58 protein-coding genes and 2 pseudogenes (2 of these 60 cut by a window edge) are annotated in these 56,941 nt (G+C 53.6%); 40 read left to right on the plus strand and 20 right to left on the minus strand.

Annotated elements, in window-relative coordinates; translation table 11 throughout:
- From NNL21_RS27565 to ilvA, 6 genes are all read right to left on the minus strand, one after another.
- On the minus strand, nt 1-13 hold the 5' portion of the coding sequence (locus NNL21_RS27565; protein WP_204820566.1) for a transposase. It extends 272 nt beyond the left edge of the window; only the first 13 of its 285 coding nucleotides appear in the window; the start codon lies at nt 11-13; the stop codon falls past the left edge of the window.
- Nucleotides 14-100: 87 nt separating this feature from the next.
- On the minus strand, nt 101-244 hold the full coding sequence (locus tag NNL21_RS27570) for a hypothetical protein (RefSeq protein ID WP_204820567.1): 144 nt from the start codon (nt 242-244) through the stop codon (nt 101-103).
- Between the two features lie 142 nt (nt 245-386).
- Entirely contained in the window at nt 387-773 is a 387-nt protein-coding gene (locus tag NNL21_RS27575) for a hypothetical protein (protein ID WP_204820568.1), read from the minus strand.
- Between the two features lie 25 nt (nt 774-798).
- Entirely contained in the window at nt 799-1,404 is a 606-nt protein-coding gene (locus tag NNL21_RS27580; RefSeq protein WP_204820569.1) for a TVP38/TMEM64 family protein, read from the minus strand.
- A 14-nt stretch (nt 1,405-1,418) separates the two neighbouring features.
- Nucleotides 1,419-2,609: an MFS transporter gene (locus tag NNL21_RS27585; protein ID WP_256555523.1), complete on the minus strand. Its 1,191-nt coding sequence runs from the start codon at nt 2,607-2,609 to the stop codon at nt 1,419-1,421.
- 314 nt (nt 2,610-2,923) lie between these two features.
- A complete protein-coding gene (ilvA, locus tag NNL21_RS27590) occupies nt 2,924-4,189 on the minus strand; it encodes a threonine ammonia-lyase IlvA (RefSeq protein WP_204820571.1) in 1,266 nt (421 codons plus the stop codon).
- Between the two features lie 634 nt (nt 4,190-4,823).
- Here ilvA and NNL21_RS27595 point away from each other — a divergent pair.
- The 3 genes from NNL21_RS27595 to NNL21_RS27605 all read left to right on the plus strand — a co-directional run bounded on the left by NNL21_RS27595 (nt 4,824) and on the right by NNL21_RS27605 (nt 7,958).
- Entirely contained in the window at nt 4,824-5,600 is a 777-nt protein-coding gene (locus NNL21_RS27595; RefSeq protein ID WP_204820572.1) for a VanW family protein, read from the plus strand.
- Nucleotides 5,601-5,661: 61 nt separating this feature from the next.
- Entirely contained in the window at nt 5,662-6,573 is a 912-nt protein-coding gene (locus NNL21_RS27600; RefSeq protein ID WP_256555524.1) for an effector binding domain-containing protein, read from the plus strand.
- A gap of 155 nt (nt 6,574-6,728) precedes the next feature.
- Complete coding sequence (locus NNL21_RS27605) at nt 6,729-7,958, plus strand: stalk domain-containing protein (RefSeq protein WP_204820573.1); 1,230 nt, start codon at nt 6,729-6,731, stop codon at nt 7,956-7,958.
- A 101-nt stretch (nt 7,959-8,059) separates the two neighbouring features.
- On the opposite strand, the gene NNL21_RS27610 is transcribed toward NNL21_RS27605, so the two are convergent.
- Entirely contained in the window at nt 8,060-8,383 is a 324-nt protein-coding gene (locus NNL21_RS27610; RefSeq protein ID WP_204820574.1) for a hypothetical protein, read from the minus strand.
- Nucleotides 8,384-8,587: 204 nt separating this feature from the next.
- Between NNL21_RS27610 and NNL21_RS27615 the strand changes: the two genes are divergently transcribed.
- From NNL21_RS27615 to NNL21_RS27665, 11 genes are all read left to right on the plus strand, one after another.
- Nucleotides 8,588-9,493, plus strand: coding sequence for a 2'-5' RNA ligase family protein (locus tag NNL21_RS27615; RefSeq protein WP_204820575.1), 906 nt, complete (start codon nt 8,588-8,590; stop codon nt 9,491-9,493).
- Between the two features lie 292 nt (nt 9,494-9,785).
- The gene (locus NNL21_RS27620) at nt 9,786-12,422 is read left to right on the plus strand and encodes a (Fe-S)-binding protein (RefSeq protein ID WP_256555525.1); all 2,637 of its coding nucleotides are present in this window, start codon (nt 9,786-9,788) and stop codon (nt 12,420-12,422) included.
- 54 nt (nt 12,423-12,476) lie between these two features.
- Entirely contained in the window at nt 12,477-14,900 is a 2,424-nt protein-coding gene (locus NNL21_RS27625) for a 3-hydroxyacyl-CoA dehydrogenase/enoyl-CoA hydratase family protein (RefSeq protein WP_256555526.1), read from the plus strand.
- A 112-nt stretch (nt 14,901-15,012) separates the two neighbouring features.
- Nucleotides 15,013-16,233, plus strand: coding sequence for an acetyl-CoA C-acyltransferase (locus NNL21_RS27630; RefSeq protein ID WP_204820576.1), 1,221 nt, complete (start codon nt 15,013-15,015; stop codon nt 16,231-16,233).
- Nucleotides 16,234-16,237: 4 nt separating this feature from the next.
- Nucleotides 16,238-18,055 (plus strand): acyl-CoA dehydrogenase FadE, encoded by a 1,818-nt coding sequence (locus tag NNL21_RS27635; RefSeq protein ID WP_204820577.1) that lies wholly within the window; start codon nt 16,238-16,240, stop codon nt 18,053-18,055.
- A gap of 33 nt (nt 18,056-18,088) precedes the next feature.
- Nucleotides 18,089-19,924 (plus strand): long-chain-fatty-acid--CoA ligase, encoded by a 1,836-nt coding sequence (locus NNL21_RS27640; protein WP_204820578.1) that lies wholly within the window; start codon nt 18,089-18,091, stop codon nt 19,922-19,924.
- Nucleotides 19,921-20,352: a PaaI family thioesterase gene (locus tag NNL21_RS27645; protein ID WP_204820579.1), complete on the plus strand. Its 432-nt coding sequence runs from the start codon at nt 19,921-19,923 to the stop codon at nt 20,350-20,352. The genes NNL21_RS27640 and NNL21_RS27645 overlap by 4 nt, the downstream gene beginning before the upstream one ends.
- 112 nt (nt 20,353-20,464) lie before the next feature.
- Nucleotides 20,465-20,674, plus strand: coding sequence for a hypothetical protein (locus NNL21_RS27650; protein ID WP_204820580.1), 210 nt, complete (start codon nt 20,465-20,467; stop codon nt 20,672-20,674).
- A 222-nt stretch (nt 20,675-20,896) separates the two neighbouring features.
- Entirely contained in the window at nt 20,897-21,085 is a 189-nt protein-coding gene (locus tag NNL21_RS27655) for a hypothetical protein (RefSeq protein WP_204820581.1), read from the plus strand.
- Nucleotides 21,086-21,219: 134 nt separating this feature from the next.
- Nucleotides 21,220-21,972, plus strand: a complete 753-nt coding sequence (gene map / locus NNL21_RS27660) for a type I methionyl aminopeptidase (protein ID WP_204820582.1) — start codon at nt 21,220-21,222, stop codon at nt 21,970-21,972.
- A 264-nt stretch (nt 21,973-22,236) separates the two neighbouring features.
- Nucleotides 22,237-22,995, plus strand: coding sequence for a phytanoyl-CoA dioxygenase family protein (locus NNL21_RS27665; protein ID WP_204820583.1), 759 nt, complete (start codon nt 22,237-22,239; stop codon nt 22,993-22,995).
- 140 nt (nt 22,996-23,135) lie between these two features.
- Here NNL21_RS27665 and NNL21_RS27670 read toward each other — a convergent pair whose 3' ends face one another.
- Together NNL21_RS27670 and NNL21_RS27675 are read right to left on the minus strand one after the other, a co-directional pair.
- Nucleotides 23,136-23,702, minus strand: a complete 567-nt coding sequence (locus tag NNL21_RS27670) for a GNAT family N-acetyltransferase (protein ID WP_256555527.1) — start codon at nt 23,700-23,702, stop codon at nt 23,136-23,138.
- A 205-nt stretch (nt 23,703-23,907) separates the two neighbouring features.
- The gene (locus NNL21_RS27675; protein WP_204820584.1) at nt 23,908-24,153 is read right to left on the minus strand and encodes a hypothetical protein; all 246 of its coding nucleotides are present in this window, start codon (nt 24,151-24,153) and stop codon (nt 23,908-23,910) included.
- A 376-nt stretch (nt 24,154-24,529) separates the two neighbouring features.
- Between NNL21_RS27675 and NNL21_RS27680 the strand changes: the two genes are divergently transcribed.
- The 4 genes from NNL21_RS27680 (at nt 24,530) to NNL21_RS27695 (ending at nt 27,930) form a co-directional block, all read left to right on the plus strand.
- Nucleotides 24,530-25,024, plus strand: coding sequence for a cation:proton antiporter regulatory subunit (locus NNL21_RS27680; RefSeq protein WP_204820585.1), 495 nt, complete (start codon nt 24,530-24,532; stop codon nt 25,022-25,024).
- A gap of 5 nt (nt 25,025-25,029) precedes the next feature.
- Nucleotides 25,030-26,265 carry a cation:proton antiporter gene (locus tag NNL21_RS27685; protein ID WP_204820586.1) on the plus strand — a complete coding sequence of 412 codons (1,236 nt, stop codon included), beginning with the start codon at nt 25,030-25,032 and terminating at the stop codon, nt 26,263-26,265.
- Nucleotides 26,266-26,294: 29 nt separating this feature from the next.
- Entirely contained in the window at nt 26,295-27,161 is an 867-nt protein-coding gene (locus NNL21_RS27690) for a YitT family protein (RefSeq protein ID WP_204820587.1), read from the plus strand.
- A gap of 115 nt (nt 27,162-27,276) precedes the next feature.
- Nucleotides 27,277-27,930 carry an SOS response-associated peptidase gene (locus tag NNL21_RS27695; protein ID WP_204820588.1) on the plus strand — a complete coding sequence of 218 codons (654 nt, stop codon included), beginning with the start codon at nt 27,277-27,279 and terminating at the stop codon, nt 27,928-27,930.
- Nucleotides 27,931-28,026: 96 nt separating this feature from the next.
- Here NNL21_RS27695 and NNL21_RS27700 read toward each other — a convergent pair whose 3' ends face one another.
- The 3 genes from NNL21_RS27700 to NNL21_RS27710 form a co-directional block, all read right to left on the minus strand.
- Entirely contained in the window at nt 28,027-28,518 is a 492-nt protein-coding gene (locus NNL21_RS27700) for an 8-oxo-dGTP diphosphatase (RefSeq protein ID WP_204820589.1), read from the minus strand.
- A 186-nt stretch (nt 28,519-28,704) separates the two neighbouring features.
- On the minus strand, nt 28,705-28,989 hold the full coding sequence (locus tag NNL21_RS27705) for a hypothetical protein (RefSeq protein WP_204820590.1): 285 nt from the start codon (nt 28,987-28,989) through the stop codon (nt 28,705-28,707).
- 50 nt (nt 28,990-29,039) lie between these two features.
- Nucleotides 29,040-29,828: a helix-turn-helix transcriptional regulator gene (locus NNL21_RS27710; protein ID WP_204820591.1), complete on the minus strand. Its 789-nt coding sequence runs from the start codon at nt 29,826-29,828 to the stop codon at nt 29,040-29,042.
- Nucleotides 29,829-29,955: 127 nt separating this feature from the next.
- Between NNL21_RS27710 and pyk the strand changes: the two are divergent.
- Together pyk and NNL21_RS27720 are read left to right on the plus strand one after the other, a co-directional pair.
- Nucleotides 29,956-30,954: pseudogene (gene pyk, locus NNL21_RS27715) on the plus strand (pyruvate kinase); the annotation flags it as partial.
- 147 nt (nt 30,955-31,101) lie between these two features.
- Entirely contained in the window at nt 31,102-33,048 is a 1,947-nt protein-coding gene (locus NNL21_RS27720; protein ID WP_204820593.1) for an ABC-F family ATP-binding cassette domain-containing protein, read from the plus strand.
- A gap of 1,448 nt (nt 33,049-34,496) precedes the next feature.
- Here the strand turns inward: NNL21_RS27720 and NNL21_RS27725 are convergent.
- The 3 genes from NNL21_RS27725 to NNL21_RS27735 all read right to left on the minus strand — a co-directional run bounded on the left by NNL21_RS27725 (nt 34,497) and on the right by NNL21_RS27735 (nt 35,965).
- Entirely contained in the window at nt 34,497-34,952 is a 456-nt protein-coding gene (locus tag NNL21_RS27725; protein WP_204820594.1) for a Dps family protein, read from the minus strand.
- 231 nt (nt 34,953-35,183) lie between these two features.
- On the minus strand, nt 35,184-35,318 hold the full coding sequence (locus tag NNL21_RS27730; RefSeq protein WP_256555528.1) for a hypothetical protein: 135 nt from the start codon (nt 35,316-35,318) through the stop codon (nt 35,184-35,186).
- Between the two features lie 245 nt (nt 35,319-35,563).
- Nucleotides 35,564-35,965 carry a secondary thiamine-phosphate synthase enzyme YjbQ gene (locus NNL21_RS27735; RefSeq protein ID WP_204820595.1) on the minus strand — a complete coding sequence of 134 codons (402 nt, stop codon included), beginning with the start codon at nt 35,963-35,965 and terminating at the stop codon, nt 35,564-35,566.
- 210 nt (nt 35,966-36,175) lie between these two features.
- Between NNL21_RS27735 and galU the strand changes: the two genes are divergently transcribed.
- The 4 genes from galU to NNL21_RS27755 all read left to right on the plus strand — a co-directional run bounded on the left by galU (nt 36,176) and on the right by NNL21_RS27755 (nt 40,583).
- Nucleotides 36,176-37,111, plus strand: a complete 936-nt coding sequence (galU, locus tag NNL21_RS27740) for a UTP--glucose-1-phosphate uridylyltransferase GalU (protein WP_204820596.1) — start codon at nt 36,176-36,178, stop codon at nt 37,109-37,111.
- A 68-nt stretch (nt 37,112-37,179) separates the two neighbouring features.
- A complete protein-coding gene (locus NNL21_RS27745) occupies nt 37,180-38,076 on the plus strand; it encodes a DUF8832 domain-containing protein (protein ID WP_256555529.1) in 897 nt (298 codons plus the stop codon).
- A gap of 78 nt (nt 38,077-38,154) precedes the next feature.
- Nucleotides 38,155-38,850 (plus strand): L-ribulose-5-phosphate 4-epimerase, encoded by a 696-nt coding sequence (gene araD / locus NNL21_RS27750; protein ID WP_305880987.1) that lies wholly within the window; start codon nt 38,155-38,157, stop codon nt 38,848-38,850.
- A 56-nt stretch (nt 38,851-38,906) separates the two neighbouring features.
- Nucleotides 38,907-40,583: a ribulokinase gene (locus NNL21_RS27755; protein ID WP_204820597.1), complete on the plus strand. Its 1,677-nt coding sequence runs from the start codon at nt 38,907-38,909 to the stop codon at nt 40,581-40,583.
- A gap of 83 nt (nt 40,584-40,666) precedes the next feature.
- Here the strand turns inward: NNL21_RS27755 and NNL21_RS27760 are convergent, their stop codons facing one another.
- Nucleotides 40,667-41,629, minus strand: coding sequence for a hypothetical protein (locus NNL21_RS27760; protein ID WP_256555530.1), 963 nt, complete (start codon nt 41,627-41,629; stop codon nt 40,667-40,669).
- Nucleotides 41,630-41,925: 296 nt separating this feature from the next.
- Between NNL21_RS27760 and NNL21_RS27765 the strand changes: the two genes are divergently transcribed.
- Nucleotides 41,926-42,483 carry a guanylate kinase gene (locus NNL21_RS27765; RefSeq protein ID WP_204820599.1) on the plus strand — a complete coding sequence of 186 codons (558 nt, stop codon included), beginning with the start codon at nt 41,926-41,928 and terminating at the stop codon, nt 42,481-42,483.
- A 96-nt stretch (nt 42,484-42,579) separates the two neighbouring features.
- On the opposite strand, the gene NNL21_RS27770 is transcribed toward NNL21_RS27765, so the two are convergent.
- Nucleotides 42,580-43,188: a superoxide dismutase gene (locus NNL21_RS27770; protein ID WP_256555538.1), complete on the minus strand. Its 609-nt coding sequence runs from the start codon at nt 43,186-43,188 to the stop codon at nt 42,580-42,582.
- Between the two features lie 353 nt (nt 43,189-43,541).
- Here NNL21_RS27770 and NNL21_RS27775 point away from each other — a divergent pair, with 353 nt between their 5' ends.
- From NNL21_RS27775 to folE, 10 genes are all read left to right on the plus strand, one after another.
- The gene (locus NNL21_RS27775; RefSeq protein ID WP_204820601.1) at nt 43,542-44,069 is read left to right on the plus strand and encodes a general stress protein; all 528 of its coding nucleotides are present in this window, start codon (nt 43,542-43,544) and stop codon (nt 44,067-44,069) included.
- Nucleotides 44,070-44,089: 20 nt separating this feature from the next.
- Nucleotides 44,090-44,452 (plus strand): DUF2188 domain-containing protein, encoded by a 363-nt coding sequence (locus NNL21_RS27780; RefSeq protein WP_309145360.1) that lies wholly within the window; start codon nt 44,090-44,092, stop codon nt 44,450-44,452.
- A gap of 361 nt (nt 44,453-44,813) precedes the next feature.
- Entirely contained in the window at nt 44,814-45,236 is a 423-nt protein-coding gene (locus tag NNL21_RS27785) for a GNAT family N-acetyltransferase (RefSeq protein ID WP_204820602.1), read from the plus strand.
- 125 nt (nt 45,237-45,361) lie between these two features.
- Nucleotides 45,362-45,913: a DUF402 domain-containing protein gene (locus NNL21_RS27790; protein WP_204820603.1), complete on the plus strand. Its 552-nt coding sequence runs from the start codon at nt 45,362-45,364 to the stop codon at nt 45,911-45,913.
- 93 nt (nt 45,914-46,006) lie between these two features.
- Entirely contained in the window at nt 46,007-46,576 is a 570-nt protein-coding gene (lepB, locus tag NNL21_RS27795; protein WP_204820711.1) for a signal peptidase I, read from the plus strand.
- 18 nt (nt 46,577-46,594) lie between these two features.
- Nucleotides 46,595-47,029, plus strand: a complete 435-nt coding sequence (gene rnhA, locus NNL21_RS27800) for a ribonuclease HI (RefSeq protein ID WP_204820604.1) — start codon at nt 46,595-46,597, stop codon at nt 47,027-47,029.
- 136 nt (nt 47,030-47,165) lie between these two features.
- On the plus strand, nt 47,166-48,338 hold the full coding sequence (queG, locus tag NNL21_RS27805) for a tRNA epoxyqueuosine(34) reductase QueG (RefSeq protein ID WP_204820605.1): 1,173 nt from the start codon (nt 47,166-47,168) through the stop codon (nt 48,336-48,338).
- A gap of 24 nt (nt 48,339-48,362) precedes the next feature.
- Nucleotides 48,363-49,391 carry an HD-GYP domain-containing protein gene (locus NNL21_RS27810; RefSeq protein ID WP_204820606.1) on the plus strand — a complete coding sequence of 343 codons (1,029 nt, stop codon included), beginning with the start codon at nt 48,363-48,365 and terminating at the stop codon, nt 49,389-49,391.
- A gap of 134 nt (nt 49,392-49,525) precedes the next feature.
- Nucleotides 49,526-49,744: a YneF family protein gene (locus NNL21_RS27815; protein WP_204820712.1), complete on the plus strand. Its 219-nt coding sequence runs from the start codon at nt 49,526-49,528 to the stop codon at nt 49,742-49,744.
- Between the two features lie 40 nt (nt 49,745-49,784).
- On the plus strand, nt 49,785-50,378 hold the full coding sequence (folE, locus tag NNL21_RS27820) for a GTP cyclohydrolase I FolE (protein WP_204820607.1): 594 nt from the start codon (nt 49,785-49,787) through the stop codon (nt 50,376-50,378).
- Nucleotides 50,379-50,797: 419 nt separating this feature from the next.
- Here folE and NNL21_RS27825 read toward each other — a convergent pair whose 3' ends face one another.
- Nucleotides 50,798-52,153: a Fe-Mn family superoxide dismutase gene (locus NNL21_RS27825; RefSeq protein ID WP_204820608.1), complete on the minus strand. Its 1,356-nt coding sequence runs from the start codon at nt 52,151-52,153 to the stop codon at nt 50,798-50,800.
- 174 nt (nt 52,154-52,327) lie between these two features.
- Nucleotides 52,328-53,452: an alpha/beta hydrolase gene (locus tag NNL21_RS27830; RefSeq protein ID WP_256555532.1), complete on the minus strand. Its 1,125-nt coding sequence runs from the start codon at nt 53,450-53,452 to the stop codon at nt 52,328-52,330.
- Nucleotides 53,453-54,063: 611 nt separating this feature from the next.
- Between NNL21_RS27830 and NNL21_RS27835 the strand changes: the two genes are divergently transcribed.
- Nucleotides 54,064-54,552: a YfbM family protein gene (locus NNL21_RS27835; protein WP_204820609.1), complete on the plus strand. Its 489-nt coding sequence runs from the start codon at nt 54,064-54,066 to the stop codon at nt 54,550-54,552.
- Nucleotides 54,553-54,684: 132 nt separating this feature from the next.
- On the opposite strand, the pseudogene NNL21_RS27840 reads toward NNL21_RS27835, so the two are convergent.
- Nucleotides 54,685-55,367: pseudogene (locus NNL21_RS27840) on the minus strand (beta/alpha barrel domain-containing protein); the annotation flags it as partial.
- Nucleotides 55,368-55,663: 296 nt separating this feature from the next.
- Here NNL21_RS27840 and NNL21_RS27845 point away from each other — a divergent pair.
- The 4 genes in view from NNL21_RS27845 to NNL21_RS27860 are tightly spaced (at most 15 nt apart) and all read left to right on the plus strand, a layout consistent with a single transcriptional unit that may run on beyond the window.
- Nucleotides 55,664-55,972, plus strand: coding sequence for a PadR family transcriptional regulator (locus NNL21_RS27845; RefSeq protein ID WP_305880993.1), 309 nt, complete (start codon nt 55,664-55,666; stop codon nt 55,970-55,972).
- Nucleotides 55,969-56,316, plus strand: coding sequence for a DUF1048 domain-containing protein (locus NNL21_RS27850; protein ID WP_204820610.1), 348 nt, complete (start codon nt 55,969-55,971; stop codon nt 56,314-56,316). Before NNL21_RS27845 ends, NNL21_RS27850 begins: the two co-directional genes overlap by 4 nt.
- Nucleotides 56,317-56,328: 12 nt before the next feature.
- A complete protein-coding gene (locus NNL21_RS27855; RefSeq protein ID WP_204820611.1) occupies nt 56,329-56,679 on the plus strand; it encodes a DUF1048 domain-containing protein in 351 nt (116 codons plus the stop codon).
- Nucleotides 56,680-56,694: 15 nt separating this feature from the next.
- A protein-coding gene (locus tag NNL21_RS27860) for an ABC transporter ATP-binding protein (protein ID WP_204820612.1) crosses the window boundary here: on the plus strand, nt 56,695-56,941 show its start. It continues 512 nt past the right edge of the window; 247 of the gene's 759 nt are visible here — the first part of the coding sequence; its start codon is at nt 56,695-56,697; its stop codon lies beyond the right edge, outside the window.

Here is a 56,941-nt window from a genome sequence, read left to right on the forward strand (position 1 = left end):
TTTTTTCGCTCATGAAGCACTTCCTCCTTGTGACTTATCGCATAGGCCGGTTCGATAAGAACCGTTAGTCAACATGTAGGATACCCGGTCTGCGGCAGCATTATAAACCGTGCTTGGGAACCGCGCTGCGGTCGGCTTCCGATTGCTTCTGGCTGGCCTGTGCCTTACCTTGACCGGAACGGTCGGCCTTGGACTGCGCTTGACTGGCTTTACGCTGTAAATTGGAAGGCTGTTCACCTGACATGGTTGTTGGACCTCCTGAAAGTTTTTGCGGGCTATGCCCCGAAGGGGAGAGCAAAAACTCGCTTCGGAAGCATAAGCAAGCCATCTACAGTGTGCTGATTACGGAAGTTTTCTATACATGTCAGGCGAGGCAATGGCTTCCCTCACTGCAATCGAAGTCCGCAGGACGGACAGTCTAGATCTTCATGGGTGACCGTCGTATTACAAGCCGGACATGGCTCATTGAAGGGATCGGCCTTAGCGGCAGACGAACGGCCCTTGTCCACGTCCGCGTCCTCATTCCCGCTGCTTCCTTGCCTCAGGTGGGCGGGCGTCCCGAATAGCGCTTCTACGAACTCCCGCAGTTGTTTATGCTTGTCCGAGTCATCGGTGTCGGTAGTCAGCTTAATGATAAATATCATGGCACCAACCAATGATCCGACCAGGAGGAGCACGAGAACGGAAGCAAGGCTGCTCATCCAGTCGATCGCGGCAGGCCAGCTTATCCCATTGTTAGTCATTAGGAAGCCAAAATGGAACACATGCCACATGTCGCTCACCATCCCGCCAAGTCGGTCATTTTAACTCATATCGCTTCTCAAGCTGTTTGCCTGCAAACCACATGGCAAATATAAGGATGCAGGTCAGGACGATCCGCCACGGCTCTTTGGCGAGGTTGACGATATCGAAGCTGAGCAGCGACACGCTGAAAATCATGACCGCTTTGCCAAGCAGTACGGCCACGACAAAAGTATGGAACGGTACTTTGCTGAGTCCGGATACGATATTAATGAGTACGGAAGGCGAGAACGGGAAGCACGCGAGTAAGAAGATCGGCGTGAATCCCCGCTGTTCGATCCAATTGAAGAATCGCTTTGTCTTCGGTAGTTTCCGCTGGATCCATGGTCCGAATTTTGTTCCTAATTTTCGGGCAATCAGGAATACGATGAGTGAGCCGCCGCAAACCCCGATCCAAGAAAAAAGAGACCCCATCCACAGACCGTAAATATTCGCGTTAACCGCCACGAACACGAGTAACGGCAGGATGGGCAGGAACGATTCCACCATCGTTAACGCAATGCCCGGCAGCGGCCCGAAGGCCGAGTAGCTTTCCAACGTTTTTTGCAGCTGCTGCAAGTCCAAATTTTTGAGCTCGTGAATCCATTCATTCCATTGACTCATTATATATCCCCTTGTTATTTCGTAGCCTTAGCATTTTCCGTGAATACACGGAAAGGAAACCAAATGTAGAAAAATCCGATCAGCCCATATAGGATGGCAGCATACCAGACAACCGCGGATTCTCCCATGCCGGAGGCCAATACGCCGCCGATGACAGGTCCAATCATGCCGCCGATGCCTTCTACGGTAGAGAATATGCCCCATCCCAGCCCGGACTGCTGCGGCGGCACATACGCGGCAAGCAAAGCGTTCCACGCCGGAAGGAGCGCTGAATAAGACAAGCCCAGCACACCTGCGAGCAGCATGCTTTCCCACAGCGGAGGCTCAAGGGAAAGTCCGTAAAGGCCTGCGGCGATGAAGATAAAGCCGAGCACGAGGAACCATTTCTTGCCCCCGAGCTTGTCCGACAGCCGGCCGAACGGAATAAGACCGACAGCTGTGCAAGCTCCACCGGCAAGTAAGAGAAGGGAGTACTGCGCCCCTGTCATCCCGAGCTTATTCTGTGCGAAGCTCGGAAGAATGGGTACCAGCATGCCTGCACCGGCAGTCTGCAGGATCATCCCCGGCAGCAGGAGCTTCATGTGACGAAGGCGCTCACGCAGCACGACCAGTTGTTCTTTGAGCGGCAGGGTGGTGACGGCTTGTGTCTTCCGATTGCTGATGAATAACGAGAGCACCCAGCAGAGTAACGACAGTATAAGCAGGGTGTAATACGTAAGCGAGGTGCTGTAATCAAGGACAATATTGCAAATAATCGGACCCGATCCAAGGCCGACAAGCCAGATCGTGTATAGAAAGCCCATTTGTGTCGCACGATTATCTTCGCTTACTTTGGTAAGACAGACAATCCAGATGGGGGAGATCCCGACCCCGTATAAGGCCGCTGCTACAATAAACAGCCAAGGCTGAAAGGAGAACTGAAGCAGGAAGATCCCGGCAAGCGATGCGAGCAGTCCGGTATGGACGACGAACCGGATTGAAAATCGGTCAAGCAGGTATCCAATCCCCATCTTGAGCACCGTGTCGGTCAAATAATGAGCCGTAATGGCAATGCCGATGATATCGAAGTTGAGCCCAAGCGTCTTTTGCCCGAATATGGGGAGAAAGCTGATTAAGACAGCCCCTCGAACGAATTCTACGAAAAATAAAATGACCGAAAATAACGTGATTTCCGGTCCGAACCAACGGTTTCGAATCCTTCTCACTTCCTTAGCCTCGTAAACTCTCTCGAACATAACGTGTATGATTCGGTACTCTCTGGCTGCGGGCGTATGACGGAGGCTGCTCCTTCCATTATATGCAAGGTTGGCGAAAAGTCTAATTTGCGGCCAAGGGACACGTATGGCCTCTATACAATTGCTTACCTTATTTCATAATTATTAAACGAATGGGAGTAACATTGAGTTTCAATATTTTGAAGAAAGGTGCCGGACCTGCGCTGGGAAAGTCCCGCTGCTGGGCTGCAAACATAAAGAAACCCGGAAGAGATCTTCCGGGCTGCACGAATTATACCGATTGCCTAGATTAACAAATTGAACAACAGCGGATCTTTGTTCAGCTCAATAAATTGATAGCCCTTCTTATGCATACGCGCAATAAGCGGCTCATAATCCTCCCGATTCTTCAGCTCTAGGCCGACAAGAGCAGGGCCGTTATCTTTATTGTGCTTCTTCGTATATTCGAACCGGGCAATATCGTCGTTCGGACCGAGCACCTCATCAAGAAATTCACGCAGCGCTCCGGCCCGTTGAGGGAAGTTGAGCATGAAGTAATGCTTCAGTCCTTCATAGACCAGCGAGCGTTCCTTGATTTCCTGCATACGGTCGACATCATTGTTACCTCCGCTAACGACACAAACAACCGTCTTACCGGCGATTTCGTCACGGTATTGATCCAGAGCAGAGATTGGAAGCGCGCCAGCGGGTTCGGCCACAATGGCATTCTCGTTATACAGGTCAAGCATGGTGGTACATACTTTACCCTCCGGCACGAGTACAATGTCATCAATCAGTTCTTGGCACATGCGGAACGTCAGGTCTCCAACCCGCTTGACCGCGGCGCCGTCGACGAACTTATCGATCGTATCCAGTGCCGTTACGGCTCCTTCGCGGATGGATTTCTGCATCGATGGCGCGCCTTCCGGCTCGACACCAATGAGCTTGGTACCAGGAGAAACGGCTTTTACGTAAGCTCCTACACCTGCCGCGAGCCCTCCGCCTCCAATGGTAACGAAGACGAAGTCAGGCGTTGTTTCCATAGCTTCTATGATTTCTTGACCGATCGTGCCGTTGCCGGCAATGATTTTGGGATCGTCGAAGGGATGGATGAAGGCCATATCGTTTTGCTCGCTCACCGCGACCGCGGCGGCGTAGGCATCATCGAAGGTATCGCCGGTCAGGATAACCTCGACATCCGGTCCCCCGAAGAAGGAAACCTGACTTACCTTTTGGCGGGGAGTCGTGCTCGGCATAAAAATTTTGCCGGGTATGCCCAGCACTTGGCAGGAATAGGCAACGCCCTGCGCGTGATTGCCCGCGCTCGCGCATACGACGCCCCGGGTAAGCCGTTCCGGAGGGAGTGATTTGATCAAATGATAGGCACCCCGAAGCTTGAAGGAGCGGACCACCTGCAGATCCTCCCGTTTCAGCAGGACCGTACATCCATATCTGGCGGATAATACCCGACTATGCTGCAGGGGCGTTCGCACCGCGGTTTCTTTGACATGCATTTGCGCTTGGGCAATCTCAGTCATCCCGACCCAAGACAAGCTGTTGTTATTATTCATATGAACCATCCTCCCTGACATCTAGGCCATAAATACAAAAAAATCCCGTCCCTGAAAAGGGACGAGATTGTATCTCGCGTTACCACCCTAAATTCCGTCCGCTCCATAAGAAAGGGATGCGTCCGGCACTCTGCCGCGTACTATCATACGCGCTCCGTATAACGGCGGATACCGTCCAATGCTTATCGATTCAGGAATTCGTACAAGCAGCTGCCTAGCGGCTAGGCTGCACGCGTGGATCCCGGTCGGTTCGGCATGGCTTCTCAGGGAGGATGCAAATCGTCAGTTGACAAACATCGGCTTGCAGCGGGGTGCCGACTCTCTGGAGATTGTCTATTCTAACGTGCTTGTTCCCGTCAACGAATGTCGATTTGTCGGAATATTCTTGTTCTTGTTATACTCCCCCCATTCATAAATGTCAATCGTTATCTTCCAAGAGGGGGAGTTTAACGTAAATTTTTGACTATGTTCGCCTATTCGTCCATCTATTCTGTTAGTATAGTAGAATTTGGAAGACATAACTAATGATAGTCAATCACCGCGTTCATTAGCACAGAAGACTTGCTGATTGGCCTCTGCTGCTTCTGGGCGCACAACCTGCGGTTAAAGAAAAGGGACAGGAGTGGATGCCCCAATGAAGCCTCGGGAACGCTCGAAGCTGCGGCTCGCGGCAGGGAAGTTTGCCTATACGTGGAGAAGATACGGACAATGGATTTTCGGTGGGATGGACTTTGCCAAGGAAATACGTAAGGACAATCTCTCCTACTTGGTGTTCAGTCATGCAACGCCAACGCTGAGAAAGCTGAAGGATGTTGATATGTGGCTGCAGCACAATAAAGAAACGAATCTGAAGCTGGCTGTCCGGAGGCTGGATGGAATTGTTATCCATCCGGGGGAGACCCTGTCCTACTGGAAGCTCATCGGCAATCCCACGAAGCGCAAGGGCTATGTGCCCGGTATGGTGCTGTTCTATGGCCGGTTTAAGCCCGGCATCGGCGGCGGACTGTGTCAGCTCTCCAATCTGATCTATTGGTTGACGCTGCATACACCCCTGACCATTACGGAAAGGCATCGGCACAGCTACGACGTGTTTCCTGACTCGAACCGTACGCAGCCCTTTGGGAGCGGTGCAACCTGCTCGTACAATTATCTGGATCTCATGATACGCAACGATACCGATTCCACTTATCAGCTGAGGGTAGACGTACAGGATCATCAGCTGCTTGGAGAATGGCGGTCCACCATAAAACCGATCCATACCTATGAGGTGGTGGAGAAGGAGCATCGGATCAGCCAAGAGCACTGGGGCGGATATGTGCGTCATAACATCATCCACCGCTTGGTTTTCAATGACGTTAAGGAACTGGTGCGGGATGAGTTTGTTGCAGAGAATCGCGCCCTCATGATGTAATCGCCTCTGCTGCAGGAAGCGGCAGCGGGTGATTCTTAATTTGGAAGAGGAGGTTTTTTCTATGACGGTTAAGGTGAACCTGGAAGACCTGATTGAGGTGCGGACAGCTGTGACGGAACACGTGCATCTAGTCGGTTTGAGAGGCGCTAACGATTACGAAGTAGAGAAACGGATGTTTGCGGAATTAAAGGAGCGGATCGATGAGATTCCGAATCGGGTCGGCTCCGATGAGTATCTCGTCATTTTTTGCGATGGCCTTCTTGTAGCCGCGCAGGTGACGGAATTCGGCGACCTGCCGGAAGGGATGGCCGCGTACACGCTGGAGCCGGATGAGCATGTTGTCTTCCGTTTCGAAGAGAAGCATATTTGCGAATTCTGGGATTATTTCTGCAGCGAGGACAACCAGGCCAAGTATAACCTGAATATCGCCAAGCCCCGGTTTGAAATTTTCAAGGAGAGCCTGCAGCCTGCCGGGATGACGGAGATTTATTTTCCGACCCATGACCGGGAAGTGAAGGTGCTGGCACTCGGAGAGCTGAAGGTGGTGGGATTACGGGTGATATGCAAGGATGGCGACGCTTATAAGAATGAAATTCCTAAAGCCGCCGTCGAGCTGAAGCGCCGCATAGGCGAGATCGCCAATCGGGTCGTGCCTGAACGGATGATCGGTGTATTCGTCGCAGGCGATTACTCCCAAGATGAAGACGGGTACTGGGTATGCGTCCAGGTGGAGGAAATCGCAGACGTGCCGGAAGGAATGTCATCCTTGACCGTTCCTCCTCAGTCCTATGCGGTGACCTTGCATAAGGGGCGGACGGATATGATTTTTCGCACGTACGAGCTGCTGCACCACTGGATTGCCGAGCATGGCTATGAGCGTGTTCAGCGATCATGGCATCTGGAAATCTATGAACAATGGGGAGAGCCGGCAGATACGGTTGAGGTGCTGCTTCATGATACGATTACGATCTGAATGGTGCTTGCTGCCAGAGAGTAGAAAATTTACTAGACGGCTCTAGAAGATTTCAGCTATTATAAACGAAGGTTGGCTGCGTTGCCAGAATCTGAGAATGTGCACTTAGCCATCTAAACCGCAGTACGAATCGAACCTATTGGAGGGGCAGCGAGTTGAAATCATTGAAATCGTTCCGGGCATGGAAAAGCTTGACCGTCTTATCTCTTGTCATTGTATTTACACTCTCCTTTGCAACGGCCGGTATGGCAGCCAATGCAAACACGACATCACCAATCCGCGTATGGCTGGGCGAAGAGGAAATTGAATTTAGCGTCGCGCCTGTGGCGCAATCAGGCACTGTTTATGTGGAATTCCGCTCGTTGTTTCAAGCACTAGGCTTTGCCATTGATTATGATACGAAGACCAAGTCGATTACAGGTGAGTCGAGAAATGTTAGCATCCAGATGAAAATTGGATCCAGCGATACACTTGTGAATGGCAAGCCATCCGCTGTACCGGCTAAGCCGATCGCTATTGACGGACGCACACTCGTGCCCCTTCGCTTTATTGGCGAAGCGGCAGGTCTCACAGTGGATTGGAGTTCCAAGGCCCAGACGATCAAGCTGAGCTACAAAGCTCCGACGGCTGAAGATATGGCGGGTATTAAAGCCCTGTTCGATAAACAGCAGGCGTATATCGACAAAAAAGATTACAAAGGATTTCTCAGCACGATCGACCCTTCGTCGGAGCTTCTGGACGGGCTGGAGGAGCAGTTGAAGGCTCAAGAAGACGGCGATGTGGTTACGGTAACCACATTCGATAGCTTCGAGGTGGAGGATTGGAAACAGAATGAGGCTGGCGTTTGGTTTAATGCAGTGACGAAGAAATCAGGCAGCGAAGGGTTCTATCTTGACCGATTAGAAGAAACGTATGCGGTCGTGCACCGTGCTGCTGACGGCAGCTGGAAGCTGTATGATATTCAAACGACAGATGCGGTCTACTTGAACGCTGAAGAGGTGGTCAAGCAGGAAGCGAACGTACCCGATGCAGAGAAAACGGCCATATTAGGTGCTATGGAAGCGAATCTGAAGGCGATGAATGACGAGGACGCGAATGCGCTGGTCGCCACCTTCAATCCTTCATCCCCTTACGTAGACTACTTGAAAGATATCTATGTCGACTTTTTCGCGGATTACGATTTGAAGTTTACGAACGAGAAGGTTTCGATCGTGTACTATAAAGACAGCACCGCATATGTTTATGTTGTACAAAAGATGGAAGTTATTGAAGGCGATGACTTTGTCGATGACCGCTCGTATATGGTCTTTAAAGTGACCAAGGATAAAGCGGGCAAATGGCTGATCGACCCGGATAATGAGTTATTCAAATACGAAGAGCTTTAGAAAATAGAGAAAGGTGCGAACCCGTCGGTTCGCACCTTTCTTGTATAGGTATTGCATACAAACAGGCAGGATGCCTGCGCAGCCGGTTGTTCGGATGTTCCTTAACGGGCGAAGAAGGTAATAACGCCGACAAGGGCGAATATAGGTCCCCAGTATTCCATGCGGATAAAGAGCAAGCTGTGCTGCTCGCGTGCTTGAACCGCATCGATTGCTGCTGAGTCCGGATTTGGTTTATAGACGTGTTCGGCGTTCAGCGCTTTGCCCAGAAACCACACGATAATGCCGGCCAAGACCAGAGCAACCGCTTCAGGCCAATGCTGTTCATCCGTGTTGAGACCCGTATATTGTGCGAAATATCCAATAATCGCGACCATTGCAGCAGCAATGAATATCGCTATGATACCTAAACCTCTCCATATGGCCATCCATGCCACTCCTCCTGTGTATGTCATGGCGGATTTGCTGCTTGTTGCGGGTGGGGAGCTGTTGTCGCATGCATAGGTTAATTTTACCAACGGACAACTTTGCTATCAATAGTTTTTAACGTTTTTTTAGATAAAGCGCCTGAAGGCTGAGTCCTAATGAACAGTATTAAACAGCCTTCCGGGATGTGCTAAGGAGGTTGCAATATGCAGCTATACCGGTATAACGGACAGCTGGTGAGACTGACGATGGATGATGGCGAGGAGCTGGTCGTGCAGCCGCTCGAGTATGAGAATCAAGAAGAAGGAACGTACCGTGTCCGATCGTTCACTTCCGGTCAGCGGAGTAAGTTTGATACGGTCATCATCTTGAATGAAGATCAAGTTGCAGCGGTGGATATTCTGCCTGAAGAGATCAAGAGCGGAATTGCCCTGACGCTCAGCTATGTGCCGGATATTCGCCAAGCCTATGAAATCATGAAGGGCGCGAAGCTCCCATCCAAAGTATCGTTCGGACGCATCGACCGCGATGACAATTCGGAGAAGGGTGACAATGCCATGTACGCGGTCGAGCTTTTTTTCAACGACGCGGTCGAGCGGTCTGTGCGCCTCATTTGGCGGGAGCTTCATGAACTCGGGATCTCAAGTACGATGTATGGGATAGAAGAGCAGCGGCCGCATATAACGGTTGCAGTCTATAATGAAATAGGGCAAGTCGAGCAGTTGCTGGAGAAAGTGGAAGCCTTCATGGCGAAGAGGGATAAATTGAGGTTGAATTTCGACGTAGTCGGAACGTTCCCCACGACCCGTACATTGTTTGCGTCTCCGACGGTAACGCAGGAGCTGCTTCGGTTTCATGCGGACTATTATGCGCAGTGCGGCGGGGATTGGGCCGCTTCCGTATCGCCACTCTACATACCGGGCGGATGGAATCCACATTGCACGCTAGCGATCAAGCTGACCGATGATCAGCTGAGACAAGCGATGGCGCATGTGGTGCCGAATTTTATGCCGATCGCTGGAGAGACGGTGGAGCTGGGCGTTGTAAAGCTCCATTGGCAAGAGGGAAGCTGCGTTAGAAGCCCGCTTGTGCGCGCGTACAGATTTAGGTGATAGGACCGCTGAGATTGAACAAAACCACAGGCTGTTAATACCGTTGATCCCTGACGACCCTGAATCGGCTTAGCCGGGAATGGAGGAGTCGGGGATTTTTGTGCTGGCCGGACAGCTCATGCGAATGAACACGATCCCTCGCGCACCAGGGCACAGGCGCATGTTCAGACAGGGAAAGACATATACTTCACTACCGGGCTATTTTGAAAGCGCTTTATAACTTGTCCGATGTTAAGCGGCTGAAGGCAGGAATACCGTCATCTCGATCCTGTATGACAAAGGAGGGATCCGTGTGGCGCAGTTTAATCCGTTCTCATCATTAGACGCGGCGCAGCTCGTACGATGGATCTTATTTCTGGCTGTAACCGCAGCAGCGATTGGGTGGTTTCTCACAGCTATTAGGAGGCGAGTTGGTTATATCCGATTGGGGCAAGTTCCGCCGCCCCGTACGCCTGTCGAATTACCTGCCGAACGGGCGGGGACATCGGGCGACGAATGGCTCCAAGAACGAAGCCGGGGCAACCGGGCGGGAGCTCACGGAAAGCCTCGATTGCCAAGGCGGGAGGCCAGCACAGAAAAGGGCTCTTCAAAGCGTTCCCGGGAGTGGGCTGCTCACGTATTCGGACACCGGAAGCTGCTAAAGGACATACGGAGCGGGATTCTGCACCTGGTTCTGTTCTACGGCTTTATTGTGCTTCAATTCGGTGCCGCTGACCTGATATGGAAGGGCTTGACGGGATCGGCGCTTCCGCTCCCCGCCTATGGGGTATTCCTGACGATTCAGGAAGCGACCGTGCTGCTTGTTCTGGGGGCCGTTCTGTATGGGGGCTTTCGCCGATATGTCGAGCGGTTGGACCGGCTGAAGCGAGGCTGGAAGCCGTCTCTCGTGCTCTGGTTTATCGGAGGGCTGATGGTGACCGTTCTTATGACGCAGGCGTTCGATCGGCTGCTTGAGGTGAAGAGGGATGTGGCCGCCGGGGAACGGGGAACCATTACGGTCGTGCAGGCTGGCAGCGGCGGTCTAGGGGAGGGAGCGCCGCTGCTGGCAGAGGATCCGGGCCGGAGCTCCAATCCGTCAGTTGGGAACGCGGAAGGGCGATTGGAAGCGTCGGGATCGCTGGAATCCGGCACGCAGGCTGCCGTGGTCTGGAAGCCTCTGCATCTGCTGCAGGCCTTGGAATGGCTGCAGGCTTTCATCGCTTCTAATCATCAAGGCAGCATGGGTGCAAATATCCACGGTGATCGTGTATCGGCTCCTGGCGCACCGGTATCCTCGGCCATTGCCGATGTGCTGCTTCGGATGGGGGTAACGCGAAGCGCAGCAGGAGTTGGATATGAATTTTTTTGGTGGCTGCATTACGTGGTGCTGCTTGCTTTTCTGGTGTATGTGCCGCAGTCGAAGCATTTTCATATCTTATCGGCTCCGGTTAATTTGTGGCTGCGCCGCAAAAACCCGCCGGGTGCGCTTGCCCCGCTGGATCTTGAGGATGAGAATGCCGAGACGTTCGGGGTGGGGGAGGTGGAGCATTTTACGCAAAAGCAGCTGCTGGATCTATATGCCTGCGTGGAATGCGGACGCTGTACGAATGTCTGTCCCGCCTCGAATACCGGGAAGCTGCTGTCGCCGATGCATCTGATTATGAAGCTGCGAGACCATCTGACGGAGAAAGGCGCGGCCGTGACATCGAAATCCCCGTGGGCGCCGTCAATTGCTGCGGGCCGTCAGCAGCAGGGGGCACATGTCATGAGCGGATCGATGCCGGTATGGATGGAGGATGGGGGTGTGGTCACAACCATTGCTCCTACGATGACTGCGCAGCGACATGCATGGAATCGACAGTCAGGCAGCCTGCCGTCCAATGTTCAATTAATCGGCGATGTCATGACAGAGGAAGAGTTGTGGTCGTGCACGACATGCCGCAGCTGCGAAGAGCAATGTCCGGTAGGCAACGAGCATGTTGACAAAATCATTGATATGCGGCGTTACCTGGTGCTTATGGAAGGGCGTCTCCCTGCAGAGGGACAGCGGGCACTGCAGCACATCGAGCGCCAGGGCAATCCGTGGGGGCTTCCTAGAGCCCAGCGGGCGGCTTGGATAGCTGCTTATGAAGGGGAAGGCGGAGAGCCTGTCACGACGATGCAGGAGGCGGCCAAGCGCGGTGAACAACCGGAGCTGCTGCTCTGGGCAGGCACAATGGGTGCATTCGATCAGCGCAGCCAGCGCGTGCTCTTCGCCTTGGTCCGGCTGCTCCAGCATGCGGGCATCCCGTTCGCCGTGCTTGGCAGCGAGGAACGAAACTCTGGCGATACGGCTAGACGAATGGGCAACGAGATGCTGTTTCAAACCTTGTGCCGGGAGAATATCGCGACATTATCGCGCTATGGGATCCGGCATATCGTGACAATTTGTCCACATACCTTTCATGCGATGAAGAATGAATATCCCGATTTTGGATTGAGCGGGGATATTGTGGTCGAGCATCATACGATGCTGCTAGACCGGATTGTAGCGGAAGGCAGGCTGACACCTGCTTACGCTCTGTCTGAGCGGATCGTATATCACGACTCCTGTTATCTGGGGCGCTACAACGGGGTATATGACGCTCCGCGCAGGCTGCTGCGTACCATACCCGGCGTTCAGCTTGTGGAGATGGAGCTTTCCCGGCAGAACGGAATGTGCTGCGGGGCAGGCGGCGGCTTGATGTGGATGGAGGAACGAAGCGGTGCACGGGTGAATGAGGCACGGGTGTCGCAGGCGCTTGCGGTACAGCCGACGGTTATCAGCTCGGCGTGCCCCTACTGCTTGACGATGATGGAGGATGGCGTCAAAATGCTGGCCGAGGAAGGGGGCGTCCGCGCCCGCGATGTCGCGGAACTGCTGGCAGACAGTGTCTTCGGAAACGGCAGTGTATCCATGGGGCCGGGCTAGCGGGCTTGGTACAAAGAGGGCTAAACCACGAGTGGAACAAAAGGGGGGAGCGCAGTGGGGGCAGCTTCGCAAGGGGCGCAGGTGCGCCGGGCGGCGGTCATAGGCTCGGGCGTTATGGGCGCGGGCATTGCGGCTCATCTAGCCAATGCTGGCATGAGCGTACTGCTGCTAGACATACCGCCATCCGCGTTGACAGATGGCGAGATCAAGGCGGGGCGGACATTAGAGGATGCAGCGGTACGCAACCGATTGTCCATCAGCGCGGTTCAGAAGCTGGCATCGTCGCAACCGCCGGCCTTATACGATACCGCCTTTATACAACGGATTACACCGGGCAACCTGGAGGACGATCTGCCGAAGCTGGCCCAGACGGATTGGATCATCGAAGCCGTAGTGGAGCGGCTGGACGTGAAACAGGATGTCTTGGCACGCGTGGAGTCGGTGTGGAGGCCGGGAACGATGGTGTCCTCGAATACGTCGGGGCTGTCGGTGGCCGCCATGGTGGAGGGGCGTGGCGAAGCGTTCAAGCGGCATTTTGCGGCTACGCATTTCTTCAATCCGCCCAGACATATGAAGCTGGTGGAGGTGGTGCCGGCTCCGGACACAGATCCGGACATAACGGCCCGGCTTACCGCTGTCTGTGAATGGAGATTAGGCAAGGGCGTTGTGAGGGCCAAGGATACACCGAATTTCATCGCGAACCGGATCGGGACGTACGGGATGCTCGTCACCATTGCGGCCATGCGGCGCTTCGGCCTCACCGTAGATGAAGTCGATGCCTTAACAGGTCCGGCCATGGGAAGGCCGAAGACGGCTACATTCCGCATGCTCGACTTAGTCGGGCTAGACACACTGCTGCATGTCATCGATAACGTCCGCGAGCGCAGTGACAATAAGGAAGAGCAGGAGGCGTTCGCGCGTCCCCCGGATCTAGAGGCTTTGCGCAAGCTGGGATGGATCGGCGAGAAGGCGGGCCAGGGCTTCTACCGGAAGATCAAGCGCGCCGGAGGCGGCAGCGACATTGAGACGCTTGATTTGGCCACCATGACGTATGCGCCTCGCCGGAGTATCAGCTCGCCTGTGACAGAAGCCGCTAAGGCGGCCAAAGGATCGGCGGGAAAAGTCAAGGCGCTGCTCTTCACGGACGTAAACGATAATTACGCACAGTTTGCATGGGCAACGGTGAAAGAGGTTCTGCTGTATGCTGCGCGTCAGCTTGGACATATTGCCGACTCGCTCGTCGATATTGACCGTGCACTCGTATGGGGATTCAACTGGGAGCTGGGTCCGTTCGAGCTGTGGGATGCCATTGGACTGGAACGATCCGTGGAGCGCATGAAGGCGGAAGGCGATGCTGTGCCCGAATGGGTCGATGCGTGGCTGTCGGCGGGACACCGCACCTTCTATAGAACGGAGGGAATGCAGCGGTACTATGCGGGCGGAGACGGGGAGTGGTATCGAGCTGCCGGGGAAGCCGACGTAATTCCGCTTGCAGGGCTCAGGCAAGCAGGCCGGGTTGTGCTTGGCAACGCGGGAGCAAGCCTGATCGATATCGGCGACGATGTCGCTTGTCTTGCGTTTCATTCGCCCAATAACGCGATTGGCGGGGATATATTAGCGGCCATTCGGCAGAGTGCGGAAGAAGTGAGCCGTAATTGGCGCGGGCTGGTGGTGGCCAACGAAGGGCGGCATTTCTGCGTCGGGGCGAACCTGATGCTGCTGCTCATGGAAGCGCAGAATGGCGACTTTGACGAAGTGGATGACATTATCCGGCTGTTTCAGGACAGCATGCTGGGACTCAAGAGACTCGATCGGCCCGTCGTCGCCGCACCGCATCGGATGACACTGGGAGGCGGGGTGGAGGCCTGCTTGCCGGCAGACGCCATCCTATTCGCGGCGGAGACGTACTACGGCCTCGTTGAGACGGGCGTCGGATTGATCCCGGCTGGGGGCGGCTGCAAGGAAGCAGCTATAATGGCCGCTTCGAGGGCGGGGGCAAGCGGAGATATACAGCCCCACCTGAATGCGCTGTTCGAGACGATCGCAATGGCGAGAACGTCCACCAGCGGATTCGATGTCGAGCGCATCGGACTCAAGCGGCCGCAGGATCGGGCCATTATCCGCGGCGAGACGCGGATTGCCGAAGCGAAGCGAGCCGTACTTGAGCTGGACCGCGCAGGCTATACGCCGCCTGAAACGGATGCACGGATCCGCATTGCCGGACGCGATGGGCGGGCCGTGCTGCAGCTCGGGGTTGAGGCGATGCGGCTCGGCGGACATATTAGCGCGCATGACGCACACATCGGGCGCAAGCTCGCGCATGTGCTCGCCGGAGGCGATGCGGCGCCGGGCGCGGAGGTGAGCGAGCAGTACCTGCTCGATTTGGAACGCGAAGCGTTCCTCAGTCTGTGCGGCGAGCCGCTCACGCAGGTGCGGATGCGCCACATGCTCGCCACCGGTAAGCCGCTGCGCAACTAGGGAGCGGTGACAGGGGGCATTAGAAGAAGTGTGACTGAATAAATAAGTAACACGAAGTGTTACTGCAGCCAGTAGAAAAGTGGATGATGACAACCAATAAGGAGGAACCGCCTTGACGAATCCGAGCACAAGAACGCCATCGGGCCGTGATCCCGTTATTGTATCGGCCGTGCGGACGGCGGTCGGCCGGGCGAAGAAGGGGAGCTTGGCCGACACGCGCGCGGAAGACATGGGGCGCGCCGTGCTTCGCGCCGCAGTCGAGCGGGTGCCCGGGCTCGCTCCCGGGGACGTCGAAGACGTCATTATCGGCTGCGCCATGCCCGAAGGCGAGCAGGGATTGAATTTTGCCCGCATTATGTCCCTATATGCGGGCTTTCCGGTCACTACGCCGGCCGTGACCATGAACCGCTTCTGCGCCTCCGGACTGCAGGCCATCGCTTATGCCGCGCAGCGGATTAGGCTTGGCGATGCCGACGTAATCCTCGCCGGCGGGGTGGAGAGCATGAGCCACGTGCCGATGACCGGCTTCAAAACGGCACCGCATCCCGGCATTGCGGACACGATGCCGGAGATTTATATGGGCATGGGCCACACCGCCGAAGAGGTGGCCCGGCGCTATGGCGTGACGCGCGGGAAGCAGGATGCCTTCGCCGCGGGCAGCCATAGGAAGGCGGCAGCGGCCATTGCCGCCGGTAAATTCCGAGACGAAATCGTGCCGCTGCACGTTCGGCGCGAAGGCGTAGACGACCATGGCCGGCCTTGGGCGCGCTCGTTCGTCTTCGATACCGATGAATGCGTCCGGCCGGATACGGCCGAGGACATCCTCGCGATGCTCAAGCCATCATTCGCCAGAGAAGGCACGGTTACGGCCGGCAACGCCTCGCCGATGAGCGACGGCGCGGCTGCGGTTGTCGTGATGAGCCGCGAGTATGCGGAGCGGCTCGGCGCCGAGCCGCTGGCGACTTTCCGTGTATTCGGCGTTGCCGGCGTTGCGCCGGAAGTGATGGGGATCGGCCCCATAGAAGCGATTCCCAAAGCGCTGAGCCGCGCAGGGATAACCCTCGAGGAGGTTCGTCTGTTTGAGCTGAACGAAGCATTCGCCGCGCAGTGCGTACCGGTCATCGAGCAGCTGGGGATTGATCCAGCCGCAGTCAACGTGAACGGCGGCGCGATTGCACTCGGGCATCCGCTCGGATGCACGGGAGCGAAGCTGACCGTATCGCTCGTGCATGAGCTGAGAAGGCAGGGCGGCGGATTCGGCGTCGTCTCCATGTGCGTCGGCGGTGGGATGGGCGCGGCGGGGGTGCTGGAAGTTCACCAAGAAAGGAGCTGACAGTATGGCGCAAACGAACCGCTGGGGCGGCCGCTTTGTGATGGATGACATCCCTCCGGAGGCGGTTGTGACCCCGGAGGATTTCACAGAGGAGCAGCGGATGATTGCGGATATGGCGCGCGCGTTCGTAGCAGGGGAAGTACATCCCCGCGATGCCGAGATTGAAGCGCTCGACTATTCATTGACCGTCGAATTAATGCGGAAAGCCGGGGAGCTCGGCCTGCTTGGAGCCGACGTGCCGGAGGAATACGGCGGACTTGGTCTTGATAAGGTGAGCACGACCCTGCTGGCGGAGACGCTTGCCGAAGCATCCTCATTCGCGTTGTCCGTAGGGGCTCATGTTGGAATCGGGACACTGCCGATCGTCTTCTTCGGCACCCCGGAGCAGAAGAAGCGCTACCTGCCGGATCTGGCCTCGGGAGCGCGCATCGCGGCGTATTGCCTCACCGAGCCGGCTTCCGGATCCGATGCGCTCGGAGCGAAGACTACGGCGCGGCTGTCACCGGACGGCACGCATTATGTGCTGAACGGCTCCAAGCTGTATATCACGAACGCGGGATTCGCGGATGTATTCATCGTCTATGCGAAGGTGGACGGCGATCATTTCACCGCGTTCATTGTGGAGCGGGGCTTACCGGGATTCGCCATCGGGCCGGAGGAGCATAAGATGGGCATCAAGGGCTCGTCGACCTGTCCGTTGTACTTCGACGATACGCCGGTTCCGGTGGGCAATGTGCTCGGTCAAATAGGCAAAGGCCACCTTATTGCATTCAACATCCTGAACATCGGCCGCTTTAAACTGGCTGCTGCCTGCGTTGGCGGGGCCAAAGAGACGATTGCGCTCACAGCTAAATATGCAGGGACACGCAAGCAATTTGGACGCACCATCTCTTCCTTCCCGCTCATTAGCGCCAAGCTTGCAGACATGAACATCGCCACCTACGTAATGGAGAGCATGGTGTATCGTACCGCAGGCTGGATCGATGAGATGCTGCGGGAGACCGAGTCGGGCAGTCAAGCGGCAGACAGCTCAGCCTCAGGCGGTTCTACCGGAGATACCGGGGTGCGCGCTGCCAAGGCAATCAGCGAATATGCGCTCGAATGCTCCATCAATAAAGTATTTGCGACCGAAGTACTCGACTTTGTTGCAGATGAAGGGGTACAGATCCACGGCGGATACGGCTACATCCGTGAATATAAGGTGGAGCGGATCTATCGGGATTCGCGGATCAACCGGATTTTCGAGGGGACGAATGAAATTAATCGCATGCTTATTCCGGGAACGCTTATGAAAAAAGCGCTCAAGGGCGAGCTCCCGCTGCTGGCCAAAACACGCGCGCTGCAAGCCGAGCTGCTGCAGCCGCTGGCGGTACCGGACTTCGAGGAGCCCCTCAGCAAAGAAACGTACCGGATTCAGCAGGCGAAGAAAACCTTCCTTGCCGTCGGGGGACTCGCGGTTCAGAAGTATGGGCTTGCGCTCGAGCAGCAGCAGGAGGTGCTCTGTCTGCTCGCAGACATGATGATCCAGATTTTTGCGATGGAGAGCGCTAATCTCCGCACCCGCAAAATGATGCTGCGTTCCGGCGGCAGCAGCGCAAAAGCGCAGGCTTCCATCGATATGACGGTCGTGTTCGTACAGGAGGCCATGGAGCGGGTGGAGCGTTATGCCAAAAATGCGCTGATTACCATGGAAGAAGGGGATGGACTGCAGGTACAGCTGTCCGTGCTGAAAAAGCTGATGCGCGCACCGCATTCCGATACAGTGGCGCTTAAGCGGAGTATCGGAGCGCGAGTTGTCCGCAGCGAACATTACATCATCTAAGGGGGCTTCCAAGTGAGGGGATCGGAACAAGACATGAAGCCATGGCTCCGTCATTACCCGCAGGAAGTTGCACCTGACGTCGACATCCCGGACTATAGCGTAGCGGAACTCTTGCGTCGCACGGCTGAAGGATATCCGGAACATACAGCCCTCTATTTTCATGGCAAAAAAATGAAGTACCGCGAGCTGCTCGCCGCTGCCAATCGGTTGGCGGCAGGCTTGCAAGCGCTTGGCGTGGGAAAGGGCGAGCGTGTCGCCATTATGCTGCCCAATTGTCCGCAGACGGTCATTGCGTACTTCGGTACGCTGATGGCGGGCGCGATCGCGGTCATGACCAATCCGTTATACGTTGAGCGTGAGCTGGAGCATCAATTGCGCGATAGCGGAGCGTCAGCGATCATTGTACTCGACCTGTTGTACCCGCGCTTGGCGAAGGTACGGGGGGAAGAGCCGGAGAACGGACCGCTGCCTGCTCTACGCCATGTTATTGTAACGTCGATAAAGGATGGATTGCCCTTCCCGAAGAATCAGCTCTATTCACTGAAGCAGCGCCGCGACGGCAAGCGCCCGGCTGTTCCTTACGGCCGGCACGGCGTAATTGCTTATACGCGCTTGTTGAGGCGCGCATCCGCGCTGCCCAAGGAGACGCCTATTGATTCGGCGAGGGACATCGCACTGCTGCAGTATACCGGCGGTACGACCGGATTAGCTAAAGGTGTCATGCTGACGCATCGCAATCTGATCGCCAATGCCGTGCAGACGGCGGCCTGGTGCTATCGGATGGAGGATGGCCGGGAGCGGTTTCTGGCTGCGCTCCCGTTGTTTCATGTGTTCGGTTTGACGGTCGTGATGAACCAAGCCGTTCTCCGTGCGGGCATGCTCATTCTGCTGCCCAGGTTTGAGATCGAACCGGTGCTGGAAACGATCAAGAATCTGAAGCCGACGGTTTTCCCGGGGGCGCCTACGATGTATGTGGCGATCATTAATTATAAAAATGTGAATAAATATGATTTATCGTCGATAGAGGCGTGTGTCAGCGGAGCCGCTCCGCTTCCGCTCGAGGTGCAGGAGCGATTCGAAGCGCTCACTGGCGGCAAACTGATCGAGGGCTACGGCCTAACGGAATCTTCGCCCGTCACGCATGCCAATCCGTTGTGGGGTAAACGCAAGATTGCGACAATCGGCTTGCCGATTCCCGGAACCGATGCGGTGATTGTGGATGAAGAGACGGGAGAGCCGCTTCCGCCGGGCCAAATTGGCGAGCTGCTGGTCCGCGGTCCTCAGGTTATGGCAGGTTACTGGAATCGGCCTGAGGAGACTGCGGCGGCCCTGCGCGAGGGCTGGCTGTATACCGGAGATCTGGCGGTCATGGACGGAGATGGCTACTTTGCCATCGTCGACCGCAAGAAGGATGTCATCATAGCAGGCGGCTTCAACGTATACCCGCGCGAGGTGGAGGAGGTGCTATACGAGCATCCGGCTGTGAAGGAAGCAGCCGTTATCGGGGTCAAGGATGCTTACCGGGGAGAAACGGTCAAGGCATTCATCATCTTGAAGGAGGGACGGACGGTATCCCGCATGCAGCTTGACCGGTGGTGCCGCGAACGGCTCGCTGCCTACAAGGTGCCGCACCAGTATGCGTTCCGCGAAGAGCTGCCGATGTCTATGATCGGCAAAGTGCTTCGACGCAAGCTGCATGAAGAGGAGGCGGCAGCAGTGAAGGACGCACCAGAGCAAGGCGGTGCCGCAGCGGTACCGGTCATACCGGCTCAGCCGGAGGCCGATGCAGCCGATAAAGCCGATGCTGCTGAACCAAGCGCTCCGTTACCGCCGTCGGGTGAGACTAACCGCGGGGAGGATGACCGATGATCGAGGAAGGGAGAGGACAACAAGCTGACCGCCCCGCCAGCTGGACGCGCTTGGCAGAAGCTGCGGAGTCCACCTTCTGGGGCTATATGGGATGTGAAGTCGTTCGTGCGGACAGCAGCAGGGCGGAGATAAGCTTGAAGATCCGCCCTGAGCTCTTGAACATGCTTGGCATTGTCCATGGCGGTGTGCTTGCTGCACTGATGGATAACGCAATGGGGCTTGTGGTCATGCTGGCCTGTCCCGATGAAAGAACCGTAACCGCGAATATGAATATTCAATATCTCAAAAGTGCAAATAGCGGCATGCTTACATGCGAGGCTGCGCTTGTGCATCGCTCACAGCGATCGTTCACGCTGCAAAGCAGTATTTACGGGGAGGACGGGGGTTTGCTCGCTTGGGGAAGCGGTTCATTCCGCTTAGTAATATAATTGTTACATGTTACAATTTTGTAGCGGCAAGTCCATGTGATTGAAAGCGTTATCTATTTACCCTATACTTAGCCTATGAACGGAATTAGGCTGAGGAAAGGGGGGATCGACTATGGTCAGTCCATGGATAACGACGATTGTGATCATATTTGGCGTGCTTGTAGCTATTGCCTGCGTAGTCGCTTATTTGCGTGTCTACAAGAGCAGTGCCTGGTCCGCGTCCCGTAAGCCTGAGCATAGCACGCCGCCTCTCGCCGTATTTCCGCCCGACGAGCTACCCGCGATCGATGACGATGCACCGCCAAATAACGACAAGAATTGAGTTTAACGGAAAATGAATGCTGTGTTCGCTTTCTTCCCTTGTTCAGAAATGTTATAATTGAATGACAAATTAAAATACTCTCCTCTTTTTTGTTGACCATGATGTCGCCTGATTCATCCGGCATGTTCGACACAGATGGGTATCCAGCGACGGAATCAAATCCGATCGCGTTCTCGCACATGGATTATTAGGACCACCAACCGTTGATAGGGAGGGGATTTCATGGCGAAAAGAAGCCATAATGAAGTCAAAGAAAGCCTAAGGGAACTCACGAGAATTTTTCAACCCAAGGACTCACGCAAGTTTGTCCGCGATTATATCCGCAAGTACCGGATTATGGGTGGGTATGAAGAGGAGCTTACGATGCTAGTCGAGCATGAGATGGGTAAACTTCGGTCGTCCGTCAGTTAAATAATGATTATGCTGCCTTGCCCTGATTCCGGGACAAGGCTTTTTTGTTTCGCCGTTCCGTTCAGCCTGCATCTGCTGTTAGACCGAATTCCGTTGAGCAGGAGGAGAGCCTGACAACAGGAGGGACGCATCCTATGATCGAACTGAAAACCGATGATCAAATTCAATGCATTCGTAAAGCGGGCCGTATCGTGGCTGCTTGCCATGGAGAGGTCGCTCGCCGGATCAAGCCGGGGGTGACGACTGCCGAGATCGACCGGTTCGTGGAAGCGCACATGAAGCTGCATGGTGCGCGGCCGGCGCAAAAGGGCTATAAAGGCTATCCATATGCGACCTGCGCATCGGTCAACGATGTCGTCTGTCATGGCTTTCCGACCGACAACCCGCTGCGGGATGGCGATGTAGTTACGATCGATATGGTCGCCGAGCTGGACGGCTGGATGGCCGATTCGGCATGGACGTATACGGTGGGAACCCCTGCGCCGGAGGTGTTGAAGCTGACAGAGGCGGCGAAAAAAGCGTTGTTCGCAGGTATCGCGCAAGCGGTACCCGGCCGCAGGCTGGGGGATATCGGGCATGCGGTGCAGCAAGCCGCCGAGCAGGAGGGCTTCACGATTGTCGAGAGCTTCGTCGGGCACGGCATAGGCCGCAGCATGCATGAAGCCCCACAGGTGAATCATTGCGGGAAGGCCGGGACGGGAAAACGGCTTCGCCAAGGAATGGTTCTCACAATCGAACCGATTTTGGCCATGGGGATGTCCTATATCAATATTGATGAAGATGGCTGGACGGCCCGGACCTTCGATGGGACGTGGTCGGCTCAATACGAGCATACGATTGCTATAACTAATGGAGAGCCTATTATTCTAACGAGTCTAAGGAGCTAAGGAGTGTTAGCCGTTGTTTAGCCGGGGAGACGACCCCGGCTTTTTCCCTTTCCAGATCAGCAGGCTTCACTTACGCAATTTTCTGTAACGTATACAAAAATCGCGCAAAAGACATCTTGCGCATGGATGGCAATCATCCTAGAATGGTAGTGATAATGAAAATAATGCATACCTATACATCATTTGATATACAATTTTCAAATGCTGCAGCGTATGCGCGGGAAAGCTTCAAAGGATGGATCATGGGCAGGAGGGAAACCGATAATGAGACTTTCGGCGGAACAAGTGAGGCAATTCGATGAGAACGGTTACCTGTTCGTGCCGGATCTGCTTACCCCGCAGCAGCTGGAAGCGCTGAAGCAGATGGTCGATGCCGTTCTGGACGGAACCATCGTGCCGGAGCCGGGCAAAGGACTCGATGATTTTGAATTGCAATATGAGCCGGCTGTGATTGGCAGCGCTGTCATTCCAAGAAGGGATCAAATCCGGGTAGCGTTTCACCTCTGCCATTCGCATCCTTTCTTCTGGGATCATGCCACAAGGCCGGAAATTGTGGATGTGGTGGAGTCCCTGCTCGGGGAGCATGTCAAGCTGTATACAGACCAGATGTTCGTTAAGCCCGCACATCATGGAAGCGAGGTGCCCTTCCACCAGGACCATGCGTACTGGACCCAGGTTGAACCCTACCGTATGATCAGCTGCTGGGTCGCGCTGGATGACGCAACCGTAGAGAACGGATGTGTCCGCATGCTGCCGGGCACGCATAAACAGCTGCTGCCCCACCGGGAGTTCGCAGGCAACCAGCGGTATGGATTACTGGAGGAAGACGTTGACGCAAGCCGAGAGATTGCAGTGGAAATCAAAGCAGGCTCGGCCATGTTTCATCATTCCTTAACCGTTCACCGGAGTTTTCCCAATCATAGCGATCAGGGCAGGCGGGGGCTCGTAACGATCTACATGCCTGCGGATACGACGTTCGTGAAGCCGTGGAGCTTCAAGTATGGGTTTCAGACGATTCGCTAACATTCAGCCTGACCGGGGACGGGAAGGTTGTACAATTAGACATGGCTGTGGACGTCCATGATTGAATCCGCATCACAGGAGCCATGCCATGAATGAACAAAGGCCGTCCGGCGTACCGGGCGGCCTTCATGTCTTTCTTGTCAAGGGAGCCTCTTGACCATATGCTCGTACAGATGTCCGGCGATCTCGAGCTGGTGCCCATCAGCTTGATAGCCTTGCGCAGCATAGAGCCGCTTGGCATTCTCATTGCCCAATTCCACAATGAGCGCTAATCGTGGATACCCGCGCTTTGCCCCTTCTTCTTCGAATGCCTGCATCAGCTGTTTCCCCAATCCTTGACCGCGGAAGGCGTTATCTACCGCAATGGAGTCCAGATAATACTCATCGATCATCGCTTCCTGCGGGAACGACAGGCCGCTTTCTCCGGATATGGAGGCGATGCGATCCAGAAGAGGACGATCAAGAGCGGTTAGTTCGCTTCCGTGGTAAGCAAGCAAGGCCCCAGCGACTCTACCTTCCGCCTCGATCACGATACAATTCTCATAGCTGAGACGGTTAGCCGGCTGGCTGAACCAGAACGTCATCGCCTCGAGCGCCTTCTCTGTATCATCTGTTCCCATAAGTATATAAGTGATGTCGCCGATGGCTTCGAATAGCAGCGGTACTGCCGCGTGCGCGTCTTCCGGTAAAGCCGTTCTTATCATCATGTCTTCGTGGTCTCCTTTCAAGCGAGGCATTGTCCACTAGTGTATGCCAAATAAGACGCCAACGTCCAATCGAGCCCTATTTCTTGCGTAATCTCTGTGGATGGTCAGTATTGTCAATGGATACGGTTTGTGATTTAAGGCTATTTGTGGTATAATTTCATTAAAATCATCGAAAAAGGCGGTGAGTTCCTATGAAATCTCAAGTCTACTCGTCCATACGCTTTATTTCAACGGTTCTCATCGCACTCTTCATGCTTTTTTCTACACCTACTCCGATTCCTGAGACTGTTATGAATGAAGTTACCCGTACCATTGTATCGCCTACCGTGGAGAGCTTCGTCAAGCCTCTCACGCGTACGGGCGCGATCATCACGGCCAAGATGAAGCTGACTGCTATGGCTGCCGTGTTCTCCTTCCTTGTGCTTGTCTCGTACAGGACCTCTGGAAACATGTTTGTCCCCCGTGCATTATACCGGCCGATTATTGCGAGATGTTTAATGCGATTGAAATTAACCCCTGTTAAGTACACCTCCCTTTTTGTGTAATCCTACCGTTGTTCACTTGAGCGCCATTGAACCGTTTTGTTAGTGCTGGACTGCAAATTTGCTCCGGTTTATTTGAATTGTTGTCCAATCCCCATACAGCCGGTCTGACAAAAAGCAGGCCAAGCATACCAGCCGTTTCCCTACAAAAAAATGAGGGGCGCGGGGTCTATTTGCTGCTGCCAAAAATCCGGGCAGGTTATGGGGCGAAACGGATGTGAACGTAACCATTTAAGGATGGGGAATGCCTGAAAAGGGAAAAACATTTGCAGGAGGGTATCTAAGATGAATATTCGAGAAAGCGATTTACCCGGAATCGGGAAGAAATTTCAGCTGTTAACCCGCGGAGGTGACAAGCTGGTCATCGTTGTCCATGACGATGGGAGGCGGGAATGCTACCACTACCAATACGACGATCCGGACGAAAGTATCTCCATGGTCACGCTGGACGATGATGAAGCGAGATTCGTCGCGGCTGTTATCGGCGGCATGACCTATACGCCGAAGGCGCTGGAATCAATCGAGGTGGCGCTCGACGACCTCGTAATCGAATGGTACAGGGTCGAGTCCGGCTACCACTGTGCGGGGAAGTCGATCGGAGAGATGGATGTGCGCCAGCGTACCGGTGTAACGATTATCGCCTTGATCGGGCCTAAACAGGCTAAATACATTAATCCGGGGCCGGAAGTAACGCTTACGCCGGAATCCACACTAGTCGTAGCCGGTGAGCGGGGCCAGCACAAGCTGTTCAAACAAATTCTCGTGAATGGATGTGATTAATCGCCATGGACCACACCGTATTTGAGGTCGGGGTGGCAATTGGCTTGATCGCCTTGGCTGGATTACTCTCAGCCAAACTGCGATTTTCCGTCATCCCGTTCTATATTCTTGTTGGCATGGCCGTCGGTCCGCATGCAATTGAGTGGTGGCACTTTGATTTCAGGTTTATCGAAAGTGCCCCGCTGATCGAATTTATGGGCCGCATCGGCGTTCTGTTTCTGCTATTCTACCTCGGGCTGGAGTTTTCGGTCGGCCGGCTTGTGAAGTCCGGCCGTTCAATAGCGGTCGGGGGAACGATCTATATTCTAATTAATTTCACGCTCGGCTTTCTGTTCGGCTGGGCCATGCAGCTGCCGATTCAGGAAATTCTTATCGTCGCGGGTATTACGACGATCTCCTCCAGCGCCATCGTGGCGAAGGTGCTGGTCGATTTGAAACGGACCGCGAACGGGGAGACAGAGATGATTCTGGGCATCATCATGTTCGAGGATGTATTTCTGGCCGTCTATATCTCGATCGTATCGGGCTTGGTGCTGAGCGGCTCTTCTTCCTTTGGAGGCGTGGCGCTCTCGGCGTTGATTGCCCTCGGCTTTATGCTATTCATTCTCGTCGTTGGCCGCAAATGCGTTCCTCTGCTGAACCGTGCGCTGCGTATTCGTTCCAACGAGCTGTTCATGCTGGTGATTTTCGCCGGATTGTTCATGATCGCAGGCTTCTCCGAGACGATTCATGTCGCAGAGGCGATTGGAGCGCTGCTTGTCGGCCTTGTACTGGCTGAGACCGAGCATATGAAGCGGATTGAGCATCTGATTCTTCCGTTTCGCGATTTCTTCGGCGCCATCTTCTTCTTCAGCTTCGGTCTGACGATTGATCCGTTCGCCTTAGGCGGTGCGGTCTGGATGTCACTGGGTGCGGTCGCCGTTACGTTGTTCGGCAATTTCGTGGCAGGCATGTGGGCAGGCCGGGTTGCGGGTCTCTCGCCGAAGGCTTCGGCCAATATTGGACTTACGATCGTCGCAAGGGGCGAGTTTTCAATCATTATGGCTAATCTGGCCAAAGCGGGCGGGCTGCTTCCGATCATTCAGCCGTTTGCCGCGCTGTACGTGCTGATCCTGGCAGTGCTCGGGCCGCTGCTAACGAAAGAGTCGAAGGCCATCTTTGGGCCGCTGGACCGCGTGTTCAAATTTACACGAAGCTATAATAAGCGTAAGGAAGCGGCTGCGGCATCACAAGAACCGTAAATACCTGAATCGAAAGGGAGGGATCGCTCGTGAGAGAATCGAACGTAACGAATCCTGAACGGATAGACCAGGAAAGAGAAGGCTTCTCCAAGAAGCCGACTATGGATTTACTGTTTGTTGTGGCGGGAGCGCTGCTCGCCTCAGTGAGCATTGAGCTGTTCCTCGTGCCCAACCAGTTAGTGGTAAGCGGGATGACGGGCGTCTCTATGATGCTTGCCTATGGGATGGAGATGCGGATCGGTATTCTGCTCTTATTATTGAATTTGCCCTTCCTGTACTTCGGCGCCCGCCGGCTTCACAAGGAAAGGTTGTTTATCGGCTTTTATGGACTGCTTGCCTTTGGCATTGCCTCAATGGCTTTGCATCCCGTTCCGGGTCTAACTGAAAACCTGATGCCGGCTGCAATTCTAGGAGGGGCGGTACTTGGTATCGGCATTGGTCTGGTGATCCGCTGCGGAGGGTTTCTGGATGCAGCAGAGCGTATGGGGACCGCTTGGATGGGGCGCCGTTATGCGCTGCTCCTTTCCATTACGGCCAATGCTGGGGTCCTGCTTGCGGCATGGGCACTCTTCGAGTACGAGCAGCTGCTGCATTCCGCGGTTGCTACGGCGGTCGTGCTGCTTGCGGCAAATCGGTTTCTCTACGGCAGCTCGGCGCTCGAGCGGATGATTCGCATTGAGAGCGGCAGGGCTGAGGAGGTCGCGGCTGCGATAGCCGCGGCTACGGGTCGAATCGCTGTTCGGCTGCCCTCGCAGCCTCGCAGAGAGGAAGGGTTTACTGCCCTGCACCTGGAGGTTTCCCGTTTGGAGGAAGCTGCCATTCGGGAGGCGGCATTGAAAGCGGATCCGGATGCTTTGATCAATGTGAGACGCGGAGGACACAGAAGCAGGTATTGATAGGTCTTACCGGTCAGAAGCCCGCGTCTGTTAAACTTGCATAAGTCTTGCATGTTCGTGCATGGATCGCCTTGTTCTGGCAAATACTAGCCAAAACAATGACGAGGTGGTCCTCATGTGCCAAGCAATATCAAGTGCGGCTGATGTGTCGGAGCTGACAGAGCGTTATCAAATCGAAAAAGTATTGTTTCATTCGACCCATTCGCGCGAGATTAATCCGACGGAATCGGTGTGTGCGGTGTTCGAGCATCCATACGATGGCCGGCTGCTGGATGAATTTAGATGGGGGCTCATGCCGTTTTGGGCGAAAGATTCGATATGGATGGAGAGCCGGACGATGCTGTGGAAGCCAATCTTTGACCGGATCTTAAAAAGACAGCGTTGTGTCATTCCGTGCACGGGCTTCTATGTAAGCAGGACAGAGGGCAAACAGACGCACCGTGCGAAGGTATCGATGCGCAGCGGGACGTTCGCTATCGCCGGATTGTATGATATATTCCGTGCGCCGACAGGCGGTGAGGAGACGCGTACGCTCACGTTGATTACGACACAAGCGAACGGTCTTGTCTCGCCGTACAGCCGTCAGATGCCTGCTATTCTGGAGGAAGAACATGTGGAACGTTGGCTGAAGGGCTCCTTCGACGATCCGTTCGAAATGCATGCGATGCTAAAGCCGATGGATGCGATGCGGATGCTGTCCGTACCGATCGGGTCGGCCCCAGGAGATAAGGTCGAGTTCGAGGTTTCCCGTCCGGAGCCGATCGGTTAAGTCCTTCCTTCGTGAATAACCCCGTTTCATCTACGATTGAAGTAGGTGAGACGGGGTTATTGTTGATGCGCGGCCATCTGGGATGAAGGCATTGAATTACAGCTTCTTCACGGTTTCTTTGATCATCCGGTCGTTTTCCTCATCCCACTCCACATGGATCTCGAACGTACCCTCCTCGAAGAAATAGGGAAAGCGTCGTTTGAACCAGGGCTGCATGGGCAGCTCAAGAGCTTCGGAAATCGGTACCCACAGCAGCTCCCCTTCGGGCGGGTTATGCAGCAGTTCGCCCTCGAAGGCGGTGGCGATATAATTAAATACCATATAGCGAAACCCGGTGCTCGGAACGACGTACTCATCCAAACCTTTGTACACCAGGCCGCTAACGCGAAGTCCGGTTTCTTCCCATACTTCGCGCGCAGCGCCGTCCGATAAGCTTTCGGGAAAATCGACCTTGCCGCCGGGGCCGATATATCCGGGAAATCCGCGGCTATCGGGCCGATTAATGAGCAGCACGCGGCTGCCGTCGATGACCAGGCACATGGTATACATCGCGAACGTTTTTTGAATGACTTCGTTATCGCTATTCATGATCTGCTGACACAGCCTCTCCCATTGATTATGTAACGCCCGGCTCAACTTGCATCATACTACGAGTCAAGCATGACGAGAAGGGGGACGGATGTTTCAAGCAGGAACCGCGCAGCCGGCATAGAATGCAAAGTGACCTTATCTTGGTTAGCTCCAAAATAAGGTCTTCGAAAATTGGCGTTCGTCCTATGATTCCGTAGTTGAAGGCTGATCCAGAGCGTCGAGCGCGGCGTCAATCAGCGTATCGAACAGCTCGTCATTCTCTTCCAGCTGCTCCTCGACTTGATTGATCTGGATCTCCTTTCCAGGACCGTTCAGAAAGTTTAAGCTGTACATCCAGTCCTCGGCATTCTTGCTGACCAGGGTCAGTTCATAGGCCGATTTATGGCCCTCCACTTCAAAGTGGACATGGCCGTTATAGCCGTCCTGCTTGGAATGCTTCAATTCTGCCTTCAAAATGTTAACGTTCATTGCTATCGATCCTTTCCTAATAGATTACGTGTGTGGCGATGCTGATGCGCCTACTCTCTTGCGGTGCGTTCCGCGATTAAATCCGAAGGCAGCCTGCCGACGACCCGCTTGAAGGTGCGGTTAAAATACGACGGATCGCTGTAGCCCAGCTGCTCAGAGATGTCGTGCACCGTAAGCTGAGAGTGGCGGAGCAGATACTGTGCCGTCTTTAATCTTTTCATATGAACGAATTCACTGATGGTCAACCCGGTCACCTTGCGAAAGATGGAAGCGGCATAATTGGGACTTACACCAACAACGGCTCCGAGCTCCACCTTTGTTATTTTGTCCCGGTAATGCTCTTCGATGTACCGTTTCATGCGATCCGTATGTTGGATTGCCGACGGGGCCTTCTCTCCCTCGTCAACCTCGCGGCTGATGATGACGAGCACTTCCATCAGGAGTGCTGCACACATCACGGAAAAATAACGCCCGCGTTCCGTCCACTGCTCCGCGAGCAGAAGCAGCTTCTCCACCACAAGCTCGGGCATATGGGATGCCCAGTGAAGAGGGGCCTTGGCGGCGAGAAGGGGGAGAAGCCCGGAAGCCCCGGCCATGGAGGGACTGAATTGAATCGTGATCATATCGCGGATCCCGCCATCGCCCTTCAGCTCGAAGCCGGGACAGCCGGCGGGGATAAGCATCAGCTCGTTTTTGCGGCAGACGTAGGTGTGGCCTCTAAGCTCGTAATGACTCTGTCCGAATCGTACCCAGACGAAGATATAGCTGTCGCTGCCGAGTCTTCGCCGTTCATGGCGGACAAAACCCCGCTCCTGTCGAATGTGAAATATGCTGAACATCTAGCAGCCCTCAATTATTGTGAGACTATAGTATATTTACTGTACTATAGTTCATCGATCTTGAACAGCGGCTCCTATACAATAGACTTAAGTAGAGAGAAACGCAGTGATAGGAGTGGACGAGAAGATGAAGAAGACGCAAATCGTCTGTACGATGGGACCGGCCTGTTTGTCGGCAAGCATGCTGGAGCAAATGATCGGTGCAGGCATGAATATAGCAAGATTAAACTTAGCACATGGTGAGCTGGACGACCATCGGCAGCGGATCATAGCCGTTCGGGAAGCAGCAAGCAAGCTTAATACGCCTGTCCAAATGATGCTTGACATCAAAGGACCGGAGATCCGGACCGGCCTCCTGCAGGAGCCTTCCTATCTGCTCAAGAGCGGCGAGTTCCTGACCTTGACGACGGAGCCTGTAATTGGAACGGACAAACGTATCTCGGTTTCCTACGACTTGACCCGCGACGTTGCCGCAGGCACGAGCATTATGATCGATGACGGGCTCATCGAGCTTCAGGTGGTCCGGATCGAAGGGACGGAGGTCGTCTGCGTTATCGTGAACGGCGGCGTTATTAAATCTCGTAAAGGCGTAAACCTGCCGGGTATTCGCACCTCGCTGCCCGGCGTGACGGAGCGGGACAAGCTGCACATTCAATTTGGCGTGGAAACAGGCGTGGAGATGATCGCAATGTCATTCGTGCGCCGCGCAGAGGATGTCCGTGAAGTGAAGCAGATGCTGGCGGACATGGGAGCTTCTCACATTCAGATTATTTCGAAAATCGAAAATCAAGAGGGTCTTGATGAGCTCGACGCCATTATAGAAGCGTCCGACGGCATTATGGTTGCGCGCGGCGACCTGGGCGTAGAGATTCCGATCGAGGACGTCCCTGTAGCGCAGAAGCGGATGATCGCTGCCTGCAACAAAGCGGGCAAGTTCGTCATTACCGCGACACAAATGCTGGAGTCGATGCAGCATCAGCCTCGTCCGACCCGTGCGGAAGCGAGCGATGTGGCTAATGCCGTATGGGACGGTACGGATGCGGTTATGCTGTCCGGCGAGACGGCATCGGGTCATTATCCGCTCGAATCCGTCCGTACGATGGCTGCGATCGCTGGCAAAGCGGAGCTCGCCGCGAATAAAGATTTGATCGGAGCGTAATCATCGTTTAAAGTTAGTAGAGCGGGGCGCGAATGCGTAGAGATGGGATGCGGCGGCATCCGGTCGAGCAGACGCGCCTTTTTGCGAATTGCTAACGTTAGGCGGGATTGGATTATGCACGTATTGACGGTTGATCATATAACGAAGAGCTATGGCGAGAAAATGTTGTTCGAGGACGTGTCGTTCGGGATCGAAGCCGGCGACAAAATCGGTATCATTGGTATAAACGGAACAGGCAAGTCGACGTTTATGAAGGTCGTTGCAGGAATAGAGCCCCCTGACTCGGGCTCTATTCTTGTTGTGGGCGGTGTAAGCGTGCAGATGCTGTCGCAGGATCCGGTGTTCGATCCGGAGATGACGGTGCTGGAGCATGTGCTTGGAGGGGACTCCGAGCATATGCGCGCGGTGCGCGGATACGCCGAAGCGCTGCAGGCGCTGGAGCTCAATGCGGGCGATCCTGCCCTGCAGGAGCGGCTGGTGCGCGCGAATCAGCGGATGGACGAGCTGGAAGCTTGGAGCCTGGAGAGCGAAGCGAAGACGGCCTTGACCAAGCTTGGCATCGTGTCGTTCGAAGCGAAGCTGGGTACGCTGTCCGGCGGGCAACGGAAGCGGGTTGCGATGGCGGCTGCGCTCGTGCAGCCATCCGATGTGCTGCTGCTCGATGAGCCTACGAACCACATTGACAACGAATCGGTCGCTTGGCTGGAACAGATGCTGCAGAAGCGCAAGGGCGCCCTGCTCATGATTACGCATGACCGTTATTTTCTGGATCGCGTCAGCAATCGGATTCTGGAGCTCGACCGCGGGCGTGCCCATTTCTACACGGCGAACTACAGCCGCTTCGTTGAACTGAAGCTGGAGCGGGAAGAGCGCGAGGCCTCATCCGAAGCGAAACGGAAAAATTTGCTGCGCAATGAGCTGGCTTGGATTCGCAGAGGAGCGAAAGCGCGCTCGACGAAACAGAAGGCGCGTATCGAACGGTTCGAGACGCTGCAGGCATCCGCGCCGGATAAGGCTGGCGGCAAGCTGGACGTATCGGTAGCTTCGTCCAGGTTAGGCCGAAAGATTGTAGAGATGGAAGGGGTCACGAAATCGTTCGAAGGACGGACGGTCATCCGGGGCTTCGATTATATTACCGTTCCGGAGGATCGCGTCGGCATTGTGGGCCGTAACGGTCAGGGGAAGTCGACGCTGCTCAAGCTGATCTCGGGGCAGCTGCAGCCCGATGCCGGCGAGGTCAGGCTCGGGCCCACCGTGCGGCTCGGCGTGTTCTCCCAGGAGCGGGAGGAGATGGACGAGAGTTTGCGCGTCATCGACTATATCCGCGAAGGCGCGGAACGGGTGACCACCTCCGACGGGACAACGGTATCGGCTTCTCAGATGCTGGAGCGGTTTCTATTTCCGCCGAACCAGCAGTGGTCGCCGATCGCGAAGCTCTCCGGCGGCGAGAAGCGGCGTGTACAGCTGCTGCGCGTCCTGATGGATGCGCCCAATGTGCTGCTGCTTGACGAGCCTACCAATGATCTGGATATTGCGACGCTGACGGTGCTCGAAGACTACTTGGATGATTTTCCGGGCGTCGTGTTCATCGTTTCCCATGACCGGTATTTCCTAGACCGGACGGCTGAGCGCATCTTCGCCTTCGAAGGCGATGGCGTCATTACGCAGCATGTCGGCAACTTCACCGATTACATGGAGCATAAGGAGGCGGCTGTGAGTGTGGCGGCGGATGCGGGATCCCGTGCGAGTGCTCCCGCAAGTACGCCAAGTGCGCCGGCTGTGGACAGCGGCTCTTCGAATGTGAGAGAGGTGCAGCGCCCACTGAAGATGTCGTACAAGGAACAGAAGGAATTCGAGACGATCGATGAAGATATCGAGAAAGCCGAGGAAGGGCTGCAAGCTATTGGGCTCCGCATGGAGGCTGCGGTGAGCGATTCGGTGCTGCTGCAGCAGCTGCTCGTCGAGCAGCAGGAGCTCGAAGCAAAGCTGGAGCATCTGATGGAGCGCTGGACGTATCTGAATGAGCTGGCCGAGCTTATCGTCGCGAACAAGAAGGGTTAGCGTCAGCGCGCCTTGGATGAATGGCGACTGTCTTGCTTGGCCTCAATGGGCGATCGGCCCGAGCGCTGCAATAGGGCGACTGGCTGGAGCAGTTGGAGCTAGGCGATTTGCAGGTCCAGCGAGAGGCTAAGGCTGCATGAGTTAATTGCCGGCAGCCGATACTGAGTCGATGCAGAGCAAAGACCGAGCAAAGACCGAGCAAAGACCGAGCAAAGACCGAGCAAAGACCGAGCAAAGACCGAGCAAAGACCGAGCAAAGACCGAGCAAAGACCGAGCAAAGACCGAACTGATACCGAACTGTCAGTCGGACGTTTCCCCCTGATTCATATCACCATTGTGGCGAAGTATGGATCACAGTCGCTGTAAGAGTAAAAAAGGGTCTTACAGATGACCGCCGAGGCGGAATGTCGAGCTGTAAGACCGTTTATGGGTGTTACAGGAGCAGAAGATCGGTGCAGCGAATGGAATCAGACGCTGTAAGAGTAAAAAGGGTCTTACAGATGACCGCCGAGACGAAATGTCGAGCTGTAAGACCGTTTATGGGTGTTACAGGAGCAGCGGATCGGTGCAGCGAAACGAATCAGGCGCTGTAAGAGCAAGAAAAAGGGTCTTACGGATGACCGTCGAGGCGGAATGTCGAGCTGTAAGACCGTTTATGGGTGTTACAGGAATAGAAGATCGGTGCAGCGAATCGGAGCAGGCGCTGTAAGAGCAAAAAAGGGTCTTACAGGTGACCGCCGAGGCGAAATGTCGCGCTGTAAGACCGTTTATGGGTGTTACAGGAGCAGAAGATCGGTGCAGTGAATCAGAGCAGGCGCTGTAAGAGTAGAAAAGGGTCTTACAGGTGACCACCGAGGCGAAATGTCGCGCTGTAAGACCGTTTATGGGTGTTACAGGAGTAGAAGATCGGTGCAGCGAATCGGATCAGGCGCTGTAAGAGCAAAAAAGGGTCTAACAGATGGCCGCCGAGGCGAAATGTCGAGCTGTAAGACCGTTTATGGGTGTTACAGGAGTAGAAGATCGGTGCAGCGAATCGGATAAGGCGCTGTAAGAGTAAGAAACTAGACAGTCCCTAATCCACATGGTCACTTCACCCGCTACAGATACACTAATAAGATAATTTCGGTGCCCCGTTCAAGTGAAGAAAGCGTTAGTCGTTGAAGTATTATCCGGTTATCGGATAGAAGCAGTAGCACGTCAGCACGGGATGTACCAATACACTTAGTAACTGGGGCCGTCTATACCAGCGGTAGTGCCCATCATTGGTTCCTTTATATAGCCGCAGCAAGCTGTAACTGACGATGTATGGCTGTGGCTGCTTACTACCTGTTCAGACATAGAAACTGTACCACGGAATGAAATGCGCCATTACAGCAGAAAAGGCTGTCCCTTCGAGTAGCTGGAGCTACGAAAAGGGGCAGCCTTTTGTATGTGGATAGAATCGGAATTAGCGGCCGTTGAATGCTTTGAGCATCCAGACATGCTTCTCAAGCGATTTGTGAATGGCAAGCAGCATATCGGCGGTCGTGTCGTCGCCTTTCTTCTCTGCTTTTTCCATACCATCCTTCAACTCGTCGATGACGGTAGTGAAGTCGTCGATAATGGAATCCACCATTTGCTCGGCCGTTTCCTCGCCTGTCGCTTCTTTCACGCTGGACGTTTCCAAATAACGTTTCATCGTCGCTTCTGGTTTGCCCTCCAGCGCGAGCAGGCGCTCGGCAATCTCATCGACGTGCAGGGCTGCTTCTTCATAGAGCTCTTGAAATTTAACGTGCAAGGTGAAGAACTGTTGTCCTTTCACATACCAGTGATAGTTGTGCAGCTTCACGTAAAGGACGCTCCAGTTGGATACTTGCTTGTTCAGAACGGTTTGAATTGTTTTGTCTGCTGCTGCTGTTGCCATGATTAAACCACTCCTTCTTTGTCTTCTTCTATTTTTCTTTAACCCTATTGTCCGCTTCCGAATCGAGGGTGTGGAGCCGATTCCAAGAAAACGGTCGCAGTCCAGTGCGGCCATACAACCGCTCCAGTTGCTGTGATTCTTCCGGTAATGCCGCTGCTGCATGATACCTTATGCAAACAAGCGTCACACCGGTCTCGAACGTATCCGGGACGAACATCGATATAGCTCTGCTCATCCGTGTGGATCTGTCAGCCATGGAAGCCGTTTCTTCCGCGTATGACCGATGGCCGCGAACACGCCGTCCGCTTCAAGCAGCTCTACCTCGCCGCTTTCATTATGGCGCACTTTCAAGCCGATTATTCCCATCGCTCGCGATTCACCCTCGACCGGCGCTGCATCACGCCTCCAACAGACTCTAGCGTTGCGCGAGCCCGGTCCTGCATGATTTTGAGGCACTCATTCATGGCGCAGATGAACAAGCCGCTAATCCTGACGGACCGTTTCCGTTACTTAGGGTTTTCTCCACAACGGATGATCCATTCAACCTCAAATAATAATTATTACTATATTAAAATTATTATAAATAAGGAGAAATGTCAACCTGTTTTTTATTATCCTGTGATCAGCTTCACAACATACTCGCGAGTCCGGGGACCGTCGAATTCGCAGAAATAAATACCTTGCCATCTTCCTAGGAGCAGCTTCCCGCCCGAAATAATAATGGTTTGCGAGGTACCGGTTGTTATGGCCTTCAAATGAGAGGCCGTGTTGCCCTCTGCATGGCGGTATTTCGGATGCTCCCATGGATAAATTTCATCCAGCCGCATTAGAACATCATGCTTCACGTCAGGATCGGCATTTTCTTGTATGGTAATTCCAGCTGTCGTATGCGGACAGTAGATGACGGCAGTGCCATCCACAAGCTGTTCCCTGCTAACTATTGAGGCGATTTCACGTGTGATATCGATCATTTCATCTCGCTTTGATGTACGGAGAGTACGGCTGACCAGCATGAACTTCACTCCTTGGCAACATGATTTGCTCCCAGTGTGGCATGAATGGAAAGGCGATGTCAAACGCTCGTGAAACAAGGTAATCATTCAAATATTTTGCTTTCAGGCATGGTAGAATGAGGGAAATGGGGGTATGATGAAAAGAGACGGGGAACGGGATTTCCGCCCCAATGTGGCTGCATGAGCCAGTCATTAGAAGCTTGAAGGACGATGCGGTTACCGGTCGTAGGAGGGAGAGGTTATATCGTGTCACAACGGGTACGTAAAGCAATTATACCAGCAGGAGGTTTAGGGACGAGGTTTCTGCCTGCGACGAAAGCACAGCCAAAGGAAATGCTGCCTCTGATCGATAAACCGGCCATTCAATATATTGTCGAAGAAGCAGTCGCTTCCGGCATTGAAAGCATTATGATCGTTACGGGGCGGAACAAACGGGCGATCGAGGATCATTTTGACAAATCCTACGAGCTGGAGGCGGAGCTTGAAGCGCATGGCAAGGCAGAGATGCTGGATGTTGTCCGCAGCATATCGCGCATGACGGACATTTGCTACACCCGTCAGCGCGAACCGCTTGGGCTCGGTCATGCCGTGCTTTGTGCGCGCAGCTTCATTGGAAACGAGCCGTTTGCGGTTCTGCTCGGCGATGACATCCTGCTGTCTGAACCCCCTTGTCTGAGACAAATGATTGACCTGTATGAGACGGGGCCATCCTCGGTCGTCGCCGTGATGGAGGTGCCGTGGGATCAAACTCACAAATACGGTATCGTCGATCTGGATGAGAGCCTCGGAAGAGGTCGCGTGCGGAGTCTTGTGGAGAAGCCTGCGCCAGGGGAGGCTCCTTCGAATCTGGCCGTAGTTGGACGTTACCTCCTGGAACCGGGAATTTTTGATTTATTGGAACGTTCGGAGCCCGGAAAGGGCGGCGAGATCCAATTGACCGACAGCCTGCAGCGTTTAAATTTAATCTCACCTTTGCAGGCTTACCGCTTTGAAGGACGCCGGTATGATGTCGGTGATAAGCTTGGCTTTGTTCAAGCTACGATCGATTTGGCGCTGGAGCGCGAGGATTTGTCTGAGGATGTACATAACTATTTACTCCACAAGCTGCAGAACTTAGGCGAAGGTGCGAGCCGCACGACAAGCTAGCTGCCAATAAGGGCCTGAAAGCGAGGCATGCAATCATCACTATGAAGCGGATTAGAGCGGGACTCCGAATGGCGCTGATCATCGCTGTGGTTCTAATCCTGTCCGGCCATTCGGGCTGCGGCATGGGTGGCGTAGGCCGGACAGTTACATCCTCAGATGCCGGCAGTGCGGCTGCCGAGGAAGGAGGCACCGACGCAGGTGGTCACAGTCACCATGGGATGTCGGCTCCGAAGCCGACTTCGGATGCGGCGGGTCATACAGCGGTTGGACAGGGTGCCAAGGCGATATGGACATGGATTGACGGGAAACCGAAGGCGGGCGAGGAAGCGCTTCTTCGTATTGCAATTGTCAGCGAAGAGGGTAAACTGGTGGATAAGCTGGATATCGGGCATGAGAAGAAGCTGCACCTGATCATCGTAAGCCGGGGTTTGTCGGAATTTATGCATCTACACCCCGTGGAGATGTCTGGCGGTGTGTTTGAGACCCGTATAACGTTCCCGGCAGGGGGCGACTACAAGCTGACCGCGGACTATATCCCGACTGGAATCGGCGCAACGACAAGCAGCAGCTGGGTTCAAGTGAAGGGCAAGGCGCAAGTGGAGCCGGTCCTTGCAGAGGATCGGATACTGGAACGCGCGGAGAATGGGGTTCGCGTTAGGCTGGCTTTTCATCATCAGCCACAGGCTGGGGAGGAAGCGGTCATGACGTTCTCGTTCGCGGAGAATGACGGAGAAGGGAAGCCGGTACGTGACTTGGAGCCTTATTTGGGTGCTGTCGGTCATGTGGTCATCATGGACAGCAACGCAGAGCATTATTTGCACGTACACCCGCTGGATGAGCAAAGCACAGGGCCTGAAGCCCAGTTTGCTACGACATTCCCGTCTATCGGAACCTACAAGGTTTGGGGACAATTTCAACGCGGCGGTTCTGTCTTCGTCGTTCCTTTTATCTTGAACGTCAAATAGGCGGAGAGCATTGCTTCATACCGCAATCTTGACCCGATAGGTGTATTGCTTCATTTCAAGAAAGGAGCCGAACAAAGGATGTTGGATGAATTAAAGCAATCGGTCTGGGAAGCCAACATGGACCTGCCCAAATATGGTTTGGTTACGTTCACATGGGGAAACGTGAGCGGTATTGACCGAGAGAGCGGTCTTATTGTGATTAAACCGAGCGGCGTTCCGTATGATGAGCTTCGCGCTGAACAGATGGTTGTCGTGGATATGGCTGGAAAAGTCGTAGAAGGCGATCTTCGTCCGTCTTCGGATACGCCGACGCATGCCGCGCTGTATCGCGCATTTCAAGGTATCGGTGGGATTGTACATACGCACTCCCCTTGGGCAACGAGCTGGGCACAAGCAGGACGTGCAGTTCCGGCACTCGGGACAACGCATGCGGACTATTATTATGGCGAAGTACCATGCACGCGTCCGATGACAGAGCAAGAAATTAATGGCGCATATGAGCTGGAAACTGGGCATGTCATTATTGAGACGTTCGAGAAGCGCGGCATCGATCCCAATCAGGTGCCTTCCGTGCTGGTGTTCAGTCATGCGCCGTTCTGCTGGGGCAAGGATCCGCATAATGCGGTCCATAACGCGGTCGTACTGGAAGAAGTGGCTAAGATGGCACTTCATACGTTCCAGCTCAATCCGGACGTGCAGCCCATGGATCAGAATTTGCTCGACCGCCATTATTTGCGCAAGCATGGGAACAATGCGTATTACGGACAAAGGTAAGCTGAAGATGATCATGCGGGGGTTAGCTTTAATCACTTATTAGGGGGAAGATTTGGATGAGCAGCAAGTTTGCAATCGGTGTCGACTATGGAACGGAATCGGGACGTGCGGTGCTTGTTAGACTGTCTGATGGTGCGGAGATTGCAGAACATGTGACCCCTTACCGTCACGGCGTTATTGATGAGAAGCTACCTGTAAGCGGATACAAACTGGAGCTCGACTGGGCCCTGCAGCATCCTGCGGATTATATCGAGGTACTGGAGACATCTGTACCGGCGGTCATGAAGGAAGCTGGCATTCACCCCAGCGAGGTAATCGGGCTTGGCATTGATTTTACGGCATGTACGATGCTTCCGGTGGATGAAGCCGGGCAACCTCTCTGCTATGATAAGACCCATGTGGATAATCCGCACAGCTGGGTAAAGCTGTGGAAGCACCATGCCGCGCAGGACGAGGCGAATCTGATCAACAAGCTTGCCGCCGAGCGGGGCGAGAAGTTTCTGCTCCGTTATGGAGGTAAGATTTCCTCGGAATGGATGATTGCGAAGGCATGGCAAATTTTAGACGAGGCGCCTGAAATCTATGACGCGGCAGATAAGTTCGTTGAAGCGGCCGACTGGGTCATCGGTCAAATGACCGGCAGCATCGTGCGCAACAGCTGTACAGCCGGTTATAAGTCGATTTGGCATAAACAGGAGGGGTATCCAAGCTCGGATTTCTTCAAGACGCTGGATACGCGGCTTGAGCAGCTGGCTGAAACGAAGCTGCGCGGCGACGTGCTTCCTCAAGGCTCCAAAGCTGGCGAGTTAACCGCGGCTATGGCAGAGCGAATGGGCTTATCGGCTGGAACGGCGATTGCTGTCGGCAATATTGACGCGCATGCCGCCGTGCCTGCGGTCGGCGTCGTTACGCCGGGCAAGCTTGTCATGGCCATGGGAACCTCGATCTGCCATCTGCTGCTCAGCACAGAGGAGAAGACGGTTGAAGGCATGTGCGGCGTTGTAGAGGATGGCATCGTTCCGGGCTATTTCGGCTATGAAGCGGGACAGTCCGCTGTTGGAGATATTTTTGCCTGGTTTGTGGATGAGTCTGTACCGGCATATGTTACCGAGACGGCGAAGCAAGAGGGCATCGGCGTGCATGAGTGGCTGGAGAAACATGCGGCCGAGCTGAAGCCGGGCGAATCCGGTGTACTCGCGCTTGACTGGTGGAACGGCAATCGCTCCGTGCTCGTGGACACGGATTTGACGGGCGTGTTCGTCGGGTTGTCGCTGCTGACGAAGCCGCAGGAGATGTATCGTGCGCTGCTGGAAGCGACCGCTTTCGGTACGCGGAAGATCGTCGAAGCATTCCAAGATAATGGTGTAACGGTCGAAGAGCTCTACGCCTGCGGCGGGCTGCCGCAGAAAAACCGCCTCCTGATGCAGATCTACGCGGATATAACCAATCGCGAAATTAAGATTGCCGCCTCCAAACAGACGCCGGCACTTGGTGCAGCTATGTTCGGAGCTGTTGCCGCAGGCGCATCAGCCGGAGGTTATGAAACAATCGTCGATGCCGCGCAGAGCATGGCTCGCATCAGGGAAGAAACCTTCAAGCCAATTCCCGAGAACGTTACGGTGTACGATAAATTGTATGCGGAATATAATGCGCTGCATGATTATTTCGGACGGGGCGCCAATGATGTGATGAAGCGGCTGAAGGCGATTAAAGAGCAAGCGGGTATGAACTAATCCATATTCTCATAAATACGAAGGTCCAGCGGCAGAAGGATATCCTCTGCAGCTGGACCTTCGTTGTGTAATGCCCTTAACGGTTAATCCGGTGTATGTTCTTCTGAGGTTTCCTCATCAGACCGGTAATCATCGTAATCAACGAATTGCGATTCCTGATCTTCAGGCAGCGATCCCAGTTGTTCCTGGTCTTCACGAGGAGTGCCGGAAACAGTTAATTGCAGCGATACTGCATCGCCTGGTTGAAGAGGGAAGTTAAGCAGGTTAACTGGAATTGGTCTGCCGTTAAGACGCAAGATGTAATTCACGCTTCCGCCAATGACCACGCCGTTAACGGCTACGATCTGACCGCCGGGTCCAAAACGGACGACGCCTGTTGCGGCAAGCGCTTGGAAAATAGTTATTCCAGGGAAAAATCTAGTCGTGTACGAATTCGTCACCCATGGGAAGAACGGACCGCCGTTGATGACTACCGTTACAAAGCGCGGGAACGGCCCCGGTCCAGGGAATGGCGGTATCGGCACTGGGAACGGGAACGGAAATGGAAACGGGAATGGCGGGGGAGGCGGCGGGAATGGTCCCGGCCCCGGCGGGAATGGCCCCGGTCCTGGCGGGAATGGCCCCGGTCCTGGCGGGAATGGCCCCGGCCCTGGCGGGAATGGCCCCGGCCCTGGCGGGAATGGCCCCGGCCCTGGCGGGAATGGCCCCGGCCCCGGCGGGAATGGCCCCGGCCCTGGCGGGAATGGCCCCGGCCCTGGCATCGGCCCTGGCCCTGGCATCGGCCCCGGTCCTGGCATCGGCCCCGGTCCTGGCATCGGCCCCGGTCCTGGCATCGGCCCTGGTCCTGGCATCGGTCCTGGTCCTGGCATCGGCCCTGGTCCTGGCACCGGCCCTGGCCCTGGCATCGGCCCCGGTCCTGGCATCGGCCCCGGTCCCGGCATCATGCCGCGCGGTCCGCCACAGCCGCAATCGCCGCCAGCTCTTGCTGCGCGGGTTCCGGTATAGCCTTCCGGAATTAAGCCAGCATGATATGGATTAAACCACATGTGCTCAATCTCCTTTAACGTAGCAGATTGGGTAAACGTCTCGATCCAGTGTATGCGGCATCCGCCCATCTCGTGTATGGCGATTTTGTAGGGAGCACCTCTACCAGAGGCTATAAATACCTGCTAAAAGCTTCATTTGCAGCAGAAATCGTGAAACAGGAATTTCTCAACCGTATGTCGAATATATACGGTGTTCCCAGGACTTTGTACCCTAGGGGCAGCAAGCATCAGTCTCGTTTGCAACTGGAATGCCGCAAGCAATCCATCACGTTGTCTTGGAGAAGGAGGCGTTCACGATGGCTGGACCATTCATTTTTATATTTACAGGCACGAGCGGGTCAGGAGGACAAACAATCGCTCACCGGATCGGCAGCGAGCTGGGAACCCCTTATATCCGTTTGTGCACGACGCATTCTCCGTATGGACAAGAAGGACGGGAGCAGGATTATGAGTACATTTCTCAAGAGGTATTCGATGCGTTGGAGCAGGACGGGGAATTTGTTCTGACCGCTACCATCCATGAGGAACGCTATGGTATTCTGCGGAAGGAGCTGGAGAAGCCGCTGCGGGAAGGGCGTCATGTTTATCTCAATCTAGATCGGAATGGCGCTTCCGCGCTAAAAAAACGGTATGGTGAGCGTGTGGTGCGATTGTTTCTCTATGTCGACAAGCTAACGCTCCGGGAACGGCTGGAGGCAAACGGAGAGGCAGAGGATAGCATCGGTAGCTATTTGGCGCAGCATGCGGAAGAGTTCGAGTATCGAAAGCAGTGCGAGCATGTAATCGAAATCGACCAAATGGAATTGAATCGCACGCTGGGACAGATCCGGACGGCCCTACAATCCCACCTTTAATGCACAATTCAAACAATAACAAATAAAAACAGGCGCGGGTCGATTCATCGACCCGCGCCTGTTCCATATTGCAAATCGTTAACCGTTTAGCGAGTCTTACTTCGCTGCGTCGTAACGTTTGCCAACTTCGTCCCAATTTACAACATTCCAGAACGCTGCAATGTAGTCAGGACGTTTGTTTTGATATTTCAGATAGTAGGCATGCTCCCACACGTCCAGACCAAGCAGAGGCGTGTCGCCTTCCATGATTGGGCTGTCTTGGTTAGGCAGGCTGTATACTTTCAGTTTACCGTTGCTAAGAGCAAGGAACGCCCAGCCGCTGCCGAAACGGGTCGTAGCTGCTTTAGCGAAATCGGCTTTGAACTGCTCGAGGCCGCCAAGCTCACTGTCGATTGCTGCAGCAAGTGCGCCGGAAGGTGCGCCGCCTGCGTTCGGGCCGATTGTTTCCCAGAACAAGCTGTGGTTCGCGTGGCCGCCGCCATTGTTGCGAACGGCTGTACGGATGGCTTCAGGAACGCTATTCAGATCCGCGATCAACGCTTCGACCGACTTGTCTTGAAGCTCAGGAGCGGACTCCAGTGCAGCATTCAGGTTCGTTACGTACGTATTATGGTGACGGTCGTGGTGAATTTCCATCGTTGTTGCATCGATATGCGGCTCAAGCGCATTGTTTGGATAAGGCAAAGCTGGTAATTGATGTGCCATCATTAACAACCTCCTAAGTAGTATGTAAAGATTCAATACCATTATCTCTGTTTTTTGATAATAAATCAACATTTATGTTTGGAAAGTCGGTCTGATGCCGACTACCGAACTAGAATATCCGCACATCTGAACTTTTATGCAGCAGAGGCGAGCTTCGTTTACCCCTTATTTTATTAAACAGTAAACCGCTTGTCTAATCAGCGTTGGTTACCGGGAAATAGGAAACAGCAGATGAGCGATTCATAGTGAAGAACTAGTGGTAAAGGTAAGCAAGCTTGACCTCTGATTAACCGAATGTCTGAAGCTTTAACGTTCTTATTCGCTTTCGAAGACTAAACGAGGAGGTAATGAACATGAGCACAAGACAAAAAATCGTAGGTGTATTTGATACGTATCAGGGTGCTATCAATGCAATAGAAGGTTTGAAGCAGCAGGGCTATGCATCGGATGAAATATCCGTCATTGCCAAGGACAAGGATGATGTTGAAGAAGTGACGGAAAGCACGGTGACAAAAGCTGCCGAAGGATTGACTGCAGGTGCGGCTACTGGAGGTGTTCTGGGAGGGGTGACCGGGCTGTTAGCAGGCATTGGCGCGCTTGCCATACCAGGTATCGGTCCGATTCTCGCTGCAGGTCCGATCGCTGCCACAATTACGGGTGCGGCTGTAGGCGCGTGGACGGGAGGCCTGGTTGGCGGGCTCATCGGAATGGGCATTCCAAGAGAGGAAGCCGAGCGATATGATGAATATGTGAGAAGCGGTCGCATACTCGTCATGGTCGATGCCGACAGCCAGCGGGATCAATATGCCTATGAAACGTTCCGCGCGCATAAATCGGAGAACTCCGATTTATATGACAACGAGCGTGTCACACGTCCTTAATAGAAGGCAGGAGGGATCATATGCCTTGGACAAAATCAGATTATCCGGACTCGCTTAAAAATTTCGAGCCGAGAGTACGTAATAAAGCGGTAGAGATTGCTAATGCCCTTCTTGATGATGGCTATGAAGAAGGGCGGGCGATCGCAATCGCTACGGCTCAGGCTAAGGAATGGGACGAGAATCATCCGGACCATCGTCACAATCATGGAAAGAAGGTGCCCGGCGCCGATCGTCACTTGCATGTCGTCCCCCATGATGGACAATGGGCCATCAAGAGGGAAGGGATAGACGAGCCGAAGGAGTTGTTCGCTACCAAGGCGGATGCAGTGGAGAAGGCACAGCAATTGGCGTCGGATGGTCAGTGCGATTATTCACCGGCGTGACGGCACCGTGGAAACCTCTCATAATTATCGGTAAATTAATTCAGTCAGCCTAAGGCACAGCGTATAACGCTGTGCTTTTTTTATCTTGTCCCGAATAGAAATAGATACAAAGGTAGGTTTATATTTTATTCCTAATCTTATAAGATAGGAATGAGTGTTATAGGTCGCCATACCTGGTCGAAGAAACCAATTGAAGCAGGATTCGACATGAAAGCGCTTATAATGAAGCGCTTTCAGCAGTATTATAGAGATTTATTGAATTTTTTAAGGTTTTTTTAAGGTTTTAGAAGGAATTCGATTCAATTTGTCGTATTATTAACTTTATCTAAAAATATGATACTGCGAATGAGAGGTTTGAATCATGCACGTTCGTTCCTTCCAGCTGTCCGACTACCGGCCTGTAACGCAACTTTTAGAAACGGTTTTATCAGAAGAGTGCTATGAACAGACGATGGAGGCTTTTGCCCGCCAGCTGTCCTGGGACAGCGAGCTGGTATTGGTCGCATTGGCTAAAGATGAGATTGTCGGGATGATTATCGGTACGATTGATGACAATAAAGGGTACTACTATCGTGTGGCGGTTCATCCTGGCTATCAGCGTCAGGGTATCGGCAAAGCGTTGATCCGTTCGCTGAAGCAGCGGTTTGAGCAGCGGAAGGTTTCGAAAATCATGATTACGGCAGACGAGCATAATGAGCCGATTCTTTCCCTCTATGAATCGCTCGGCTATGCGGCAAACGACTTTTTTAGGTCGTTTCAGAAGCTAAGTATCGTCGCCGGTTAAGTGATCAATCATTTGTTTTTTAAGAAGCATGTCTGGGCTCGCCATTGATTTTGGCGGACGGATGTGCTTTTCTTATTAGTATGGGTAAGAAAATTAAGAAATTTCTGTAGGAGCACGGCAACTTTATGGAATACTTTCATCCTTGCGTCATTAAGAGCTTTAAGCATGACGGCCATTTGCACCGGATGTGGCTGAAGAACTGGGTGGTGCCGGATTCGCTGCTCCTTCCGGAGCACGCCGCGGAATCCATGCATGTCATCGTAAACGAGCAAACGCCGATACAGGAAGCGGACGGAACGCAGTGGATTAGCCGTGTACCTGCGGTTTCCTTCTTTATCCCGGGGCAGTGGTACAACGTCGTTGGTCTAATGGAGGATCAGGGAACGCGTTATTACTGTAACATGGCGTCGCCGCCTTTTCTTGGTGAGGGCGTCCTGACTTACATCGACTACGATCTCGATGTGATTCTGCCATGTGGAGGAGAAGCGCATATCGTCGATCAAGATGAATATGAGCAGCATAAAGTCATGTATCATTATTCAAAAGAAGTGCAGCAGAAGGTGCAGGAGGGCTTACAATCGCTGATGGCACGAATCGAGCTTATGGAAGCACCATTTGATCAGATAGCTGTCGCATATTATTATGAGGCATGGCACAAACATATGGGCGAGGTGTGACATCATATGACTAAGATTTCGGATTCGCTGCCGGAGGCTGAACAGGGTCCAATCGGACCCCGTAAGCGTTCAGGGGCGGCGTCAAAGCCAAGGATGCCAAAACCCGATAAGCCAGAGAAGCCGGGGCGACCCGCGCCGAGGTGGGCTTCTGAGCTGTGGGATTGGACAAGGACCTTGTCGATTGCGCTGACAGTCGTGCTGCTGCTTCACTTCTTCGTGTTCAATTTGTCCACGGTAGAAGGGCAATCGATGGAGCCGACGCTGTATGAGGGTGAATGGTTATTCGTTAATAAGATTTCGTATTTAATTGGTGATCCAGACCGCGGGGAAGTCGTTATACTCAAGGATCCTACGGACCGGCTGGAGAAGAAAGAATTTTTGGTCAAACGAGTCGTTGGAGTGCCGGGCGATACCATTGAAATTCGCGAGGGGCAGCTGTACCGCAACGGTGAGCTTATCGTTGAACCGTATACGGATACGATTATCGATGATCTGGATTATGGCCCCTATAAGGTTGATGAGGGCATGTATTTTGTAATGGGTGATAACCGGCATGCCCGGGCAAGCCTGGACAGCCGCTCTTTCGGCGCGGTATCGCAGGACTTGATTCGCGGTAGAGCGGATTTTATATTATGGCCTATCGCCAAACTGAACGCATTATAGCGTTGGAGGTTATGTAGATTGAAGGATGTAGTTATCTATACGGATGGCGCGTGCTCCGGCAATCCGGGACCGGGCGGCTATGGAGCGGTGCTGTTTTACGGTGGACATAAGAAGGAAATATCAGGCGGAGATGCAGCCACGACGAATAACCGGATGGAAATCCGGGCAGTAATCGAAGCGCTTCAGCTGCTCAAGGAGCCTTGCAAGGCGACAGTACACAGCGACTCCGCGTATGTCGTCAATTGCTTTCAACAGAACTGGATTCGCGGCTGGCTGCGCAACGGGTGGAAGAACAGCAAAGGGCAGCCCGTGGAGAACCAAGACCTGTGGCAGGCGCTCTGGGCGCTTATGCAGAAGCATACCGTCGAATATGTGAAAGTAAAGGGCCACAGTGATAATGAATGGAACAACCGATGCGACGAGCTCGCACGTGAAGCGATCAAGCGGCTCTAAATAAGAGCGAATCAAGCTTCCGAAGCGAGTTTTGTTCCGAAGCGAACTCAAGAAGCATAGCTTCACAAAACTTAAGCTTATGCTTCCGAAGCAAACTCAAGAAGCATAGCTTCACAAAACTTTAAGGAGGATTCGTATGGATAGTCAACCGGCTTGGGAGAAGCTGAAAGCGGAGATGAAAGCCGCTGCAGAGAGCCTCGGTATCGATAAGATCGGAGTGGCGTCAGCGGATCCCTTCACGGAGATGAAGCAGCGTCTGCTGCGCCATCGGGAGCTTGGCCGTGAATCCGGCTTCGAAGAGCCGGACCTTGATAAGCGGACTGAGCCTGGGCTGCTCTTCGACAATCCGCAATCCATCATAGCGATTGCGATTGCCTATCCATCCAAGCTTCAGGATGCGCCGAAATCCGTTCCTGGCGAAAGACGCGGCATCCTCTCCCGATCCTCCTGGGGAACGGATTACCATGCGGTGCTTCGCAATCGGCTCGCGCGGCTGGAGACTTGGCTGCGTGAACGCGTTCCTGATTTTCGGGCTGAGAGTATGGTGGATACGGGCGCACTCGTCGATCGGGCAGTAGCGCAGCGCGCGGGGATCGGCTGGAGCGCCAAAAACTGCGCGATTATTACGCCAGAATGGGGCTCGTGGGTTTATCTGGGTGAAATGATTACGAACCTTCCGCTGCCGCCGGATGTTCCGGTGACGGAGGGCTGCGGCGACTGCACCGCGTGCATCGATGCCTGTCCGACAGGGGCTCTCGTCGGCCCTGGCCAGCTCGATGCACAGCGGTGTATTTCATTCATTACCCAGACGAAGGGCATTGTTGAGGATGAAATGATGCGTAAGATTGGCAACCGGTTATATGGCTGCGATACCTGTCAGGTCGTATGTCCGGAGAACAAAGGGAAGAATTGGACCCATCAGCCTGAGCTGCAGCCGGATGCTGAGAAGGTGAAGCCGCTGCTGATCCCGCTGCTATCCATGGGCAATCGGGCGTTCAAGGAGGCCTATGGCGACAGCTCCTCGGCTTGGCGCGGGAGAAAGCCGATCCAACGCAATGCCGTTATCGGACTTGGCAACTTTAAGGATCCAAGCGGTATTCCGGCAATAACGGCGGTCTTGAAGGAGGATCCGCGCTTCGAGCTGCGCGCGACAGCGGCATGGTCGCTAGGCCGAATTGGCGGAGCTACGGCCGCAGCCGTATTGCAACAGGCAGCAGAGCACGAGCAGGATGATCGCGTGCGGGAAGCAATCGAGAAGGCTCTTCAATCGGATGCCATCCTGGGTAAGAAGGAGAAGCCGCGCGGATAGTTCATAGATAGTGGGGGTGCGACCTTGAGGGTTGTCGATATTGAAACGGTCGAACCTGGACATTATTTGGGCAAGACCATCTATGCGATGAATGGTACGGTTCTGTTGTCCGCGGGAGTTCAGCTAACGGTCTATATGATTAACACGCTGAAGCGGATCGGCGTGACGAGTATCTATATCAAGGACCCGCTCACTGAGGATATCGAGCTTGAGGAAATTCTTAGTGAGGAAACGAAGCGCGCGCTTATACGCAATATGTCGGAGACGATGAATGAAATTCGTTCCGGCAAGCCGTTCAACTCCCGCTCGCTCAGTCTTGCTGTGGATGACTTATTGGAAGATGTGCTGCAGCATCGGGAGGTACTCATTCAATTGAATGAAATCCGTACCCAGGATAATGCGGAGTTCGTCCATGCGATGAACGTATGCATGGTAGCGACGCTTGTGGGCCTCAATATGGACTTGAACGCCCAGCAGCTGAAGGAGCTCGCGACGGGCTCCCTGCTGCATGATGTGGGTAAGGCCATAGCAGCGAAAGCCGGGGAAGGGGACACCCCGCGTCATCATGCATGGCTGGGATTCGAGCTGTTGAAGGCTAGACGTGAGCTCAGCTTGCTGATTGCACACGTTGCCCTGCAGCATCACGAGCATACCGACGGGACAGGAGCACCCCGCGGCCTGGTTGGAGATCAGATCCATCTATACTCCCGGATCGTGGCGGTAGCCAATATGTACGATAACCTGCTTCAGCAGGAATCGGATGGCAGATTCATTCTCCCGCATGATGCATGCGAGCGAATGCTGGCCATGTCGGGCAAGGAGCTCGATCATGAGGTGCTTGTCCATTTTATGCAGATTGTGTCGCTATACCCCAATGGTATCTCGGTACGGCTTTCGACGCGGGAAACCGGGGTCGTGGTTGGCCAGCACCGGGGACTGCCTGGCAGGCCCGTAATCCGGCTGCTCGCCAAGGAAGGCGAGAATCATTCGGAGAGCCGTGAGATCGATTTGGCGAAAACCCCGACGGTGTTTATCGAGCAGGTGCTCAGCTAAATTAGCGTGATTGCGGCTTCGCTGGCAGAGGAATAAAAGAGTGTTGAACCGATTGCTCGCAAGCATCGGACATGCTATGATAAGATGCAAGTTTGAACAATTACAGTAAGGTATGGTGATCGGTAATGAGTGTCATGTGGGCAGTTATTCTTGCGATTGTAACGCTTATCCTGGGAGCCGTTGGCGGTTTCTTCATCGGCGTATTCTATTTGCGCAAACAGTTGGAGCGTATGCAGAGCGATCCAGAGATGCTGCAAAAAATGGCGAAACAAATGGGCTACAATATGAATAAACAGCAGCTGCAAAAAGCGCAGCATATGATGAAAAATCAAAAACCAGGCGGGCGCAGGTAACTTTCGCATACGCGCTGGCGTAGAGAAGGGGGCGAACGAAATGGCGGGCAAGAAAGATTACGTCAATTCAATCGTTTCGGATAATCGCGAGCAAATCGAACATCACGTGAAAGAGATATTGAGGCTGATCGGAGAGAACCCCGGACGGGAAGGGCTGCTGGAAACACCGGCCCGCGTAACCCGGATGTACGAAGAAATCTTCGGCGGCTACGATGTTGATCCGCGTGAAGTGCTGGGCGTGACGTTCGACGAACAGCATGAAGAACTCGTCATCGTGAAGGATATCGTGTATTATAGCCAGTGCGAGCACCATATGGCGCCATTCTTCGGCAAAGCGCATATCGGTTATATCCCGAGCGGCAAAATCGCCGGATTGAGCAAGCTGGCACGTCTGGTCGAGGCGATTACGCGCCGTCTGCAGGTGCAGGAGCGCATAACGTCGCAAATCGCGGATATTCTGGACGAGGTACTGGTTCCTCACGGTGTTATGGTTGTTGTCGAAGGCGAGCATCTGTGCATGTGCGCACGCGGCGTGAAGAAGCCGGGCAGCAAGACGGTTACATCGGCCGTACGCGGCGAATTCCGCAAGAGCGCGGCACTCCGCTCGGAGTTCCTGGCGCTGTTGAAGCAGTAAACAAGCGATAAGACCGCTGCTCCTTTATTGGGGCGGCGGTCTTTTTTTTGGGCATGTGGTTCCATTAGCAGCTGTGAGGCTAAAGGTCGGTTCAGCGGGTGCTGCCAGTGGAAAGGGGTAACTTAATGAGGTGAAAAATCGTCAATTAATCAGAGGATCGGAATATCGCATATAGGCATTTTGATTCATATCAAGATTAAGGGTATATATGCAAAAATAATAAGAGGTTTTGTGTAGTGGAACAACGATTGAAGTGTGAAAACAAAGATAAAATCAGTGTGATAAGGCATATTAATAATAATGTTCATAAAGTTGTTACCATGCAAATTATTAACATAAGTCCGCTCCGCGTTCTACGTAATGTAGAATATGGAAGCGGACTTATATGCAGTTAAATAAATGCAATTTTTTATTAAGGATCAATAAGGTTCCCATACCAGCTTGCTCGCCTCTTGGAAGCGGTCGTTAACGTAAGGCCAATTCACAACATTCCACCAGCTGGCAATATAATCGGGGCGTTTGTTCTGATGCTTCAAATAATAGGCGTGCTCCCATACATCGAGCGGGAGAATCGGAACGATATCCCATTGCGATAAGTTCTGATGCTTCTCGGCAGTCAGAATTTCAAGCCGTCGGCTCCGCGGACTCCAGACGAGTATCGCCCAGCCGCCTCCCTCAACTTTTTCGGCTGCTTGACTGAATTGTTTCTTGAACGCTTCGTAGCTTCCGAAGTCTTTCTTGATCTGCTGAGCCAACGGTCCGACAGCGGCCCCTCCACCCTTAGGCGACATGACATTCCAGAATAAAGTATGCAGGTAATGACCTGCGCCGTTGAAAGCAAGCTCGCGCTCCCAATGCTTCACCAAATCGAAATTGCCTGTCTCCCGTGCCTTCTCCAGCTCTTTCTCTGCTTTGTTCAAACCGTCGACATAGCTTTGGTGATGCTTGTCATGATGGATACGCATAGTCATCGTGTCAATGTATGGCTCTAGCGCATCATAGGAATAGGGCAGCGGAGGCAAGATATGGCCGCCGATAGGGACAGAGACGACCGGTGCACGTTCGCTGCCATCCCAGAACCAGGCATCATCATCTACAGCGTCAAAGCGGCTCTCTGCGGCCTCCTCATCTGTATTGGCCTCTGGACCTTGATCTGGACCTGCTGCATCCGAGCCCTCAAGGGCATTCTCCTCCGCAGAGTCGGAGCCTTCCCCGCTACCCTGCTGGTCTTGAGAGGCTTCGAGGCGGGCACCGCTGTACTCGCCGGGTATGTCTTCATGTCCGGATTCGTTTGGTTCATCTGCCTGTGCCTGCATTTCGGCGGCCGCCGATATGTCTTCTTCCCCGTCGGATCGCGGCTCAAGTAAAGTGGCGAGAACGTTGAGGAAGTACTCGGACTCGCGGATAATGTGCTTGATGACGGTAACGCCAATCGGGCTTCCGGCAACAGCAGGACTGACCGTGAGAAGCGCTGTAAGCTGCTCTACAAACGTGCGGGACTGCTTCGCGGATATTTGCAGCAGAGCGTCGGTCTGAGCCTGAAAACCGGGCGGCAGGGCGTTAGGATCCGGCAGGGCTGATGTGATCAGCTGATCCGCCATATGTTCCGTCCGGGCAAAGACAGGCTCCCAAGCTTGGAGCATGGCCGCGTAGGGCAGCTCCAGGTTGGGTACAATCTGCCGGATGACGACGGTATGTTCCTTCTCCTGCGTTTTCCAGAAGCGTATTTCCTCTAAGAGTCTAAGCGGCATATAGGATCCATATACGAGTAACAAGTCGTCGTAAGCCTCCTTTCTGCTCATCAACGTGAGGTGTGTTTGCGGTTTTGGTCCGGCATGCCAAAAAGCCGCCCGGAGACCGGACGGCTTCATAAATTCAATCCTATGCCGAAGTGCATCCTTTACTAGATGTATTCGGGCAGCTTGGGCGCTATGTCGTGAATCGGCCGGTTAAATATCCGACTTTCGGGCAGCATCCACTTGGCTGAGGAATAAGGCAGCACGCTGGATGTATTCCTTGGGATGGGATTGGAACAGCAGCTCATGCTTGCCTCCATCAACAATCCACTCCCGCGAGAGCGGGTTGAATTGACCGGATGCAATATGCTTGGCGGTTTCTACAGGCGCTTTAGCATCCTCAGTTCCGTGCATGATGAATGTCGGAATTGAGTAGGCGGTTTCCAGCACCTGCTTGGAAGGGATGTTGTTGAAGGTCGTACCCGTCCAGAAAGGCAGCATCCATTCGATCAAAGGAAGCGACGGATAGCGCGGCAGGTCTAAATGCTGGCGGACGTTGCTGAACAGTGACTCGGGGCTTGGAAGAAACAAGCTGTCAAGAATCATCGCATCAATTTGATCGGTTTGAAGTGCGGCTTGCAGGGCCGTTCCTGCGCCCATGGAGAAGCCCCATACGATAAGCTCTTCCGCTCCTTGCGAGCTCGCGTAGTCGACAGCGGCCAGCAGCTGTTTGGATTCCTCTAAGCCGCCGGTTGCCGGGGAACGGTCTTCTGTGGATGCATATCCGTAATCGAACATTAAGACATTGTATTGGAGACGATGTAACAGTCCGGCAAGCTCATACATGGGAACCCATGTCTCTTCGCGATTAGCGCCGTATCCATGGCTGAAGACCACCGTACGTTTGGATGGATTGGCAGCAAGCGCGGCTGTTGCGGCGGTTTGCTGGGCAGGATTCGTACCGGCCGTCTCAATTGCACGGCCAGGCTTGGGTCCGCCTGATTCAGATGCGGGTATATACCAGCCGTGAACGGTCGTTTTTCCGCTCCGGCTCGGAAATGAGACATCCGTATAGTTAAGTCCTTTGGCTAGCATAGGATTAGATGTAAGGGGTGCGACATAAGGATGCGCAATTATCCATGCGACATATCCATGAAAGGCAAGTCCGGCAAACAGCAGCATCGCCGTAAAGGCGGAAAGAATTGCGAGAGCCGTATGCTTACGGCGTGAGCTTATGAACCGGTTGTCCGCAGGCTGCGGAGATGGCTCAGGGGTAGGCAGTAATCCGGGAGTATAGCTCCCGCCGACAGGCAGCATTGGTGCAGTGATCGTGCTCATGATGGAGTCCCCCTAAATTGTAAGCGCTTCAAATAGTTCTATACTCCTATCGTATGGGTTACGGGCTGGCCTGTCAATGTATGTCGAGATAATGTTAACGTCCTGTAATATAGCTGTAAAATATGACTGGTGCTGCGAGGAAGGCAATTCTCAATACTTTTAAAATTAGATGAGCGTAAGCACCGCTCGGAGCGTCAAGTGATCGCAGCCCGGTGAGCCCTGGCTTCTCCGGTCGCGGACGGATGGGGTGTCGCGCACCGGCGAAGCAGGCGAGGGGACATCGGTGAAGGGCGCCGAAAACGCCGCTCGTACTAAAGATGTGTTATTAAGCTAAGGCAGTTTACAATAACAGTGGCTGGAACTTTTTGGGGCTAAAATTCGTCATTATGGTAGAAGTGGTGGGAGGATTAATTAATGAAAATTGCCTTAAAAATTCTATGTATAGCGTGCGGGTTATATCTGTTTTATGAGGGCTATAGCACATATACATTCAGTGCAAGAAGCCCTGACGGCAACATGGGGATAATGTTCCTTGAAATACACAATTCCCGGATGTTACATTTTGATAGGGCAGTATAGTCACTACTAAAAATGGAAAGAAGGCTGACAACATGGGAATGCGTGGATATTACTTTACTATGGATGACAGCCTGGTGCAGCAAATCGCAGCAGGCGACATTGCATTGAAGAGTTTGAAAATAGACGATTATCCCGGACTGGACATTGATAGATCCTGGGAGGCGATTCACTACTTGATTTGTGGAGATATTTCCGATGGAGAGTCCCCCCTTGGCTATGTTGTTCCACTGACGTCAGACAAAGGCATCGATTTTGGCTCATTCGGGGCGTTTTCCTTACGCGCCGAGCAAGTTGCAGAAGCACTTCAGGCTATGTCTGAGCTGGATGAAGCGCAGCTCCGCTTGCGGTATGATTTCCCGGCCATGGTCAAGGACGAGGTATATCCTCTTGAGCCTGACACTGTTTCAGACGAGGATGAGGACGAGTTCTTTGCCTACATGCTTCAGCATTTTAACGAAATCCGGCGTTTCTACAGCCAAACTGTAGCCGAGGGCAAAGGTCTCATCTTCTATATTTTCTGATTCCAATAAATTGAATCATCGCAAGTGGCAAAAAAAATCATTACATAGGCTCATGGGATTCCTCACCTAACTTCATATTATTGGACAAAAGAAACGACCCCGAGCTTAGTAAAGTTCGGGGTCGTGAAACGTTTATTTAGTGGAGGCTTCATAAATGTCTTGAATGGATTTGGAAAGCACCGCGTTGAACTCATCATCGGTTTGCCCGGCGGTGAGATCCTGCGATAAAGCACGTGAGAAGCTCGCGATCAATCCGTGATTTTGTGCCAGCTTTTCGTTTGCTTCCGCTTGCGAATAGCCGCCTGACAAAGCGACAATCCGTACAACGTGCGGGTCCTTCATCAGATCGCTGTAGAAATTGTTTTCCGTCGGTATGGAAAGTTTAAGCATGACCTTCGCGTCTTTTTCGAGGGCGGATAATTGAGCGAAAATTTCGTCCTTCAACAGTTTTTCCGATGCTATCTTATCCGCGCTGTAAATATCCACTTCCGGCTCAATGATCGGAACCAGTCCCATCTCCACGATTTGCTTCCCGATGGCAAACTGCTGCTCAACGACTTTTTTGATTCCGGCAGGATTGGCTTCTTTGATCAGCGAGCGCATTTTCGTTCCGATGATGTTTCGTTCAACCGCCCGCTTCAGAAGGTCGTTTAAATCAGAGATCGGTTTCATGAGCTGAACCCCGTCTTCCAGATCGGCAAGCCCTTCAAAATGTACCGGGAATCAAACGCGGGACTTTTAATAATGCGCGTTCTCATCTTATGAACCATGGCATACATCTCTTCTTCATTGGAATAGCTCGAATTTTGAACGCCCCTGCTTCCTGAGATTGACCTAAATTAAGGTGATGAAATCCTGCGAATGAGTGAGCATATGCGTTAAACCTTAATACCAAGGGACGGGAAACGATAGTGAAGGAGTTTGCTACATGGCAGCTCCTCTGTTCCAATGAAGTAACGGGGGCAGCATAGTTGAAAATGTATAATTCGTGTCAGAGCAAATGCTATTGACAGACCAACTACTACGTGTTACTCTATAGCAGTAGTAAGTAACACTTGATACCAGTCATACAGAATAGCAAGGGGTGATTGTGCTGGAAAACCTAACGGAAATGCTCAAAGGCGTGCTTGAGGGCTGTGTCCTTGAAATTATAAGCCGCAACGAAACCTACGGCTACGAAATCACGCGGCGGCTAAACGCCCTCGGCTTCACAGATGTTGTGGAGGGAACGGTGTACACGATCCTGATCCGGCTTGAAAAAAACAAGCTGGTGGAGATCACCAAGAAGCCCTCCGACATGGGACCGCCGCGGAAGTTTTTTGCGATCAACGACGCGGGCCGCGAGGAGCTTCGGAAGTTCTGGGAAAAATGGGAATTCGTCTCATCGAAAATGCACGAGTTAAAGGAGAGAGAACGATGAATTTTTGGGAAAAGATTACCGGCAGCGACATGACTAAAGATTTCAAAACTTTTGAATCGCGAGCCAAAAAGCTGCCGGCTGATTATCAAGCGGCATGGGATAAAATTAAGGCCAATCTTTGGCAGCACTCGGATTTTACCGGTCGCAACCTCATGCCCATTCTTGACGGCGTGCTTGGCTTGCTCGAAGAAACGGCGGCGGACGGTCAGAGTGTCCAAGAGGTCTTGGGTGACGATATCAAAGGCTTCTGTTCAGCGCTAGCCGGCGAAGAAGGGGCAAAGTCATATCGCGACAAATGGCGCGAGCAACTCAACAATAATATCGCTAAAAAACTAGGTAAATAGGAGGAAGATAAAATGAGAATACGAGATATCATCGAAGGCAAAAAGGAGTGGCGAGCACACGTGGCGCGTGTCAAAGCGCTCCCGCAAGATTATCAGATTGTTTATAAAGAAATTCAAAAATATCTCTTTAAGGTCGGCCCTGTTGAGCTAACTGAAGGGACGGGTTTGCTCTCGGGGATTATCGATCTTTTTGAAGAGGGTGCGGCCTTGGGGAAAGGCGTGCTCGAAGTGACGGGCAGTGACGTAGCGGCTTTCTGCGACGATCTAATTAAAGATTCAAAAACTTACGCTGACATCCATCAAGAATCTGTTGACCAAGAAGTTAACAAGGCCATGAAAAAGGTTACGGATAAAACAAAGTAAAAGGGGGATATCGGGGTGGAAAAAGCAATTGAAGTGAAAGGTCTGCGAAAGTCTTTCAAGGACACAGAAGTCCTAAAGGGCGTCGATTTTGAAGTGAAGCGAGGTGAGATTTTCGCCCTGCTTGGCTCCAACGGCGCGGGCAAGACGACGATTGTCAGAATCCTCACCACTCTGCTCAAACAGGACGGCGGCACCGCCACCGTAAATGGATTTGACGTCGCGTCAAAACCCGAGAATGTGCGGCATGCGATCAGTCTGACCG

The organism is Paenibacillus mendelii (genome assembly GCF_024498075.1).
Taxonomy (GTDB): Bacteria; Bacillota; Bacilli; order Paenibacillales; family Paenibacillaceae; genus Paenibacillus_Z; species Paenibacillus_Z mendelii.

Excerpts from the sequence above, each read along its gene's own strand:
- NNL21_RS27570 (WP_204820567.1), bottom strand. The coding sequence starts at position 244 with ATGTCAGGTGAACAGCCTTCCAATTTACAGCGTAAAGCCAGTCAAGCG.
- NNL21_RS27575 (WP_204820568.1), bottom strand. The coding sequence starts at position 773 with ATGTGGCATGTGTTCCATTTTGGCTTCCTAATGACTAACAATGGGATA.
- NNL21_RS27580 (WP_204820569.1), bottom strand. The coding sequence starts at position 1,404 with ATGAGTCAATGGAATGAATGGATTCACGAGCTCAAAAATTTGGACTTG.
- ilvA (WP_204820571.1), bottom strand. The coding sequence starts at position 4,189 with ATGAATAATAACAACAGCTTGTCTTGGGTCGGGATGACTGAGATTGCC.
- NNL21_RS27595 (WP_204820572.1), top strand. The coding sequence starts at position 4,824 with ATGAAGCCTCGGGAACGCTCGAAGCTGCGGCTCGCGGCAGGGAAGTTT.
- NNL21_RS27600 (WP_256555524.1), top strand. The coding sequence starts at position 5,662 with ATGACGGTTAAGGTGAACCTGGAAGACCTGATTGAGGTGCGGACAGCT.
- NNL21_RS27610 (WP_204820574.1), bottom strand. The coding sequence starts at position 8,383 with ATGGCCATATGGAGAGGTTTAGGTATCATAGCGATATTCATTGCTGCT.
- NNL21_RS27615 (WP_204820575.1), top strand. The coding sequence starts at position 8,588 with ATGCAGCTATACCGGTATAACGGACAGCTGGTGAGACTGACGATGGAT.
- NNL21_RS27635 (WP_204820577.1), top strand. The coding sequence starts at position 16,238 with ATGGCGCAAACGAACCGCTGGGGCGGCCGCTTTGTGATGGATGACATC.
- NNL21_RS27640 (WP_204820578.1), top strand. The coding sequence starts at position 18,089 with ATGAAGCCATGGCTCCGTCATTACCCGCAGGAAGTTGCACCTGACGTC.
- NNL21_RS27645 (WP_204820579.1), top strand. The coding sequence starts at position 19,921 with ATGATCGAGGAAGGGAGAGGACAACAAGCTGACCGCCCCGCCAGCTGG.
- NNL21_RS27650 (WP_204820580.1), top strand. The coding sequence starts at position 20,465 with ATGGTCAGTCCATGGATAACGACGATTGTGATCATATTTGGCGTGCTT.
- NNL21_RS27655 (WP_204820581.1), top strand. The coding sequence starts at position 20,897 with ATGGCGAAAAGAAGCCATAATGAAGTCAAAGAAAGCCTAAGGGAACTC.
- map (WP_204820582.1), top strand. The coding sequence starts at position 21,220 with ATGATCGAACTGAAAACCGATGATCAAATTCAATGCATTCGTAAAGCG.
- NNL21_RS27665 (WP_204820583.1), top strand. The coding sequence starts at position 22,237 with ATGAGACTTTCGGCGGAACAAGTGAGGCAATTCGATGAGAACGGTTAC.
- NNL21_RS27670 (WP_256555527.1), bottom strand. The coding sequence starts at position 23,702 with ATGATGATAAGAACGGCTTTACCGGAAGACGCGCACGCGGCAGTACCG.
- NNL21_RS27675 (WP_204820584.1), bottom strand. The coding sequence starts at position 24,153 with ATGTTTCCAGAGGTCCTGTACGAGACAAGCACAAGGAAGGAGAACACG.
- NNL21_RS27680 (WP_204820585.1), top strand. The coding sequence starts at position 24,530 with ATGAATATTCGAGAAAGCGATTTACCCGGAATCGGGAAGAAATTTCAG.
- NNL21_RS27685 (WP_204820586.1), top strand. The coding sequence starts at position 25,030 with ATGGACCACACCGTATTTGAGGTCGGGGTGGCAATTGGCTTGATCGCC.
- NNL21_RS27695 (WP_204820588.1), top strand. The coding sequence starts at position 27,277 with ATGTGCCAAGCAATATCAAGTGCGGCTGATGTGTCGGAGCTGACAGAG.
- NNL21_RS27700 (WP_204820589.1), bottom strand. The coding sequence starts at position 28,518 with ATGAATAGCGATAACGAAGTCATTCAAAAAACGTTCGCGATGTATACC.
- NNL21_RS27705 (WP_204820590.1), bottom strand. The coding sequence starts at position 28,989 with ATGAACGTTAACATTTTGAAGGCAGAATTGAAGCATTCCAAGCAGGAC.
- NNL21_RS27710 (WP_204820591.1), bottom strand. The coding sequence starts at position 29,828 with ATGTTCAGCATATTTCACATTCGACAGGAGCGGGGTTTTGTCCGCCAT.
- NNL21_RS27720 (WP_204820593.1), top strand. The coding sequence starts at position 31,102 with ATGCACGTATTGACGGTTGATCATATAACGAAGAGCTATGGCGAGAAA.
- NNL21_RS27725 (WP_204820594.1), bottom strand. The coding sequence starts at position 34,952 with ATGGCAACAGCAGCAGCAGACAAAACAATTCAAACCGTTCTGAACAAG.
- NNL21_RS27730 (WP_256555528.1), bottom strand. The coding sequence starts at position 35,318 with ATGGGAATAATCGGCTTGAAAGTGCGCCATAATGAAAGCGGCGAGGTA.
- NNL21_RS27735 (WP_204820595.1), bottom strand. The coding sequence starts at position 35,965 with ATGCTGGTCAGCCGTACTCTCCGTACATCAAAGCGAGATGAAATGATC.
- galU (WP_204820596.1), top strand. The coding sequence starts at position 36,176 with ATGCGGTTACCGGTCGTAGGAGGGAGAGGTTATATCGTGTCACAACGG.
- NNL21_RS27745 (WP_256555529.1), top strand. The coding sequence starts at position 37,180 with ATGGCGCTGATCATCGCTGTGGTTCTAATCCTGTCCGGCCATTCGGGC.
- araD (WP_305880987.1), top strand. The coding sequence starts at position 38,155 with ATGTTGGATGAATTAAAGCAATCGGTCTGGGAAGCCAACATGGACCTG.
- NNL21_RS27755 (WP_204820597.1), top strand. The coding sequence starts at position 38,907 with ATGAGCAGCAAGTTTGCAATCGGTGTCGACTATGGAACGGAATCGGGA.
- NNL21_RS27760 (WP_256555530.1), bottom strand. The coding sequence starts at position 41,629 with ATGTGGTTTAATCCATATCATGCTGGCTTAATTCCGGAAGGCTATACC.
- NNL21_RS27765 (WP_204820599.1), top strand. The coding sequence starts at position 41,926 with ATGGCTGGACCATTCATTTTTATATTTACAGGCACGAGCGGGTCAGGA.
- NNL21_RS27770 (WP_256555538.1), bottom strand. The coding sequence starts at position 43,188 with ATGGCACATCAATTACCAGCTTTGCCTTATCCAAACAATGCGCTTGAG.
- NNL21_RS27775 (WP_204820601.1), top strand. The coding sequence starts at position 43,542 with ATGAGCACAAGACAAAAAATCGTAGGTGTATTTGATACGTATCAGGGT.
- NNL21_RS27780 (WP_309145360.1), top strand. The coding sequence starts at position 44,090 with ATGCCTTGGACAAAATCAGATTATCCGGACTCGCTTAAAAATTTCGAG.
- NNL21_RS27785 (WP_204820602.1), top strand. The coding sequence starts at position 44,814 with ATGCACGTTCGTTCCTTCCAGCTGTCCGACTACCGGCCTGTAACGCAA.
- NNL21_RS27790 (WP_204820603.1), top strand. The coding sequence starts at position 45,362 with ATGGAATACTTTCATCCTTGCGTCATTAAGAGCTTTAAGCATGACGGC.
- lepB (WP_204820711.1), top strand. The coding sequence starts at position 46,007 with ATGCCAAAACCCGATAAGCCAGAGAAGCCGGGGCGACCCGCGCCGAGG.
- queG (WP_204820605.1), top strand. The coding sequence starts at position 47,166 with ATGGATAGTCAACCGGCTTGGGAGAAGCTGAAAGCGGAGATGAAAGCC.
- NNL21_RS27815 (WP_204820712.1), top strand. The coding sequence starts at position 49,526 with ATGTGGGCAGTTATTCTTGCGATTGTAACGCTTATCCTGGGAGCCGTT.
- folE (WP_204820607.1), top strand. The coding sequence starts at position 49,785 with ATGGCGGGCAAGAAAGATTACGTCAATTCAATCGTTTCGGATAATCGC.
- NNL21_RS27830 (WP_256555532.1), bottom strand. The coding sequence starts at position 53,452 with ATGAGCACGATCACTGCACCAATGCTGCCTGTCGGCGGGAGCTATACT.
- NNL21_RS27835 (WP_204820609.1), top strand. The coding sequence starts at position 54,064 with ATGGGAATGCGTGGATATTACTTTACTATGGATGACAGCCTGGTGCAG.
- NNL21_RS27845 (WP_305880993.1), top strand. The coding sequence starts at position 55,664 with ATGCTCAAAGGCGTGCTTGAGGGCTGTGTCCTTGAAATTATAAGCCGC.
- NNL21_RS27850 (WP_204820610.1), top strand. The coding sequence starts at position 55,969 with ATGAATTTTTGGGAAAAGATTACCGGCAGCGACATGACTAAAGATTTC.
- NNL21_RS27855 (WP_204820611.1), top strand. The coding sequence starts at position 56,329 with ATGAGAATACGAGATATCATCGAAGGCAAAAAGGAGTGGCGAGCACAC.